The 56,281-nt window shown below is 69.8% G+C and carries 51 protein-coding genes and 3 pseudogenes (2 of these 54 cut by a window edge); 32 read left to right on the plus strand and 22 right to left on the minus strand.

Going from position 1 to position 56,281, the window contains the following annotated elements; genetic code table 11:
- The 5 genes in view from ACIREO_RS35985 to ACIREO_RS36005 are tightly spaced (each overlapping or abutting the next) and all read left to right on the plus strand, a layout consistent with a single transcriptional unit that may run on beyond the window.
- Window positions 1-541, plus strand: the 3' portion of a protein-coding gene (locus ACIREO_RS35985) for a cobalamin biosynthesis protein (protein WP_404118281.1). It extends 404 nt beyond the left edge of the window; the window shows 541 of its 945 coding nt (coding positions 405-945); its start codon lies off the left edge, out of view; it ends in the stop codon at window positions 539-541.
- A complete protein-coding gene (locus ACIREO_RS35990; protein ID WP_404118283.1) occupies window positions 538-2,088 on the plus strand; it encodes a cobyric acid synthase in 1,551 nt (516 codons plus the stop codon). Before ACIREO_RS35985 ends, ACIREO_RS35990 begins: the two co-directional genes overlap by 4 nt.
- Window positions 2,085-4,118, plus strand: a complete 2,034-nt coding sequence (locus ACIREO_RS35995) for a putative cobaltochelatase (protein WP_404118286.1) — start codon at window positions 2,085-2,087, stop codon at window positions 4,116-4,118. Before ACIREO_RS35990 ends, ACIREO_RS35995 begins: the two co-directional genes overlap by 4 nt.
- On the plus strand, window positions 4,118-4,717 hold the full coding sequence (gene cobO, locus ACIREO_RS36000; RefSeq protein WP_147962028.1) for a cob(I)yrinic acid a,c-diamide adenosyltransferase: 600 nt from the start codon (window positions 4,118-4,120) through the stop codon (window positions 4,715-4,717). The genes ACIREO_RS35995 and cobO overlap by 1 nt, the downstream gene beginning before the upstream one ends.
- Window positions 4,711-6,057 (plus strand): cobyrinate a,c-diamide synthase, encoded by a 1,347-nt coding sequence (locus ACIREO_RS36005; protein WP_404118289.1) that lies wholly within the window; start codon window positions 4,711-4,713, stop codon window positions 6,055-6,057. The genes cobO and ACIREO_RS36005 overlap by 7 nt, the downstream gene beginning before the upstream one ends.
- 38 nt (window positions 6,058-6,095) lie before the next feature.
- Here ACIREO_RS36005 and ACIREO_RS36010 read toward each other — a convergent pair whose 3' ends face one another.
- Window positions 6,096-6,818: a ZIP family metal transporter gene (locus ACIREO_RS36010; protein ID WP_404118292.1), complete on the minus strand. Its 723-nt coding sequence runs from the start codon at window positions 6,816-6,818 to the stop codon at window positions 6,096-6,098.
- 91 nt (window positions 6,819-6,909) lie between these two features.
- On the opposite strand from ACIREO_RS36010, the gene cobC reads away from it, so the two are divergent.
- Complete coding sequence (gene cobC / locus ACIREO_RS36015; RefSeq protein WP_404118295.1) at window positions 6,910-8,421, plus strand: Rv2231c family pyridoxal phosphate-dependent protein CobC; 1,512 nt, start codon at window positions 6,910-6,912, stop codon at window positions 8,419-8,421.
- Between the two features lie 60 nt (window positions 8,422-8,481).
- Here the strand turns inward: cobC and ACIREO_RS36020 are convergent, their stop codons facing one another.
- Both ACIREO_RS36020 and ACIREO_RS36025 read right to left on the minus strand, forming a co-directional pair.
- On the minus strand, window positions 8,482-9,516 hold the full coding sequence (locus ACIREO_RS36020; protein WP_404118299.1) for an SCO1860 family LAETG-anchored protein: 1,035 nt from the start codon (window positions 9,514-9,516) through the stop codon (window positions 8,482-8,484).
- Window positions 9,517-9,838: 322 nt separating this feature from the next.
- A complete protein-coding gene (locus ACIREO_RS36025; protein WP_404118302.1) occupies window positions 9,839-10,939 on the minus strand; it encodes an amidohydrolase family protein in 1,101 nt (366 codons plus the stop codon).
- 103 nt (window positions 10,940-11,042) lie between these two features.
- On the opposite strand from ACIREO_RS36025, the gene ACIREO_RS36030 reads away from it, so the two are divergent.
- The 5 genes from ACIREO_RS36030 to thpD all read left to right on the plus strand — a co-directional run bounded on the left by ACIREO_RS36030 (window position 11,043) and on the right by thpD (window position 15,729).
- Window positions 11,043-12,149 carry a pyridoxal-phosphate-dependent aminotransferase family protein gene (locus ACIREO_RS36030; protein ID WP_404118305.1) on the plus strand — a complete coding sequence of 369 codons (1,107 nt, stop codon included), beginning with the start codon at window positions 11,043-11,045 and terminating at the stop codon, window positions 12,147-12,149.
- Window positions 12,150-12,551: 402 nt separating this feature from the next.
- Window positions 12,552-13,010 carry a diaminobutyrate acetyltransferase gene (ectA, locus tag ACIREO_RS36035; RefSeq protein ID WP_404118308.1) on the plus strand — a complete coding sequence of 153 codons (459 nt, stop codon included), beginning with the start codon at window positions 12,552-12,554 and terminating at the stop codon, window positions 13,008-13,010.
- Between the two features lie 97 nt (window positions 13,011-13,107).
- Window positions 13,108-14,370, plus strand: coding sequence for a diaminobutyrate--2-oxoglutarate transaminase (gene ectB / locus ACIREO_RS36040; RefSeq protein WP_404118311.1), 1,263 nt, complete (start codon window positions 13,108-13,110; stop codon window positions 14,368-14,370).
- Window positions 14,371-14,433: 63 nt separating this feature from the next.
- On the plus strand, window positions 14,434-14,832 hold the full coding sequence (locus ACIREO_RS36045) for an ectoine synthase (RefSeq protein WP_362887469.1): 399 nt from the start codon (window positions 14,434-14,436) through the stop codon (window positions 14,830-14,832).
- A gap of 3 nt (window positions 14,833-14,835) precedes the next feature.
- The gene (gene thpD, locus ACIREO_RS36050) at window positions 14,836-15,729 is read left to right on the plus strand and encodes an ectoine hydroxylase (protein ID WP_404118314.1); all 894 of its coding nucleotides are present in this window, start codon (window positions 14,836-14,838) and stop codon (window positions 15,727-15,729) included.
- 434 nt (window positions 15,730-16,163) lie between these two features.
- Here thpD and ACIREO_RS36055 read toward each other — a convergent pair whose 3' ends face one another.
- Both ACIREO_RS36055 and ACIREO_RS36060 read right to left on the minus strand, forming a co-directional pair.
- Window positions 16,164-16,646: a GNAT family N-acetyltransferase gene (locus tag ACIREO_RS36055; RefSeq protein WP_404118317.1), complete on the minus strand. Its 483-nt coding sequence runs from the start codon at window positions 16,644-16,646 to the stop codon at window positions 16,164-16,166.
- A 187-nt stretch (window positions 16,647-16,833) separates the two neighbouring features.
- Window positions 16,834-17,064 carry a superinfection immunity protein gene (locus tag ACIREO_RS36060; RefSeq protein WP_404118319.1) on the minus strand — a complete coding sequence of 77 codons (231 nt, stop codon included), beginning with the start codon at window positions 17,062-17,064 and terminating at the stop codon, window positions 16,834-16,836.
- A gap of 118 nt (window positions 17,065-17,182) precedes the next feature.
- On the opposite strand from ACIREO_RS36060, the gene ACIREO_RS36065 reads away from it, so the two are divergent.
- The 3 genes from ACIREO_RS36065 to ACIREO_RS36075 all read left to right on the plus strand — a co-directional run bounded on the left by ACIREO_RS36065 (window position 17,183) and on the right by ACIREO_RS36075 (window position 20,463).
- Entirely contained in the window at window positions 17,183-18,769 is a 1,587-nt protein-coding gene (locus tag ACIREO_RS36065; protein WP_404118322.1) for a serine/threonine-protein kinase, read from the plus strand.
- A gap of 130 nt (window positions 18,770-18,899) precedes the next feature.
- Window positions 18,900-19,913, plus strand: a complete 1,014-nt coding sequence (locus ACIREO_RS36070; RefSeq protein ID WP_404118323.1) for a VOC family protein — start codon at window positions 18,900-18,902, stop codon at window positions 19,911-19,913.
- A 55-nt stretch (window positions 19,914-19,968) separates the two neighbouring features.
- A complete protein-coding gene (locus tag ACIREO_RS36075) occupies window positions 19,969-20,463 on the plus strand; it encodes a MarR family winged helix-turn-helix transcriptional regulator (protein ID WP_404118326.1) in 495 nt (164 codons plus the stop codon).
- A gap of 38 nt (window positions 20,464-20,501) precedes the next feature.
- Here the strand turns inward: ACIREO_RS36075 and ACIREO_RS36080 are convergent.
- Window positions 20,502-20,651: pseudogene (locus ACIREO_RS36080) on the minus strand (glycosyl hydrolase 53 family protein); the annotation flags it as partial.
- A 60-nt stretch (window positions 20,652-20,711) separates the two neighbouring features.
- On the opposite strand from ACIREO_RS36080, the gene ACIREO_RS36085 reads away from it, so the two are divergent.
- The 3 genes from ACIREO_RS36085 to ACIREO_RS36095 are packed head-to-tail and all read left to right on the plus strand — an operon-like array spanning window position 20,712 to window position 23,571.
- Complete coding sequence (locus ACIREO_RS36085; protein WP_404118329.1) at window positions 20,712-21,638, plus strand: carbohydrate ABC transporter permease; 927 nt, start codon at window positions 20,712-20,714, stop codon at window positions 21,636-21,638.
- Window positions 21,635-22,495, plus strand: a complete 861-nt coding sequence (locus ACIREO_RS36090; protein ID WP_404118332.1) for a carbohydrate ABC transporter permease — start codon at window positions 21,635-21,637, stop codon at window positions 22,493-22,495. The genes ACIREO_RS36085 and ACIREO_RS36090 overlap by 4 nt, the downstream gene beginning before the upstream one ends.
- 41 nt (window positions 22,496-22,536) lie before the next feature.
- Window positions 22,537-23,571 carry a LacI family DNA-binding transcriptional regulator gene (locus ACIREO_RS36095; protein ID WP_404118333.1) on the plus strand — a complete coding sequence of 345 codons (1,035 nt, stop codon included), beginning with the start codon at window positions 22,537-22,539 and terminating at the stop codon, window positions 23,569-23,571.
- A gap of 15 nt (window positions 23,572-23,586) precedes the next feature.
- Here ACIREO_RS36095 and ACIREO_RS36100 read toward each other — a convergent pair.
- From ACIREO_RS36100 to ACIREO_RS36110, 3 genes and pseudogenes are all read right to left on the minus strand, one after another.
- A pseudogene (locus tag ACIREO_RS36100) lies at window positions 23,587-23,771 on the minus strand (alkene reductase); the annotation flags it as partial.
- A gap of 132 nt (window positions 23,772-23,903) precedes the next feature.
- The gene (locus tag ACIREO_RS36105) at window positions 23,904-24,965 is read right to left on the minus strand and encodes an aminotransferase class V-fold PLP-dependent enzyme (protein ID WP_404118335.1); all 1,062 of its coding nucleotides are present in this window, start codon (window positions 24,963-24,965) and stop codon (window positions 23,904-23,906) included.
- Window positions 24,966-25,035: 70 nt separating this feature from the next.
- Entirely contained in the window at window positions 25,036-25,755 is a 720-nt protein-coding gene (locus ACIREO_RS36110) for a DsbA family oxidoreductase (RefSeq protein WP_404118444.1), read from the minus strand.
- Between the two features lie 67 nt (window positions 25,756-25,822).
- Here ACIREO_RS36110 and ACIREO_RS36115 point away from each other — a divergent pair, with 67 nt between their 5' ends.
- The 6 genes from ACIREO_RS36115 to ACIREO_RS36140 all read left to right on the plus strand — a co-directional run bounded on the left by ACIREO_RS36115 (window position 25,823) and on the right by ACIREO_RS36140 (window position 31,841).
- Entirely contained in the window at window positions 25,823-27,601 is a 1,779-nt protein-coding gene (locus tag ACIREO_RS36115; protein WP_404118338.1) for a recombinase family protein, read from the plus strand.
- A 282-nt stretch (window positions 27,602-27,883) separates the two neighbouring features.
- Window positions 27,884-28,078 carry a hypothetical protein gene (locus tag ACIREO_RS36120; RefSeq protein ID WP_404118340.1) on the plus strand — a complete coding sequence of 65 codons (195 nt, stop codon included), beginning with the start codon at window positions 27,884-27,886 and terminating at the stop codon, window positions 28,076-28,078.
- 1,361 nt (window positions 28,079-29,439) lie between these two features.
- Complete coding sequence (locus ACIREO_RS36125; protein ID WP_404118343.1) at window positions 29,440-29,700, plus strand: hypothetical protein; 261 nt, start codon at window positions 29,440-29,442, stop codon at window positions 29,698-29,700.
- Between the two features lie 3 nt (window positions 29,701-29,703).
- On the plus strand, window positions 29,704-30,576 hold the full coding sequence (locus ACIREO_RS36130; RefSeq protein ID WP_404118345.1) for a P22 phage major capsid protein family protein: 873 nt from the start codon (window positions 29,704-29,706) through the stop codon (window positions 30,574-30,576).
- A gap of 12 nt (window positions 30,577-30,588) precedes the next feature.
- Window positions 30,589-31,056: a hypothetical protein gene (locus ACIREO_RS36135; RefSeq protein WP_404118348.1), complete on the plus strand. Its 468-nt coding sequence runs from the start codon at window positions 30,589-30,591 to the stop codon at window positions 31,054-31,056.
- 200 nt (window positions 31,057-31,256) lie between these two features.
- On the plus strand, window positions 31,257-31,841 hold the full coding sequence (locus tag ACIREO_RS36140) for a hypothetical protein (protein ID WP_404118350.1): 585 nt from the start codon (window positions 31,257-31,259) through the stop codon (window positions 31,839-31,841).
- A gap of 942 nt (window positions 31,842-32,783) precedes the next feature.
- On the opposite strand, the gene ACIREO_RS36145 is transcribed toward ACIREO_RS36140, so the two are convergent.
- Window positions 32,784-33,995: a helix-turn-helix transcriptional regulator gene (locus ACIREO_RS36145; RefSeq protein WP_404118353.1), complete on the minus strand. Its 1,212-nt coding sequence runs from the start codon at window positions 33,993-33,995 to the stop codon at window positions 32,784-32,786.
- A gap of 987 nt (window positions 33,996-34,982) precedes the next feature.
- On the minus strand, window positions 34,983-35,990 hold the full coding sequence (locus ACIREO_RS36150; protein WP_404118356.1) for a GlxA family transcriptional regulator: 1,008 nt from the start codon (window positions 35,988-35,990) through the stop codon (window positions 34,983-34,985).
- A 70-nt stretch (window positions 35,991-36,060) separates the two neighbouring features.
- On the opposite strand from ACIREO_RS36150, the gene ACIREO_RS36155 reads away from it, so the two are divergent.
- Window positions 36,061-37,473: an MFS transporter gene (locus ACIREO_RS36155; RefSeq protein WP_404118359.1), complete on the plus strand. Its 1,413-nt coding sequence runs from the start codon at window positions 36,061-36,063 to the stop codon at window positions 37,471-37,473.
- Here ACIREO_RS36155 and ACIREO_RS36160 read toward each other — a convergent pair.
- On the minus strand, window positions 37,382-37,924 hold the full coding sequence (locus ACIREO_RS36160; protein ID WP_404118362.1) for an ATP-binding protein: 543 nt from the start codon (window positions 37,922-37,924) through the stop codon (window positions 37,382-37,384). The genes ACIREO_RS36155 and ACIREO_RS36160 overlap by 92 nt on opposite strands.
- A 100-nt stretch (window positions 37,925-38,024) precedes the next feature.
- Here ACIREO_RS36160 and ACIREO_RS36165 point away from each other — a divergent pair, with 100 nt between their 5' ends.
- Together ACIREO_RS36165 and ACIREO_RS36170 are read left to right on the plus strand one after the other, a co-directional pair.
- Complete coding sequence (locus ACIREO_RS36165) at window positions 38,025-38,882, plus strand: helix-turn-helix domain-containing protein (protein WP_404118364.1); 858 nt, start codon at window positions 38,025-38,027, stop codon at window positions 38,880-38,882.
- The gene (locus ACIREO_RS36170; protein ID WP_404118366.1) at window positions 38,879-39,079 is read left to right on the plus strand and encodes a DUF397 domain-containing protein; all 201 of its coding nucleotides are present in this window, start codon (window positions 38,879-38,881) and stop codon (window positions 39,077-39,079) included. The genes ACIREO_RS36165 and ACIREO_RS36170 overlap by 4 nt, the downstream gene beginning before the upstream one ends.
- Window positions 39,080-39,237: 158 nt before the next feature.
- Here ACIREO_RS36170 and ACIREO_RS36175 read toward each other — a convergent pair whose 3' ends face one another.
- From ACIREO_RS36175 to ACIREO_RS36205, 7 genes are all read right to left on the minus strand, one after another.
- The gene (locus ACIREO_RS36175) at window positions 39,238-40,764 is read right to left on the minus strand and encodes a sensor histidine kinase (RefSeq protein WP_404118368.1); all 1,527 of its coding nucleotides are present in this window, start codon (window positions 40,762-40,764) and stop codon (window positions 39,238-39,240) included.
- Window positions 40,761-41,480 carry a response regulator transcription factor gene (locus ACIREO_RS36180; RefSeq protein ID WP_404118369.1) on the minus strand — a complete coding sequence of 240 codons (720 nt, stop codon included), beginning with the start codon at window positions 41,478-41,480 and terminating at the stop codon, window positions 40,761-40,763. The genes ACIREO_RS36175 and ACIREO_RS36180 overlap by 4 nt, the downstream gene beginning before the upstream one ends.
- Before the next feature lie 136 nt (window positions 41,481-41,616).
- Window positions 41,617-43,428, minus strand: coding sequence for a CotH kinase family protein (locus ACIREO_RS36185; RefSeq protein WP_404118372.1), 1,812 nt, complete (start codon window positions 43,426-43,428; stop codon window positions 41,617-41,619).
- A complete protein-coding gene (locus tag ACIREO_RS36190; RefSeq protein WP_099176060.1) occupies window positions 43,428-44,105 on the minus strand; it encodes a DUF4956 domain-containing protein in 678 nt (225 codons plus the stop codon). The genes ACIREO_RS36185 and ACIREO_RS36190 overlap by 1 nt, the downstream gene beginning before the upstream one ends.
- Window positions 44,102-45,025, minus strand: coding sequence for a polyphosphate polymerase domain-containing protein (locus ACIREO_RS36195; RefSeq protein ID WP_404118446.1), 924 nt, complete (start codon window positions 45,023-45,025; stop codon window positions 44,102-44,104). Before ACIREO_RS36195 ends, ACIREO_RS36190 begins: the two co-directional genes overlap by 4 nt.
- A gap of 213 nt (window positions 45,026-45,238) precedes the next feature.
- The gene (locus ACIREO_RS36200; RefSeq protein WP_404118374.1) at window positions 45,239-45,853 is read right to left on the minus strand and encodes a DUF1349 domain-containing protein; all 615 of its coding nucleotides are present in this window, start codon (window positions 45,851-45,853) and stop codon (window positions 45,239-45,241) included.
- Window positions 45,850-47,370, minus strand: a complete 1,521-nt coding sequence (locus ACIREO_RS36205) for an aldehyde dehydrogenase (NADP(+)) (RefSeq protein ID WP_404118377.1) — start codon at window positions 47,368-47,370, stop codon at window positions 45,850-45,852. The genes ACIREO_RS36200 and ACIREO_RS36205 overlap by 4 nt, the downstream gene beginning before the upstream one ends.
- Window positions 47,371-47,524: 154 nt before the next feature.
- Here ACIREO_RS36205 and ACIREO_RS36210 point away from each other — a divergent pair, with 154 nt between their 5' ends.
- From ACIREO_RS36210 to ACIREO_RS36235, 6 genes are all read left to right on the plus strand, one after another.
- On the plus strand, window positions 47,525-48,295 hold the full coding sequence (locus ACIREO_RS36210; protein ID WP_404118379.1) for an IclR family transcriptional regulator: 771 nt from the start codon (window positions 47,525-47,527) through the stop codon (window positions 48,293-48,295).
- Between the two features lie 112 nt (window positions 48,296-48,407).
- The gene (locus ACIREO_RS36215) at window positions 48,408-49,859 is read left to right on the plus strand and encodes a peptidoglycan D,D-transpeptidase FtsI family protein (RefSeq protein WP_404118381.1); all 1,452 of its coding nucleotides are present in this window, start codon (window positions 48,408-48,410) and stop codon (window positions 49,857-49,859) included.
- 245 nt (window positions 49,860-50,104) lie between these two features.
- Entirely contained in the window at window positions 50,105-50,677 is a 573-nt protein-coding gene (locus tag ACIREO_RS36220) for a SigE family RNA polymerase sigma factor (protein ID WP_404118384.1), read from the plus strand.
- Entirely contained in the window at window positions 50,677-51,387 is a 711-nt protein-coding gene (locus ACIREO_RS36225; RefSeq protein WP_404118387.1) for a hypothetical protein, read from the plus strand. The genes ACIREO_RS36220 and ACIREO_RS36225 overlap by 1 nt, the downstream gene beginning before the upstream one ends.
- Window positions 51,388-51,512: 125 nt before the next feature.
- On the plus strand, window positions 51,513-52,361 hold the full coding sequence (locus ACIREO_RS36230) for a pectate lyase (RefSeq protein WP_404118389.1): 849 nt from the start codon (window positions 51,513-51,515) through the stop codon (window positions 52,359-52,361).
- 172 nt (window positions 52,362-52,533) lie between these two features.
- Window positions 52,534-53,409, plus strand: coding sequence for a hypothetical protein (locus ACIREO_RS36235; protein ID WP_404118391.1), 876 nt, complete (start codon window positions 52,534-52,536; stop codon window positions 53,407-53,409).
- Here ACIREO_RS36235 and ACIREO_RS36240 read toward each other — a convergent pair.
- The 3 genes and pseudogenes from ACIREO_RS36240 to ACIREO_RS36250 all read right to left on the minus strand — a co-directional run.
- Window positions 53,369-53,969 (minus strand): annotated as a pseudogene (locus tag ACIREO_RS36240) (hypothetical protein); the annotation flags it as partial. The gene ACIREO_RS36235 and the pseudogene ACIREO_RS36240 sit on opposite strands and share 41 nt — an antisense overlap.
- 59 nt (window positions 53,970-54,028) lie before the next feature.
- Complete coding sequence (locus tag ACIREO_RS36245) at window positions 54,029-55,132, minus strand: pectinesterase family protein (RefSeq protein ID WP_404118394.1); 1,104 nt, start codon at window positions 55,130-55,132, stop codon at window positions 54,029-54,031.
- A gap of 105 nt (window positions 55,133-55,237) precedes the next feature.
- Window positions 55,238-56,281: the 3' portion of a polysaccharide lyase family 1 protein gene (locus ACIREO_RS36250; protein WP_404118396.1), read on the minus strand. Its footprint extends 285 nt past the window's final position; the window shows 1,044 of its 1,329 coding nt (coding positions 286-1,329); its start codon lies off the right edge, out of view; it ends in the stop codon at window positions 55,238-55,240.

The following is a 56,281-nucleotide window of genomic DNA, read 5'->3' on the forward strand; positions in this document are numbered from 1 at the left end:
GCAGATCGCCCGCGCGGTGGTGGAGTCCGTCGCCGAGAACACCTCCGACGCCGTCGTGGGAGCCCTCGTGTGGGGCGCGCTGGGCGGGGTGCCGGGACTGGTCGCCTTCCGGGCGGTCAACACGCTCGACGCCATGGTCGGGCACAAGTCGCCCCGCTACCGGCGCTACGGCTGGGCGTCGGCCCGGCTCGACGACGTCGCCGGCTGGCCCGGGGCCCGGCTCACCGCCCTGCTCGCCGTGGCCGCCGGGGGGCGCCCGCGCGAGGCGGCCCGGGCCTGGCGGGCCGACGCGGGGAGGCATCCCAGTCCCAACGCGGGCCCGGTGGAGGCCTCGTTCGCGGGTGCGCTCGGCGTACGGCTGGGCGGGACCCTCGCGTACGGCGGGCGGGTCGAGCACCGGCCGGTGCTCAACGGCGAGGCCGGCCGGGACGTGCGGGTCACGGACATCGAACGCGCGGTGCGGCTGTCGCGCCGGGTGAGTGTGCTGGCCCTCGCCGTGTGTGCGGCGGGGCGGTCGGCCATGGGACGGAGAGTCGGATGAGCGGCGGGCTGCTGGTCGCGGGAACCACTTCGGACGCGGGCAAGAGCGTCGTCACGGCCGGGATCTGCCGGTGGCTCGTGCGCCGGGGTGTGAAGGTCGCGCCGTTCAAGGCGCAGAACATGTCGCTGAACTCGTTCGTCACCCGCGAGGGTGCGGAGATCGGCCGCGCCCAGGCGATGCAGGCGCAGGCGGCCCGGGTGGAGCCCTCGGCGCTGATGAACCCGGTGCTGCTCAAACCGGGCGGCGACCGGTCGAGCCAGGTCGTCCTGATGGGGAAGCCGGTCGGCGAGATGAGTGCGCGCGGCTACCACGGCGGGCGCCAGGAGGCGCTGCTGGGGACGGTCGTGGACTGTCTGGAGCAGCTGCGGAGCACGTACGACGCCGTGATCTGCGAGGGGGCGGGCAGCCCGGCCGAGATCAACCTACGGCGCACGGACATCGTGAACATGGGGATCGCGCGGGCCGCGCGCTTTCCCGTGCTGGTGGTCGGCGACATCGACCGGGGCGGCGTGTTCGCCTCGTTCTTCGGCACGACGGCGCTGCTGAGCCCGGAGGACCAGTCGCTGGTCGCCGGGTACCTCGTCAACAAGTTCCGCGGTGACGTGTCGCTGCTGGAGCCGGGGCTCGACATGCTGCTCGGGCTCACGGGGAGGCGGACGTACGGGGTGCTGCCCTACGCCCACGGTCTGGGCATCGACGAGGAGGACGGGCTGCGCGTGTCGATGCGCGGCACCGTACGGGAGTCGGCCGTGGCGCCGCCGCACGGCGAGGACGTGCTGCGGGTCGCGGTGTGCGCCGTACCCCTGATGTCGAACTTCACCGATGTGGACGCGCTGGCGGCCGAGCCGGGTGTGGTGGTGCGGTTCGTGGACCGGGCGGAGGAGCTCGCCGACGCGGACCTCGTGATCGTGCCCGGTACGCGGGGCACCGTGAAGGCCCTGGCGTGGCTGCGCGAGCGGGGACTCGCCGACGCGCTGCGGCGGCGGGCAGCCGAGGGGCGCCCGGTGCTGGGGATCTGCGGCGGGTTCCAGGTCCTCGGCGAGCGCGTCGAGGACGACGTGGAGTCGCGGGCCGGGGTGGTCGAGGGGCTCGGACTGCTGCCGGTGCGGGTCCGCTTCGGCCGGGAGAAGGTCCTGGGGCGTCCCGTCGGGTCGGCGCTCGGGGAGCCGGTGGAGGGGTACGAGATCCATCACGGCGTCGCCGAGGTGAACGGCGGCGAGCCCTTCCTGGACGGGTGCCGGGTGGGCTCGGTCTGGGGGACGCACTGGCACGGGTCGCTGGAGAGCGACGCGTTCCGGCGGGCGTTCCTGGGCGAGGTCGCGCGGGCCGCCGGACGGCGGTTCACCGCGGCGCCGGACACGAGCTTCGGCGCGTTGCGGGAGGAGCAGCTGGACCGGCTGGGGGACCTGATCGAGGAACACGCCGACACGGACGCCCTGTGGCGGCTGATCGAGACCGGCGCGCCGGAGGGCCTGCCGTTCATCCCGCCGGGTGCGCCGTCCGCGCCCGGTCATGCAGTTGTGGTTGCGACAGAGGAGGCCCTGTGAGTACGCCCTATCCCTTCACCGCCATCGTCGGGCAGGACGACCTGCGGCTGGGACTCCTGCTCAACGCGGTCAGCCCCGCCGTCGGCGGGGTCCTGGTCCGGGGTGAGAAGGGCACCGCGAAGTCCACCGCCGTACGCGCGCTCGCCGCGCTCATGCCCGAGGTCGAGGTCGTGGCGGGGTGCCGCTTCTCGTGCGCCCCGGGCGCGCCCGATCCGGCGTGTCCCGACGGCCCCCATGAGGCGGGTACGGGCGTGTCGCGTCCGGCGCGGACCGTGGAGCTTCCGGTCGGCGCGTCCGAGGACCGGCTCGTCGGGGCGCTCGATATCGAACGGGCTCTCTCCGAGGGTGTGAAGGCCTTCGAGCCGGGGCTCCTCGCCGACGCCCATCGCGGGATCCTGTACGTCGACGAGGTCAATCTCCTCCACGACCATCTGGTGGACCTGCTGCTCGACGCGGCGGCCATGGGTGCCTCGTACGTCGAGCGCGAAGGTGTCTCCGTGCGGCATGCCGCACGCTTCCTCCTTGTCGGGACCATGAATCCCGAGGAAGGCGAACTGCGCCCCCAGCTGCTGGACCGCTTCGGGCTGACCGTCGAGGTGGCGGCCTCGCGTGACACGGACCTGCGCGTCGAGGTCGTACGGCGCAGGCTCGCCTACGACGACGATCCGGCCGGGTTCGCCGCGCGGTGGGCCGACGAGGAGAACGCGTTGCGCGAGCGGATCGTCGCCGCGCGCGCCCTGCTCCCCCGTGTGGTGCTCGGCGACGGCGTGTTGCGGCAGATCGCCGCGACGTGCGCCGCGTTCGAGGTCGACGGGATGCGCGCCGACATCGTCATGGCCCGCACGGCGACGGCGCTGGCCGCGTGGGCGGGACGTGAGGAGGTCGTCGCGGACGACGTGCGGCAGGCCGCGCTCCTGGCACTCCCCCACCGGCGCCGGCGCAATCCGTTCGACGCGCCCGGGCTGGACGAGGACAAGCTGGACGAGGCGCTCCAGGACGCGGCGGACGGGGAAGGCGGGGGCGACGACGATCCGGACCCCGACGGGCCCGGCGGAGGCGGGGTGCCGCCGCAGGGCGACGGCCCCGACGACGGCGGCACGGACACGGGTGGCCCCGACGACGGCGGTACCGACGCGCCCGGCCAGGAGGAGACCGGGAGCGGCGACGCGCCCACGCCGGGCGGTGGCGCCGGGGAGCAGCAGCCCGTCCGGGCCGGCGAGCCGTTCCGTACGAAGATGCTCAGCGTGCCCGGTCTCGGCGAGGGCGCGGCCGGGAGGCGGTCCAGGGCGCGTACCGAGCACGGCCGGACCACCGGGTCGCGGCGGCCCGAGGGGGCGCTGACGAAGCTTCACCTGGCGGCGACCGTGCAGGCGGCTGCGCCGCACCAGCGGGCGCGCGGGCGTTCGGGGCGCGGTCTCATCGTGCGGCGGGACGATCTGCGGCAGGCGACGCGGGAGGGGCGCGAGGGCAATCTCGTGCTGTTCGTCGTGGACGCCTCCGGGTCGATGGCGGCCCGGCAGCGGATGAGCGCCGTGAAGGGGGCAGTGATGTCGCTGCTGCTGGACGCGTACCAGCGCCGGGACAAGGTCGGCCTGGTCACCTTCCGGGGCAAGGACGCCGAGGTGGCGCTGCCGCCCACGTCGTCGGTGGACGCGGCCGCCGCGCGGCTGGAGACGCTGCCGACCGGCGGTCGCACCCCGCTGGCCGCCGGCCTGCTCAAGGCGCACGACGTGCTGCGGGTGGAGCGGCTGCGGGATCCGTCACGCCGGGCGCTCCTCGTCGTGGTGACGGACGGCCGGGCGACCGGGGGCGTCGATCCGGTGGCGCTGGCGGCGCGGGCCGGGCGGCTGCACGCCTCCGAGGGCACCGCGTCCGTCGTCGTGGACTGCGAGTCGGGGATCGTGCGCCTCGGCCTCGCCGCACAGCTCGCCCGGGATCTGGAGGGCAGCGCGGTCACGCTCGACGAGCTGCGTGCCGACTCGATCGCCGGGCTGGTCAAGGACATCACTGCTATGGGAAGGGCCGCTTGATGCCACAGGGACAGCCGGTATCGGTACCGGACGACGGACTGACGACACGTCAGCGACGTAACCGTCCGCTGCTGTTCGTCCACACGGGCATCGGCAAGGGCAAGTCGACGGCCGCCTTCGGGCTGGCGCTGCGCGCCTGGAACCAGGGCTGGCCGATCGGGGTGTTCCAGTTCGTGAAGTCGGCGAAGTGGAAGGTGGGCGAGGAGAACGCGCTGAAGGTGCTGGGTGCGAGCGGTGAGGGTGGCAGCGTCGACTGGCACAAGATGGGCGAGGGCTGGTCGTGGGTCCAGCGCGACAATCAGCTGGACAACGAGGAGAAGGCCCGCGAGGGCTGGGAACAGGTCAAGCGTGACCTGGCCGCCGAGACGTACAAGCTGTACGTGCTCGACGAGTTCGCCTATCCGATGCACTGGGGCTGGATCGACACCGACGAGGTCGTCGAGGTGATGCGGGACCGTCCGGGCACCCAGCATGTGGTGATCACGGGGCGGAACGCGCCGCAGAAGCTGATCGAGGCCGCCGATCTGGTGACCGACATGTCGAAGGTCAAGCACCCGATGGACGCCGGCCAGAAGGGCCAGAGAGGCATCGAGTGGTGAGTGTTCCTCGTCTGGTCATCGCCGCACCCGCCTCGGGCAGCGGCAAGACCACGGTCGCCACGGGCCTGATGGCGGCGTTCGCGGGCCGTGGTCTCGCGGTGTCCCCGCACAAGGTGGGACCCGACTACATCGACCCGGGGTACCACGCGTTGGCCACCGGCCGCCCGGGGCGCAACCTCGACGCGTACATGTGCGGTCCCGATCTGATCGCCCCGCTGTTCACGCACGGGGCGAGCGGCTGCGACCTGGCCGTCGTCGAAGGGGTGATGGGGCTGTACGACGGGGCGTCGGGGCAGGGTGAACTCGCCTCGACCGCCCAGGTGTCCAAGCTGCTGCGGGCACCGGTCGTGCTGGTCGTCGACGCGTCCTCGCAGTCGCGTTCGGTCGCGGCGCTCGTGCACGGTTTCGCCTCCTGGGACCCGGAGGTGCGGATCGGCGGGGTGATCCTGAACAAGGTGGCCTCCGACCGCCATGAGGCGCTGCTCCGTGAGGCGCTCGACGAGTCCGGGCTGCCGGTGCTCGGGGTTCTGCGGAGGGCGCCGCAGGTGGCGACCCCTTCGCGCCATCTGGGCCTGGTGCCGGTGGCCGAGCGGCAGACCGACGCCCTCGACGCCGTACGGGCGATGGGTGAACGCGTACGTGAGGGCTGCGACCTGGACGCGCTGATGGCGCTGGCCCGTTCGGCGCCCGCCCTGCCCGAGGAGGCGTGGGAGCCGGAGCACCACCCCGAGCCGGGGACCCGGCCGGTGGTGGCCGTGGCGGGCGGCGCGGCGTTCACCTTCGCCTACGCGGAGCACGCCGAGCTGCTGACGGCGGCGGGCGCGGAGGTGGCCGTCTTCGACCCGCTGCACGACGAGAAGCTGCCCACGGGCACGGCGGGCCTGGTCATCGGCGGCGGCTTCCCCGAGGTGTACGGGCCGGAGCTGTCGGCGAACGAGCCGCTGCGCCGGGCGGTGACGGACCTGGCCCTGTCGGGCGCCCCGGTGGCGGCGGAGTGCGCGGGGCTGCTGTATCTGGCCCGTGAGCTGGACGGGCGGCCGATGTGCGGGGTGCTGGACGCCTCGGCCCGGATGTCCGAGCGGCTGACGCTCGGCTACCGGCAGGCGGTGGCGGTGTCCGACAGCGTGCTGGCCGTGGCCGGGACCCGGCTGCGCGGGCACGAGTTCCACCGGACGGTGCTGGAGCCAGGGGCGGGTGCGACGCCCGCCTGGGGTCTGCTTCAGCCGGAGCGGCGGGTGGAGGGCTTCGTGCGGCGGGGCGTGCACGCGAGCTATCTGCACACGCACTGGGCGGCGGCGCCCTCGGTGGCCCGGCGTTTCGTGGAGCGGTGCCAGGGGTGACGTCGTCCCGCCTCCGTGGATCGATGCCGGGAGTGGCGTCATTCCGCGATACCGACCACCAGCCAGATGAAGCCCACTCCCGCGACCGTGCACAGCAGCGTGGAACGGGCCGGGTGGTCGTGGTGGGCCTCGGGAAGGATCTCGGCAGCGGCGAGATAGAGGAGCGCCCCGCCGAAGAATCCGAGATAACAGCCGAGCAGTTCCTCCGGAAGGGTGAACAGCAGCGTCGTCGCCGCTCCCACGATCGGCGCCACCGCGTCCGCGTAGAGCATCAGGAGCGCCTTGCGGCGGGCGTTTCCGTACAGGCTGGTGATCGTGTAGGTGTTGAACCCGTCGGCGAAGTCGTGGGTGATGACGGCGAGCGCGACGGCGGCTCCCATGCCGCCGCCGATCTGGAAGGCGGCGCCGAGCGCGATGCCGTCCATCAGGCTGTGGCCGACCATCGCGGCCGCCGCCGTCAGCCCGACCTGAGGCACCCGTTCCTCGCCCGCCCCGTGTGCCGCCTGGCGTACGGCCAGCGAACGCTCGACGAGATGTGCCGTCAGGAAGCCGCCCACGAACAGCAGCAGGGCGGCGGGTACGCCGAAGACCACGCCGCCCGCGGCCTCCACCGCCTCGGGCAGCAGGTCGAGACCGACGACGCCCAGCATCAGTCCGCCGGCGAAGCCGAGCACGAGGTGCCGGCGGTCGCTGACGCGCTGCGCGACCCAGCCGCCCGCCAGGGTCATCAGGAACGCGCCGAGCGCGACGAATACCGCCATGGGCCCTTGCTAGCGGATTGACCCCGCGTTCCGCACCTCAGGCCGCCCTTACCCGTGTCTCCAGCCCCCGTTCCCGGAAGGATCTCCTGCCATGACCCGAGCAGCGCTCGTCGTCGGTGTCGGTGCCCGTCGCGGCGTCGGCACGGAGGAGGTGCTCGGGCTGATCCGGAGCACGCTGCGGGAGGCCGGACTGGCGGCCGGTGACGTGATCGAGCTGGCCACCCTCGACACCAGGGCGGCCGAGCCGGGGATCACCGGCGCGGCGGCGCGCCTGGGGGTGCCCGTGCGGGCGTACACGGCCGGAGCGCTGGCGGAGGTCCCCGTGCCCAACCCGTCGGCGGCACCTCGCGAGGCTGTGGCCACCAGGTCGGTCGCGGAGGCCGCGGCGCTCGTGGACGCCGGTGAACTGCTGGTTCCCAAGCAGAAGTCGGCGTCGGCGACCTGTGCTGTGGCGCGCCGGAGCGCACCGGCCTGTGCCTCGGCATCGACGAATGGCGCCGAGCCGTTCAACATTGCTGCCATGCTGCCCCCCACTGAGCACATCGAGAGCGCCGGGCCCGATCTGCGGCACCACGGCGACGAGGAAGTACGCGGCCTGGACCTGACCGACCTCGCCGTCAACGTACGGACCGACACACCCCCGGACTGGCTGCGGCAGCGGATAGCGGCGTCGCTGGTGTCGCTAGCCGCCTATCCGGACGGGCGGGCGGCACGGACCGCGGTCGCGGAACGGCACGGTCTGCCCGAGGAGAGGGTCCTGCTCACGGCGGGCGCGGCCGAGGCGTTCGTACTGATCGCACGGGCGCTGCCCGCCCGGCTGCCGGTCGTCGTGCATCCGCAGTTCACGGAGCCGGAGGCGGCCCTGCGGGCTGCCGGGCACGAGGTCGGACGGGTGCTGCTCCGCCCGGAGGACGGCTTCCGGCTGGATCCGGCGGCGGTGCCGGAGGACGCGGACCTGGTGGTGGTCGGCAACCCGACCAACCCGACGTCCGTGCTGCATCCGGCGGAAGTGCTGGAGCAACTGGCGCGGCCCGGGCGGACACTGGTGGTCGACGAGGCGTTCATGGACGCCGTACCGGGTGAGCGTGAGGCGCTGTGCGGGCGTACCGACGTCCCGGGGCTGGTGGTGCTTCGGAGCCTGACGAAGACCTGGGGGCTGGCGGGCCTGCGGATCGGCTATGTGGTGGCCGAACCGGCGACGGCCGCTCTGCTGCAGGAGGCGCAGCCGCTGTGGCCGGTGTCCTCCCCGGCGCTGGCGGCGGCCGAGGCGTGCATGGAGCCGCGTGCGCTGGTGGAGGCGGCGGACGCGGCGGACCGGATCGTGGTGGACCGGGCCCATCTGCTGGCCGGGCTCGCGGAGTTCAGCGAGGTGCGGGTGGTGGAGCCGGCCGCCGGGCCGTTCGTGCTGCTGCGGCTGGAACGGGCGGACGAGGTACGGAATCTGCTGCGCTCGCGCGGATTCGCGGCGCGGCGCGGGGACACGTTTCCCGGTCTTGGCAGTGAGTACCTGCGGCTCGCCGTGCGCGACCGTGTGACGACCAACAGGTTTCTGCAGGCTCTCGACCTGGCGCTGCAGGGGCTGCCCCGAAGAGCCGTCGACTGACGGCTCTCCGGGACGGAGAGCGGTGCTCCGCCGTGCGGACACCGCTCTCCTGGAAGGTGATCAGCCCCGGGCGCGCTTGCGTGCGATGACCGTGGCGCCGGCGCCGGCCACCAGCAGGACTGCGGCTCCACCCGCGAGGTACGGGGTCGAGGAGCTGGATCCCGTCTCGGCGAGGTCGCCGGATCCGGAGGCCTGGACCGGGTCGGATCCGGTCTGGGGCTTCACGTCGACGGGCTTCTCCTTGCCGCCCGTGTCACCGGAGCCGGAGCCGCCGTCGCCGCCCGTCGCTCCGCCGTCGCCGGAGTTGCCGCCGTCCTCCGGACCGCCGGTGCCCGAGCCTCCGTTCCCGGAATCGCCGTCGTCCGAGCCGCCGCCCTTGGGCGTCTCGCACGTCGCTTCGGCCAGCGTGATCTCGCCCTCCACCTCGGCGACGTTCAGCTTCAGCGGGTTCACGGAGACCCGCAGCTGGAGCGCCGTCGCGGCAGCCGTCCGCGAGGTCGTCACGGTCTTCGAGAGGTCGAGCGTCACATCACCCACGCCCGGCACCTCGACCTTCGTCGTGCCGCCCGACGTGAGCTTGATCCTCTTGCCGAGCACCGTCACATGACCCAGCACGTTCGACTCCGCGACCGGCTTGTGTCCCACCTCGCACACGGCCTTGGACGTGACCTCCTGGACCTCGATCAGCGAGAGAGCGGGCAGCCCCGGCACATGCACCCGGGCCTTGGCGAGGTTGGTGTAGCCCTCCGCCCTGTGGTCCTCGACCGTGGCGTTCGCCGTGGCCACGTCGGCCTTCAGCATGTGGATGGGACGGCCCTTGTCGACGCCGTCGAGTTCCACGGTGAGCGCGGTCTTCTCCGCACTCGCGGGCGCGTGGACCTCGTTGAGCGTGGTCCTGAGCGGCACCTGCACCGACTTGTTCAGGAGGGAGACGTCGAGCCCGGCGCGGAGCACGATCGCACTCGCCTTTCCGTGGCCGTCGGCCGGAGTGGCCGGGGCCGTCGCGGTGGCTGCGTGCGCGGGGACGGCGACGAGCAGTGCGACGGGAGCGGCGGCGATCGCCAGGGCAGCCGAACGGAAGGTGTTGCTGTTCAAGATGGTGGAACCCCCACAAGAGACATGGAGCCACCGGAGCCGTCCAATGGGGGACATCGCGGGCACCGGTGGCCTCGACTCCGTGAATCTTTACGCACAGAGGGTGAACTGACAGATACCTTCCGCTAGTTCACTCCAAAGAGGGGTTTCCGTGTGCACATTCGAATCCACAGGCACAGGAGTTCCTCGGAATCACCCGTTTCACTCAGCCCGGGCCACTTCTGCCGGATGTCACGGCCCGGGCACCGAGGTGATTCAACGAGTGGCGGAGCCCGGGGTCACCGCCGGTCAACACGACGCCCCTTCCGAGGCCGGCCGGCGGTCAGCCCATCACCCGTCCGTTGAGCACGACCGCGCGGGGGGACGCCAGCACCCGTACGTCCGCCCTCGGGTCCTCGTCGTACATGACCAGGTCCGCCGGTGCCCCCTCCTCCAGCACCGGCCGGCCGAGCCACCGGCGTGCGCCCCAGGCCGTCGCCGAGAGGGCGTCGAGGGGCGGGATGCCTGCCTTCACCAGTTCGGCCACCTCGTCCGCGATCAGGCCGTGGGCGAGCGATCCGCCCGCGTCCGTCCCGGTGAAGACGGGGATCCCGGCGTCGTAGGCGGCGCGCACGGTGTCGTACCGGTCTTCGTGGAGCTGCCGCATATGAGCGGACCAGCGGGGGTACCTGGCCTCGCCCCCTGCCGCGAGGGCGGGGAAGGTGGCGATGTTGACCAGGGTCGGGACGATCGCCACGCCGCGCTCCGCGAAGAGCGGAACGGTGTCCTCGGTCAGCCCCGTCGCGTGCTCGATGCAGTCGATCCCGGCCTCCACCAAATCCCGCAGCGCGTCCTCGGCGAAGCAGTGGGCGGTGACCCTGGCCCCGAGCCGGTGCGCCTCGGCGATCGCGGCCTCGACCTCGCCGCGCGGCCAGCAGGCGGTCAGGTCCCCGGCGTCCCGGTCGATCCAGTCGCCCACCAGCTTCACCCAGCCGTCGCCTCGCCGGGCCTCCTGTGCGACGTAGGCGACGAGGTCGCCGGGCTCGATCTCATGGGCGAAGTTGCGGATGTAACGACGCGTCCTCGCGATGTGCCGCCCCGCCCTGATGATCTTCGGCAGATCCTCGCGGTCGTCCACCCACCGGGTGTCGGAGGGTGATCCCGCGTCCCGGATGAGCAGCGTGCCGGCCTCCCGGTCGGCGAGCGCCTGCTTCTCGCTGGTCGCCGCGTCGACCGGTCCCTGGTGGCCGAGCCCCACATGGCAGTGCGCGTCGACGAGGCCTGGCAGCACCCATCCGGTGAGCGTCACGGCGTCGTCCGCGCCCGGCGGCCTCTCGTAGGTGATCCGCCCGTCGACCGCCCAGAGTCCGTCCCTCACCTCGTCGGGTCCGACGAGCACCCGCCCCTTGATCCGCAGCACCGGCGCCACCTCGTGATCACTCATGGGACAGCACTGTACGAGGCGGCCGGACAGGGCGCGGAGGGGCGCTCGGTACCCTCGACGCAGGCGCTGACCGCGCACCGGCCGACCCGAAGAGAGCAGCACCGTGACACACCCGTTCCTCGACCTCGCCCCGCTCACCGCCGCGCGTTTCGCAGCGATCGAGCGGCGGGTGGCGGACCTCCTCGCCACCGAGCAGGACGTCGTCATCATGCAGGGTGAAGCGCTGCTGCCCCTCGAGGGCTGCATCCGGGGCGGCGCCCGGCCCGGCTCGACCGCGCTGAACGTCGTCACGGGCCCGTACGGCCAGACCTTCGGCAACTGGCTGCGCGACTGCGGCGGCGAGGTCGTCGACCTCGTGGTGCCGTTCCACACCGCTGTCACCGCCGAGCAGGTCGGGCGGGCTCTGGCCGAGCACCCCGAGATCGACTTCGTCTCCCTCGTGCACGCCGAGGCGGCGACCGGCAACACCAACCCGGTCGCGGAGATCGGCGAGGTCGTCCGGGCGCACGGCGCGCTGTTCATGGTGGACGCCGTCGCGTCGGTGGGAGCGGAACCGCTGCTGGTCGACGCCTGGGGCGTGGACCTGTGCGTCATCGGCGCGCAGAAGGCCATGGGCGGCCCGGCCGGGGTGTCCGCGGTGTCGGTGAGCGCCCGGGCGTGGGAGAGGATCGCCGCCAACCCGCGGGCCCCGCGTCAGTCGTATCTGTCGCTGCTGGACTGGAAGGCCCGCTGGATCGACGGAGGCCGCAGGGCGCTGCCGCACGCGCCCGCCCAGCTGGAGATGCTGGCGCTCGACGCGTGTCTGGAGCGGATCGAGGCGGACGGCCCGGACACCGTGATGGCGCGGCACGCCTCGGCGGCCGCCGCGACCCGGGCGGGTGCCACGGCGCTCGGCGGCGGGCTGGAGCCGTATGTCCACGACGCCCGTGACGCGGCTCCGGTCGCCACGACACTGCGCGTGCCGGCGGATCTCGACGCCTCGGCCCTGGTCGGCCGGGCGCTGGCGACCGACCCTTCGCTGCCGCTGATCGCGGGCGGCGGGGCGCTGTCCAAGGAGATGATCCGGGTCAACCACTACGGCGTGGACGCGACACGGGAAGCGGTGCTGTCCTCACTGGCCGCCCTGGGCACCGCGCTGGACGGCGCGGGCCTGACGACCGACATCGACGCTGCCCGCGAAGCCGTCGCGGAAACCTGGCAGAACATCTGAATTTAATTGAAGTGCGCAACCGCCGATTTAATCGGCTCGAAAGGGGGGCTGCTTTATCGGGAGCAGCTCCCCGCATTCTTCTTCCCCCGTTCTCCGAGGCTAAACGCCACAGTTTTCACCCGATCGGCCCATGCCGTCCGAACGGATGTCAGCGGAGTTACAACAATGTGACCGACCCCACATCGAGTCCGTTATGACCGGTAAATTCGGGACAAAGCTGGGGAAAACGCCCCCCGATCGGGCCGGACCCGCGCCTGCGTGATAACACAACGGACCCGTTCACCCAACCCCCTGCGGCGATGCAATTTCGATTTTTGCTGGGTAAATTCAATTCCCATGACCGCCGCACCAGCAGATTTTGCAAGTGCCCGAAGCGAATTCCTCAGAATCGACACCCCGCGAGTGGAGGACGGAGCCGCGATCTGGCGCATCGCCCGCGACTCCGAGGTCCTGGACCTCAACTCCTCGTACAGCTACCTGCTGTGGTGTCGTGACTTCGCGGCGACCTCCGTGGTCGCCCGCGACGAGAACGGCGACCCGATCGCCTTCGTGACCGGATACATCCGCCCCGACCGCCCCGAGACGCTCGTCGTCTGGCAGGTGGCCGTCGACCAGGCCCACCGCGGCAAGGGACTGGCGGCCGAGCTGCTGGACGCACTGACCGCCCGTGTCGCCTCCGACCAGGGTCTGGCATCGTTGGAGACGACCGTCACCCCGGACAACACCGCCTCCGACCGGCTGTTCACATCCTTCGCGCAGCGGCACGACGTGCCCCTGGAGCGCGAGGTGCTCTTCGAGGGGGCGCTGTTCCCCGAGGGGACGCACCTGCCGGAGGTGCTCTACCGCATCGGTCCGTTCTAGGGCCTCTCAGCGCCCCTCCGCGCCCCGCCCGGGCGCGGCTTCCCCGGGCATGCCTGACCCGCCGCCCGTCACACCCCCCTCGAGCAGGAGATCAGCTGTGACCATCACCCCGCCCGCCCTGAGTGTCTTCGAGACCCTGGAGTCGGAAGTACGGAGCTACTGCCGCGGTTGGCCCGCAGTCTTCGACCGCGCGCAGGGCGCCCGGCTCACCGACGAGGACGGACACTCGTACCTCGACTTCTTCGCCGGTGCCGGCTCTCTCAACTACGGACACAACAACCCGGTGCTGAAACGCGCGCTGATCGACTACATCGAGCGCGACGGCATCACCCACGGCCTGGACATGGCCACGACGGCCAAACGGGCGTTCCTCGAGACCTTCGAGAACGTGATCCTGCGCCCCCGTGACCTGCCCTACAAGGTGATGTTCCCCGGCCCGACCGGCACCAACGCCGTCGAGGCGGCGCTGAAGCTCGCCCGCAAGGTCAAGGGCCGCGAGTCCGTCGTCTCGTTCACCAACGCCTTCCACGGCATGTCGCTCGGTTCGCTCGCCGTGACCGGCAACGCCTTCAAGCGCGCCGGCGCCGGCATCCCGCTGGTGCACGGCACCCCGATGCCGTTCGACAACTACTTCGACGGCACGGTTCCCGACTTCCTCTGGTTCGAGCGGCTCCTGGAGGACCAGGGTTCCGGGCTCAACAAGCCCGCCGCAGTGATCGTGGAGACCGTGCAGGGCGAGGGCGGCATCAACGTCGCACGCGCCGAGTGGCTCCGCGCGCTCCAGTCCCTGTGCCACCGCCAGGACATGCTGCTGATCGTCGACGACATCCAGATGGGCTGCGGGCGTACCGGCGGCTTCTTCTCCTTCGAGGAGGCCGGCATCGTCCCGGACATCGTCACGCTGTCGAAGTCCATCAGCGGTTACGGCATGCCGATGTCGCTCTGCCTCTTCAAGGGCGAGCTGGACATCTGGGAGCCGGGCGAGCACAACGGCACGTTCCGTGGCAACAACCCGGCCTTCGTCACCGCCGCCGCCTCGCTCGACGCCTACTGGGCCGACGGGCAGATGGAGAAGCAGACGCTGGCCCGCGGCGAGCAGGTGGAGCAGACGATGCTCGCGATCTGCGGCGAGGAGCCGACCGCGCAGTTCCGCGGCCGCGGCCTGGTCTGGGGTCTGGAGTTCACCGACCCCGAGCGCGCCTCCGCGGTCTGCGCCAGGGCCTTCGAGCTGGGCCTGCTGCTGGAGACCTCCGGCCCGCAGTCCGAGGTCGTGAAGCTGCTCCCGCCGCTGACCATCACCCCCGAAGAGCTGGACGAGGGCCTGCGCACCCTGGCCCGTTGCGTCCGCGAGACCGCCTGAGCCGGGGGACACCCCCGCGCAGGCAACACAGAGCAGGACAGAAGAGAAAGGCACCATCTCACCGTGATCGTCCGATCTTTCAGTGACATCGAGAACACCGACCGGCACCTGAAGTCCGCTTCAGGCACCTGGGAGACCAAGCGCATCGTGCTCGCCAAGGAAAAGGTGGGCTTCTCGCTGCACGAGACCGTGCTGTACGCGGGCACGGAGACGTCGATGTGGTATGCCAACCACATCGAGGCCGTTCTGTGCACCGAGGGCGAGGCCGAGCTCACCAACGACGAGACCGGCGAGAAGCACTGGATCTCCCCCGGGACGATGTACCTGCTGAACGGGCACGAGCACCACACACTGAGGCCGAAGACCGACTTCCGCTGCGTGTGCGTCTTCAATCCTCCCGTCACCGGACGGGAGGACCATGACGAGAACGGTGCATACCCGCTGCTGACAGAGGAGGGCTGAACCATGACCACCGATGTACGCGCCGACCTGTACCCCTCGCGCGGCGCCGCCGAGATGACCACTCCCCGCCAGGACCCGGTCATCTGGTCCGCGCCGGGCGCGCCGGGTCCGATCGCCGCGAAGGACCTCCAGTCCTTCGAGCACGACGGCTTCCTCGCCATCGACCAGCTCGTCACGCCGGACGAGGTGGCCGTCTACGGTGCGGAGCTCGACCGGCTGATCGCCGATCCGGAGGTCCGCGCCGACGAGCGCTCGATCATCGAGCCGAAGTCGCAGAGCGTGCGGTCCGTCTTCGAGGTCCACAAGCTCAGCGAGGTCTTCGCGAACCTGGCCCGGGACGAGCGTGTGGTGGGCCGGGCCCGCCAGATCCTCGGCTCCGACGTGTACGTCCACCAGTCGCGGATCAACGTCAAGCCGGGCTTCGGCGCCTCGGGCTTCTACTGGCACTCGGACTTCGAGACCTGGCACGCCGAGGACGGTCTGGCGAACATGCGGACCGTGTCCGTCTCGATCGCGCTGACCGAGAACTACGACACCAACGGCGGGCTGATGATCATGCCCGGCTCGCACAAGTCGTTCCTCGGCTGCGCGGGCAAGACGCCGAAGGACAACTACAAGAGGTCCCTGCAGATGCAGGACGCGGGCATCCCGTCCGACGAGGCGCTGACGAAGATGGCCGACCGGCACGGCATCAAGCTCTTCACCGGCAAGGCCGGTTCGGCGACCTGGTTCGACTGCAACGCGATGCACGGCTCGGGCGACAACATCACCCCGTACGCACGCAGCAACGTCTTCATCGTGTTCAACAGCGTGGAGAACACGGCGCAGGAGCCCTTCGCGGCTCCGATCCGCCGTCCCGACTTCATCGGGGCGCGTGACTTCACGCCGGTGAAGTAGGCGCGTACGACGGTCAGGAGGGGCGGGACGCATCGCGCGTCCCGCCCCTCCTGCGTCCGGTGTGCCGGGTATCGGAAGGGACACCGTGTACAGCATCCAGGTGCGTGCGGAGCCTGACCCGCTCGTCCGTCGCCCCCGGACAGGACGGCCTGTTTGCAGGCCAGTTTCTCGGCGTGACGAGACGGTCGCACTCGGGGCACCCGGGCACGGGCTCCGGAGCCCTCAAGGGAAACGAGGCGAACGGGTCACCGTCCTGGCAGCTCACAGGAAACGCCCTTCGCTCCGGGCGTTGCAGCGCGCGTTCTCCGCACGAAGGCGCTCCATGGGCGTCGCGAGCCGCACGTACACCGGATCCACCTCCCGTTCGACCCCGCCCCGGACGGGGGGATGGTGCTGACAACAGGACCGTCCACCACCCCCGAGGAAGCAGAGGATCAGAGCTGCCGGAAGTAAACCGATACGGGGATCTGGACGCATCCGAGGCTCTCGTACAGGGCTCGGGCCGGGGCGTGGAAAGGATCTCCGCCGGTACCGATCTCGACCACCTCTGCGCCCAGCTTCCGCATCTCGCCGAATGCGTGCTCACACAAGGCTGTGCCCGCGCCGTCTCGACGGTGCGCGGCCGTGACAGCCAGAATCTCGACACTGCTGCTTCTCCGCGCCGGGTCTACGCTCCAGGCCGCATACCCGGCGATGACACCGCTGACCTCTGCGACCGCTACGTACCTGTGCCGGCCGGGATCATGAAGTTCAGCGACCTGCTTCTGATAGTCGTCCCGCCAGCTGCCGTGCCGGTTGGCGAAGATCGCTTCGCCGGTCGAAGGGCGGAAAACTCCCTCGTAGAAGGGCTGGAACGTCTCGATGGTCAGCTCGATGAGCCGAGCCAGGTCCCGCTGGGCAAACGAACGGATGAGCATGGAGTGAGCCTCTCGATCTGAGAGAAGCGGGCATGGCTGACCCGCTCTCGGCCTGTTGCGTTTATGGGCCGAACCTCAGTGCCGGGTGCGCCCGGCAGCGAAACACTCCATGTGCGCCATGCTATCCAGCTGTTTCCCGCTCTGCCTCGACGCCGGCGAGCCGGCCCGAGGCGGGACGGACTCCCGGTCAGGCGCTCGGCCGGAGTGTCGGGGCGGGGGCTCGGGTGCGCATCGACAGTGCCATGACCAGGGCCACGAACCAGAACAGGCCCGTGACCGCGCCGATCAGGCTGACCACGACGACCAGGCCCTGGCGCTCAACTCCTCTGCGGTGGGCGATGAACCACGGCACGCAGAGGAGCAGGAGCGCCAACGGCACCAGGACCAACAGTTCTATCGGGCTGACGGTCGAGATCATCAGGCAACTCTAGTGAGTTGGGCCCGCACCCTCACCACTATCGTGTGAACCTCAGAACGCATGAGCCAATTCGAGGCACGGGCGCAGGGCGAAACGGGCGCTGAATGAGGAGCACGAAGTGTTGGACGGCACGGGGGCCGACGAAACCGGACGGTTGGTGGCGGGGCGATACCGCCTCCTGGAGCGGATAGGCCGCGGCGGCATGGGGACCGTCTGGCAGGCCGAGGACGAGGTGCTCGGCCGTTACGTCGCGGTCAAGAAGCTGCATCTGCCGCCGCACCTGGAGGACTCCGAGCGTGCCAGGCTCTTCGAACGCACCCGCCGTGAGGCACGCAGCGCCGCGCGGATCGCTCACCCCAACGTCGTGGTGGTGCACGACGTGGTGGACGACGAGGGCCTGCCCTGCATCGTCATGGAGCACGTCCCCGCGCCCGCACTCGATGAGATCCTGAAGGAGAACGGGCCGCTGACCGCCCCCGAGGCAGTCGACGTCGGCGTAGGGATGGTCGCGGCGCTGCGGGCGGCGCACAACGCCGGAGTGCTCCATCGCGATGTGAAACCCGGCAACGTCCTCCTCGGCGCCGACGGGCGCGTGGTCCTGACCGACTTCGGTATCGCCGTCGTCGCCGACACCTCCACGCTCACCCGCACCGGCGAACTGGTCGGTTCCATGGACTTCCTCTCCCCGGAACGCCTCAGGGGCCTGGACCCGTCCCCCGCATCGGACCTGTGGGCCCTGGGAGCGACCCTCTACCAGGCCGTGCAAGGGCAACCGCCGTTCCGCCGGAACACCCCGTACGAGACCGCGTACGCGATCGCCTTCGACAGCCTCGAACCACCGGCCGGGGCGGAGGCGCTGGCCCCGCTCATCGGGGAACTGCTCGCCAAGGAACCGGCCGATCGGCCCTCGGCGCCGGAAGTGGAGGACCGGCTGCGGGAGTTGACGCACACCACCCGCGTCCAGCACGTACCCCGCATCCGCCCCGCCCCCACGGGCACGTCGCCGACGGCACCCCTGACGAACGGGGCGGGCCTTCCCGCGCCCGGTGCACCCGGGGCCGGGCGTGGCCGGGGGCGGCGTGTGGCCCTGTGGGCGGCCGTCGCGACCGTGACGGCGGCACTGGCAGTGGGCGGCACGTACCTCGCGCTGCCCGACAAGGACAAGGACCCCCGCTCGGCCCCCCAGGGCGGCGCCGGGTCCGCGAGCGCCACGCTCTCCCCCACGCCCCCGCCGCCCGCCGTGCCGCAGGGCTACCACCTGGTGAACGAGAAAAAGTACGGCGTCTCCTTCCCCGTGCCCGACGGCTGGACCCGCAAGGAGCTCGCGGACGACAACGAGGGCATCGCCTACATCGACCCGGCCGGACTGGTCAGCCTGCGCGTCTCCGCCCTCGGCTCCACGAGCACCGGCCCTCTGCAGCGCTGGAAGAACGACGAGGCCAGCTCGGTCCAGAACAGGAAGCTGCCCGGATACCATCAGATACGGATGCAGGGCATGGCCTACAGGGACATGCCGGCCGCCGTCTGGGAGTTCACCTGGCAGGGCCGCAGCCGCGTGTTCCGCGCCACGGACCTCGGGTTCGGTAAGCCGGGCGGGACGGAATACGCGATCTATCTCTCGGCACCGAGCGCGGACTGGGAACACCGGAAGACGATATTCGCCCAGGTGCGCAAGGGGTTCCAGATCGACAGGGACGCGCCCTAGCCAGGCGGCGTCGGGAAGTTGCGGACACCCGAAACGGCCATACCGACCCGCTTTCCGTCCTCAACTTCCCAACGGCCCATAACGTTCAACTCGCTGGACCTCGGCGCGGGTCAGCGGAGACAGTGGCCCCATGACTTCGCTCGTACAGCACATCACCATCGACTGCGCCGACGCCTACAAGCTGGCCGGGTTCTGGGCAGAGGTGCTCAGCTCGTCCGTCTCCGACGACGACGCCCCCGGCGATCCCGAGGCGCTCGTGGAGGCGCCGGGGGCGGCGCTGCTCTTCGTCACGGTGCCGGAGGCCAAGGGCGTCAAGAACCGGATCCATCTCGACATCCGTCCCGAGGACCGCACCCGGGACGAGGAGGTCGAGCGGCTGCTCGCTCTCGGCGCCACGCTGGTCGCCGACCACCGCAAGCCGAACGGGCGCGGCTGGGCGACCCTGGCGGATCCGGAGGGCAACGAGTTCTGCGTGGAGTGCGGTGCGGCGGAGCGCGCCGCGCTGACCGGCACACGGCTGCCGGTCACGGCCGACGACGTGACGCTGGCGGTGCGGCTCGCGGTCGACACCCTCGCGACGTCCCCGGCGGACGACTGGCGTATCCCGGCGGGGTCGTTGACGTGGGACTGCTGGGAGACCGTGGAGCACCTGAGCGACGACCTCTTCGCGTACGCCGTCCAGCTCGGCCCGCGCAAACCCTCGCTGGAGACCGAGGTTCCCTACCGCTGGGCCCCGGACCGTGAGGGCGGCCCGTGGAACTCGATCTTCGCGAACCCGGAGGCGGGAACCGCAGGGCTGCTCCAGACGCTTGAGGCGAGCGGCGCGCTGCTGGCAGCGATGGTGCGGACCGCCTCGCCCGGTCTCCGTTCCTACCACTCCTACGGCGTCTCCGACCCGGAGGGCTTCGCCGCGATGGGCGTCGTGGAGACCCTCGCGCACACCTACGACGTCGCCGCCGGCCTGTCGCTCTCCTGGGCCCCGCCCCGGGAACTCTGCGACCGGGTGCTGGCCCGGCTCTTCCCCGACGCCCCGGACGACGACGACCGGTGGACCGTACTGCTGTGGTCCACCGGCCGCGCGGATCTGCCGGGCCTCGACCGTGTCACCTCGTGGAAGTGGCACGGTGCGCCGCTGGACCGGTGAGCCGTACGCGGCCCCGGGGCTTCCCGGGCAGGGATACGCCGGTAGCGTCGCGGCCATGGAACAGCCGACCAGCACCGCCCTCACCGACCAGGCGCCGGCAGACCCGGCGGCCACCGACGACGCACTGGCCACCCAGCCCATCGGGTACTGGAGCGGCCTGGCCCACACGGCCGTCACCCGCCATCTGCGGGACGCCATGGCCAGGGTCGACGTCACGCAGCCGCAGTACTGGGTGCTCAACCGGGTACACGGTGGCCCCGCCGCGCCGACCCGCGAGGAGGTCGTCGCCCAGCTCACGTCCCTCGCCGAGGGGCCGGACGACATCGCCCGCGTCGTCGACCAGCTGCTGCACCGCGGCTGGCTCGACGCCGACGACGGGCAGCGGCTGCGTCTCACCGACGACGGAGAGGCCGCCCGGGTGCGGCTGCGTGAGCTGGTGACCGGGCTTCGCGCCGAGGTGCACCGTGGCATCAGCGACGAGGAGTATGTCGCCGCGCTGAAGGTACTCCGCGCGATGGTGGCCAACGTCGGGGGTCCGGGCGCCGTCTGACAGCCGTCCTCGCGCGGGCCGACCCGAACGAGAGACCCCTACCGCTCGGAGAACCACTCCGCCGCCGGGAGCAGCTTCCCGTCGTGGTCGAACACCGCCTGGTTCTCCCACGCGTTGCCCGGCGCGGGGTCGGCCGGGTCCCAGCCGCTGCCGGTGACCGCCGTCCAGGCCGGCTCCCAGTACACGGCGGCGTGACGTGCAGCAGGTCCAGGAGGCGGTCGAAAGAAGCAGGGCTTCGGAGTCTCGGAGTGACACGTACACCCCGCAGGAAGGCGTACGGGGTCAAGAGCGCCCCGTACGCCTTCCTGGTCCCCGCCACCGTCCTCTTCCCGCTCTTCTTCGCCCTGCCCATCGCCTACGCCGTCTACCTCAGCTTCCGCAGGACCGAGGTCAAGGGGCTCGGCCTCGGCAAGAACGCCCGCGACGAGATCTGGGCCGGCGTCTCCAACTACACCGACGCGCTCTCCGACTCGGAACTGCTGCACGGCGCGCTGCGCATCCTCGGCTACGGCGCGATCGTCGTCCCGGTGATGCTCGGCCTCGCGCTCCTCTTCGCCCTGCTGCTGGACACCGACGGGCTCCGGCTGCGCGGCTTCACCAGGCTGGCGATCTTCCTGCCGTACGCGATCCCGGGCGTCATCGCCGCGCTGATGTGGGGCTTCCTGTATCTGCCCGATGTCAGCCCCTTCCTGTACGTGCTCGACGCGGTGGGGCTGCCGCAGCCCGATCTGCTGGACGGCGGGCCGCTGTACCTCTCGCTGGCCAACATCGCGGTGTGGGGCGGCACCGGCTTCAACATGATCGTGATCTACACGTCGCTGCGGGCGATCCCCGCCGAGATCTTCGAGGCCGCCCGGCTCGACGGCTGCTCGCAGCTCCAGATCGCGCTCCGGATCAAGATCCCCATGGTGGCGCCCTCGCTGATCCTGACCTTCTTCTTCTCGATCATCGCGACGCTCCAGGTGTTCAGCGAGCCCACCACGCTGAAGCCGCTCACCAACTCGCTCTCCACCACCTGGAGTCCGCTGATGAAGGTCTACCAGGACGCCTTCGTCAACAACGACGTCCACGCGGCGGCAGCCCAGGCGGTCATCATCGCCCTCGCCACCCTCGTCCTGTCCTTCGGCTTCCTCAAGGCCGCCAACTCCCGTACGAAGCAGGGAGACTCCCGATGAGCAACCGGTCCCTCGCCGCCCCCGGCCGCCGGCGCTTCCCGCTCGTCCCCACGGCCGCGCTGCTCCTCGGCGCCGTGTACTGCCTGCTGCCCGTCGCCTGGGTCCTGGTCGCCTCGACGAAGTCCGGCAGCGAGCTGTTCTCCACCTTCTCCTTCCTGCCGGGCTCCGGGTTCACCGACAACGTCGCCGATCTCACGGCGTACCGCGAAGGGGTGTACTGGAAGTGGATGGCCAACTCGGCCTTCTACGCCGGGGTGGGCGCCCTGCTGTCCACGGCGGTGTCCGCGGTCTCGGGGTACGCCCTGGCGGTGTACCGCTTCCGCGGCAAGGAGACGGTCTTCAACATCCTGCTCGCCGGGGTGCTGATGCCCCCGGTGATCCTGGCCGTGCCGCAGTACCTGCTGCTGGCCGAGGCCGATCTGACCGACTCGTACCTCTCGGTGCTGCTGCCGCTGGTCCTCTCCCCGTACGGCGTCTACCTCGCCCGGATCTACGCGGCCGCCGCCGTGCCGGCCGATGTGATCGAGGCCGGACGGATGGACGGCGGCAGCGAGTGGCGGATCTTCAGGACCATCGCGCTGCCGATGATGCTGCCGGGTCTGGTGACGGTGTTCCTGTTCCAGTTCGTGGCGGTCTGGAACAACTTCCTGCTGCCCTACATCATGCTCGGCGACGACGAGAAGTTCCCGGTGACCCTGGGGCTCTACACGCTGCTCCAGCAGGGTTCGACCACCCCGGCGCTCTACACGCTGGTCATCACCGGCGCGCTGCTGGCGATCACCCCGCTGATCGCTCTGTTCCTGGTGATCCAGCGGTTCTGGAGCCTCGACCTGCTCTCCGGCGCCGTAAAGTCCTGACAGCTCCTCAACAGGGCACCTCTTCACGAAAGATCAGCACCATGAGCCGCACAGAACAGAACGGCGCGGGACGCCCCCGGCCGCCGACGATCCACGACGTCGCCAGGGAGGCCGGGGTCTCCCGGGGCACGGTCTCGCGGGTGCTCAACGGCGGTCACAACGTCAGCCCGGCCGCACTCGACGCGGTTCAGTCCGCCATCCGGCGGACCGGCTACACCGTGAACCGGCATGCCAGGTCCCTGATCACCGGACGCTCCGACTCGGTGGCGTTCCTGCTGACCGAGCCCCAGGAACGCTTCTTCGAGGACCCGAACTTCAACGTGCTGCTGCGGGGCTGCACCACCGCGCTCGCCGCGCACGACATCCCGCTGCTGCTGATGATCGCGGGCACGGAGGCGGAGCGGCGCCGCAACATGCGCTACATCGCCGGGCACGTGGACGGGGTCCTGCTGGTCTCCAACCACTCCGGTGACCCGGTCGCCGCGCAGCTGCACGAGGCCGGGGTGCCGCTGGTGGCCTGCGGGAAGCCGCTCGGGCAGGGGTCGCGGGTCAGCTATGTCGCGGCGGACGACCGCAACGGCGCCCGGGACATGGTGCGCTTCCTCCACGAGTCGGGGCGCCGCCGGATCGCCACGGTCACCGGGCCGCTGGACACCCCGGGCGGTGTGGACCGGCTGGCGGGTTACCGGGAGACGCTCGCCGAGTGCGGGCTGCCGGTCGACGAGGCCCTGATCGTGCCGGGCGACTACAGCCGGGCGGGCGGTGAGGCGGCGGCCGCGCTGCTGCTGGAGCGGGCACCCGACGTGGACGCGGTGTTCGTCGCGTCGGACCTGATGGCCCAGGGCGTACTGAGCACGCTGGAGCGGGCGGGCCGGCGTGTGCCGCAGGACATCGCGGTCGGCGGTTTCGACGACTCGCCCGCGGCGCTCGCGGCACGCCCGGAGCTGACGACGGTCCGCCAGCCGTGGGACCGGATCAGCGCCGAGATGGTGCGGGTGCTGCTGGCGCAGATCGGCGGGGAGGACCCGGCCGCGGTCATCCTCCCCACCGAGTTGGTGCGCCGGGATTCGGCGTAGGGGCGTGCCGCTCGCTCAGGCGTCCAGCGCCGGACAGTCGGTGTACCCCTTCGCGTCGCCGCCGAAGAAGGTCGACGGGTCCGGGGTGTTGAAGGGCCCGCCGGCCTTCAGCCGGGCCGGCCGGTCCGGGTCGGCAGGTCCGGGTCGGCGAGGAACAGGGCGCCGTAGGCGATGATGTCGGCGATCCCGTCGTCGATGACAGCGCCTGGCGGGGCCTGGAGGAGCACACCCTCGCGGGGCTGGAACGGCCGAGCGCGCGGAGCCGGCCCGGCTGCTCGCCAAGGTGGAGGAGAACCGCTGCACCCAGGCCGGGGACTGCCGCACGCAGTAGATCAGCCGGCCAGCACGTCCAGGGCACGGTGGACGTCGGCCTCGGTGTTGTAGAGGTGGAAGGCGGCCCTCAGGTTCCCCGCGCGGGCCGAGACCATCACCCCGGCCGCCGCCAGATCGGGCTCCCGGCCGCCGAGGCCGGGCACGGCGACGATCGCGGAGGTGCCGGGCACCGCCTCGTGCCCGATCGACGCCAGGCCCTCCCGGAAGCGGGCCGCGAGCCCGGTGGCGTGCGCGTACACGCGGCCTACCCCGACCCCGGCCAGCAGGTCCAGCGACTGCTCGGCTCCGTGATAGGAGAGGAACGAGACCGGTTCGTCGAAGCGCCGGGCGTCGACGGCGAGCTTCTCGACCGGCCCGTAGGTGCTGTTCCACGGGTCCTCGGCCGCGACCCAGCCCGCGTAGGGCGTCGGCAGGGTCTCCTGCGCCGCCTCGGTCACGGTCAGGAAGGACGTGCCCCGGGGGCACATCAGGAACTTGTACCCGCCGGTGACGGTGTAGTCGTACGCCCCGGCGTCCAGCGGCAGCCATCCGGCCGACTGGCTGGCGTCGAGCATCGTACGGGCCCCGTGCGCGGCCGCTGCGGCACGGACCGCGTCCAGGTCGGCGACCCGGCCGTCGGAGGACTGGGCGGCCGAGAAGGCGACGACCGCGGTACCGGGCCGCACCGCCTCGGCCAGCCCGGTCAGCGGGACGTAGCGCATCTTCAGATCACCCCGTACGGCGAAGGGGCTGACGACCGAGCTGAACTCCCCCTCCGGGGCGAGGACTTCGGAGCCCGCCGGCAGGGAGGCCGCGACGATCCCCACATGCGCGGCGACGGAGCCGCCGACGGCCACCCGCGCCGGTGTGACACCGGCGATCCTGGCGAAGCCGGCGCGGGCCGCCTCCACCGACTCGGAGCTGCCCACACCACCCCGGACGCCCGCCGCGCTGACGTCGGCCAGCGCCTTGACGGCCTCGACGGCGCGACGGGGCAGCAGACCGCAGGTGGAGGTGTTGAGGTAGGTGGTCCCGTACGCGAACTGGGTCGCCCTGGCCTGGTCGATCGCAGAAGTCTCCATGCGGGACAGCCTGACGGCCGCTCAACCTCGCGTCAATTACGCGAGTTCGAGCGGCGTGCCCAAGAAATCCTTATACGCGCTGGTCGGAAGGGGCCACCTGGGGCACTTCGCAGGCCCCGTCCGCGTCGCAGGCCTCGGCGTCCCCTCCGACCGGGGTGAGACCGGGGACCTCACGGTCCTTCCACGCCTGCTCCAGGGCCTGGGCGAAGACCTCCGCGGGCTGCCCGCCGGAGATGCCGTAGCGACGGTCGAGCACGAAGAACGGCACGGCACTGGCCCCCAGCTTCGCCGCCTCGCGCTCATCGGCCCGTACGTCGTCGGCGTACGCCTCGGGGTCGGCCAGCACCGCGCGAGCCTCGTCGGCGTCGAGCCCCGCCTCGACTGCCAGACCGGCCAGCACCGTGTCGTCGAAGACCGAGCGCTCCTCGGCGAAGTTCGCCCGGTAGACGAGCGTCAGCAGCTCGTCCTGGCGCCCTCGGGCCTTGGCGAGGTGGAGCAGCCGGTGGATGTCGAAGGTGTTGCCGTGGTCACGCCCCTCGGTGCGGTAGCCGAGCCCCTCGGCCTGCGCGTTCGCCGCGACGTTGCCCTCCATGGCACGGGCTTCCTCCGGGCTGCGCCCGTACTTCTGGGCCAGCATGTCGATCACCAGCTCGGTGTCACCCTTGGCCCGTCCGGGGTCGAGCTCGAAGGAGCGGTGGACCACCTCGACCTCGTCACGGTGGGCGAACCCGGCCAGCCCCTTCTCGAAGCGTGCCTTTCCGACGTAGCACCACGGGCACCCATGGACCAACGGAGCCACACCGCTCTGACCAGGGGTTTTACCGATTCTCTCGGGTTTTCGCTTAACGAGCACGCTCGTGAACACCGGAGACGCACGGCCAACCCCTACGCCGGAGCGGCCCAACTTCGGCGAACGGAAGACCATGGAACGGGATGACCTCCCCGCGCTGCGCGCACTCGGGTTCGATGACAACGAACTCAGAGAGCTTGGGCTCTGGATTCCGGCGGTGGGCGCACCCGCCGACTTGGCGGAAATGTATGTTCGCCGGTCGAAGGAAAGGCACACTGCCGACTCGTTCAACGCGCTGCGCGAACAGGTTCGCCGCATGTGTGCTCACGCACAGAGCGAGGAGAAAAAGGTACGCCACGTTTGGTTTGAGCAGCGCTCAGCCTCCAAGGCGTACGTCCGCCGCGAGGAATTTGAGAACGCCACAGCGGCAATTACCGATCTACATCTCTCAAAGACCCTGTACGTATTCAAAACCTCTCGACTCTCCCGCCGGGGAATGGGACAGGTCGGCCTACTACTCGACACGTTCGCAGCAAGGGGCGCGCGGTTCTACGTCGTGTCCGAGAACATCGACTCTGCTACGCGTTCCCGAGTGACGCTTGCGGCAATGAGCGAGATAGCACGGGAACAGGCTGCCGATATTTCGCAGTTCACCAAGCTGGGTATCGACGCCAACAAGGCAGCGGGTAAGTGGACCGGTGGCGTTACGCCGTTCGGTCTGCACTCCGCTGGCGGGAAGCTGGAACACGACCCCAAGGAATATCCGCTCGCTCGACGCATTGCCGAGTACCTGCTAGACCGTAAGACGCCCAACTGGATTGCTGACAAGCTCAACAAGGAGAGAAAGGTCAGCCGAACCGGCAAACGATGGACCGGCCCCGGAATCATCAGCCTCGCCCACGCTGTCACTTGGGCCGGTCTAGTCGCACAGCGAGATCGCATTCTCGATGAACACGACCAGTGGACCGGCAAGTATCACCGGGGCGGTTCCCCCCTTATGGACAAGAACGGGCACCCTATCGCCTGCGGGGAGGGCGTGATCACATTCGCGGAACACGTCAAGATCAAGTCCATTCTTGCCAGCCGGTCACAGAAGGGAACCAGCATCGGAGACCGAACCCGAGGAAAGCGGGAAATCGTCGCCCTTCTTTCCGCCTCACTGCGCTGCGGATTGTGTGCCGGACCGATGGCTAACGGCGGGGTCAACTACCGCTGTTACGCACGGCAGACCGAGGGGGAATCGTCATGCAAGGGTGTCGCCACCGAACGCACCCGCATTGATTCAGCGGTTGAGACACTGTGGATTAACCACGTACTCAGCCTCTCCCCCGAGTCGGACACGTTGCACGCGATCGCCAAAGAGTGGCTGTCGTACAAGGACCCATCGAAAGAGGCGCGCAAGGCGCAAGTACTGGCCGCTCTCGAATCGGCGGTCGGCCGACAGATGGGGCTCAACAAAGAACGATGGGTGATCGGCCGGATGAGCGAGGCGGATTACGAGTATCTGATGAGCGAGCTGAGCGCGCAGATCGACGCGCACAAGACAGAGCTGGCCACGCTGTCCGTAGAGGCGGACCTTTCCCCACTCATGGACCCCGAGGCGCTTACGGCTCTCTGGAACGGTGCGGGTATCGGCGGACAGCGCGCGCTACTGAAAGCCACGTTGACGGAAAAGGGAATCGTTCTGGCAGCGCCGAGGTGCCGGGGTGACCGAACCCCGATCCTTGACCGGCTGACGGTCCACTGGCGGGACGAGAGCGACCCGTCCGCGCTGGCCGCTGTGGATGCGGGCATGGACTTGGTGGAGCGGACACGCCAGCGCCGCAAGGCAGCAGAGAACGTCTAGCCAAACCATCGGGGCCCCGTTCGGAGAGAGATCCGGGCGGGGCCCTCTGCTATGCCCCCAGGAAGCCACAGGCGGGGCCCTAAGCGCCTCTCCCTCACTCGCTGCCCACGGATGCCGACCCGGTCCCGGCAGACCCGCAGGGAACCGTATACGTAACCGTAACGAAAGCATTACTCTCCGTGATTACCGCCTCTTTACTCACACACTCTCCGTTTCCCGACGGACTTAACCGGCTCCCCTATTGGGTGTCGAGAGGCCAACAAGCCACCGAGAGGGAACAACATGTTTAGCAACCCCGAAGAAGCCGCGCTGTACGTCCTGGACGAAATGCTTCCGATGCTTCGCGGGATAGTCGCCAAGCTCGCAGTCAGCGACCCCGGGGTGATGGCCAGCCTTGACGGCTACGCCGACATCATCGAGGACGTCATGGCATTCGACGTTCTGGGTTTCCAAGAGATCGAACTTTCCTCGATCTGATTAAGCGGACATTCGTGTAATCGCCCACGCCTTTCGTGGAACCACGCGGACTTGCGACGGACATTCGCGGAATCGGCTAACCCTTTAGCGGACTTGAGAGGAATCAAGCCATGAACGAACCGACTTACGACGGACTTGCGCAGAACCGACCGCCTCGAAAGTCGAGTTACGACGTAATACGCGTAGCTCTACAACGCGCCGAGTCGGCAGCGTGGGCCGCTATCCCATCTGGCCACCCGACAGCGGAAGCGGTTCACGAAGCTATGCGTGAAGCCCTGGAAATGGTTAACGCCGTGCTGTTTCCCGCCGGTGGCTGCGCTGGCCCCGAGTGCACAAACCCCGTGCCAGACAAGGGAGTCGGCCGACCGGCCCTTTACTGCGGGCGCCGCTGTAAGGACCGTGCCGCCTACCAGCGGAAGGGCGAACGGCGACAGCGGGAAGGGAAATAGATTTCTCTCTCTTTTTCTGTCTTTGTGTTGAGTGTCGATTCTCTACATAGAACTAGGTCGCCCCGTAAGAACCCCAAGGGGAACCAAAACTCTCCCCGAGAACGGCACTCGACACACCCTGACCACCCCTAAACGTCAAGGTGTGGTCCCTTCCCCTAGCGGCTCCTCGACTTTCAAATTCCCACCCCCCAGGCCGGCTCAGATGTGGGGGTTTTCTCTTGGAGGCTTACGAAATGACCTTCCTTGGTGCGCCCGATTGGGCGTCCGCCGCTTCCCTGCTAGGTATCGAGTTCAACCCCTCGGCTACGTCTGCTCGCGGTGCAATTGAAGAGGCTGGTTTCATCACCCGCGACATACCGGCCGAGGCTGAGTCGGAATCACACCGACTACTAGGCCGACGCGCCGATATCCCACAGCCATACCCAGAAGTCGCCACGCGCGCCATAGCGGCCCGTTCGCTGCGTGATGCACTGGACGACCCATGGCGGCCCCTTTGGGAGCTGGACAGCGCCGCAGAGCGCCTTACCCGGATCGCTGTCCGGCGTCAGTCGCAGACCCTTTCGGTAGTCAAGTCTTGGGCGACGGCCGCCGGGTGGGTGGACATGAGCCACGGACAGAAGCGGTTCACCGGCACATGCCGCGAGTGCGCCCATGAATTCACCGTGACCCGCCCCGCTGTGTCGTCTCGCCGCTGGCCGCAGATATGCGACGGATGCAAGTTGGAGCGTGAGCGTTCCCGTAAACGTGAATGGGCACGACGCAACCGCGCCAAGGCCGCGTAGACGGTTACTTATGACTATGGGCCGGTGATCGTAAGCCGGTCCACTCCATTAGAAATAGCGGTTGATTTGGTATCGCCCCCGGTGGTCATAGCGACTGCCGGGGGCGTCCTTGTTTTGATTGGAAATACGCATGTCCCCAGACCTCCAGGCTGACGCCAAGTTCGCCTTTAACCAGTACAGCGCGGGCGTTGTTGCCGACCCGTACACCGTTCTGGACTCGCACCGCCTATTCGCCGTCGAGCTGCTTTGCGATGGCGTCGTGACGGGCGACGACGTACGCGAGTCCGTGAACGGCCTTATCGCTGATCTCAACATCGGGACCGCGCACCGCAAGGCAAAGCGTGCCGGGCTAACGAGCGTCGATTTCAAACGCCTTTCCGAGGAGGTCTAACCCATGGCTAACATCTTCGCCGTAAGCAACGCAGTCGCCAAGAACGCCGCATCGCTGCTCAAGGCCGAGCTAGTTCTAGGCCGTCTCGTGTTCCGTGACGCCGAGTCCGATTTCATGGGCGGCCGGGGTGACACGGTCCGCGTCCGTATCCCGCGCATTCTCCAGGCATCCAAGTTCACCGGCTCCACCTCGGCTATCAGTACGCCGCTAAATGAGCAGACGGTTTCCGTCACGCTGAACACTCACGCGATGCAGCCTCTAGAGCTGAACGCTATGGATATGACCCTAGGGATTGAGAGCTTTAGCGCACAGGTTCTCATGCCGCAGGTTGCCGGTGTGGCCGAGATGATCGAGGAGGAGATTGCCACCGTTATGCAGCCAGCCATTTCCGGTGCCACGCTGACGATCGATCCGGCCAATCCGCGTGACGCGATTACCGAGGCTGGCGAGATCCTGGACACGCGCAAGGTCGGCGCAAAGTCGCGCGTCCTGGTCGTGAGCCCAAACGTTAAGCGCGCGCTGCTCATGGACCCCAACCTTTCGAACGTCGATTCCGCCGGTTCGCCGTCCGCACTCCGTGACGCAATCGTGGGCCGCCTGCATGGATTCGACGTTTACATGTCGCCATTCATCGAGGATGGCGCTGTTGCAATGACCCGTGAGGCTTTTGCCGCTGCTATCAAGGCACCGGCAAAGCCGGAGTCGGTTTCCGGCGCGTCGGCAACGGATGACGACGGCCAGGGTTACGCAATGACCTGGTTCGTGTCCTTCAATGGCGAGACCCGTACGGAGATGAGCGTCGTTGAGGCGTTCGTGGGCGCAACGGTCCTGGATGCACAGCGCGCTGTCGGCCTCAAGTTCACGCCTGCCGCGTAAGGAGTGGTGATTGTGGCTGACATCGAGAACACCCCGGAGACGCCACAGGAGCCCGCTGTAAGCCTCATTGAGGCACCGGAGGTGGAATCGGTCCCCGAGATCGGTTCCACCCCGGAGACGGGCACTGAGCCGTCCCTAGATGGTCTGCGGGCCGAGCTAGAGATGACGGCTAACGCGCTCCGCACATCCGAGGATCTGCGCCAGCAGTTCCACGCCCAGGTGGACGACGCCGAATCGCGCGTAAAGGCCGCCGAGATGGCGCTAGAGCGTGAGCGTGTCGCGCGCCGTCACGGGCTCTCTGACGAGCTGGTCCCGTTCCTGCGCGGTGTATCCGCCGAGGAGCTAGAGGCCGAGGCGCAGACACTGTCCAAGCACCTGAGCGCCGGTTCCTCCGGATTTGGTGTGGGCGGCCTTGATCCGACCGATACGAATTCCGGCGGAGTCGTAAGCCGCATTGTTCGTGCGCAGCGTGAGTTCTAGTGAGTCGGCAGTCGGAATTCGACGCTGCCTCGCAGGCTTACTACCAAGCCCAAGTAGATATCTCTGCCTCGCTGTTGGAGCGGGTCGCGTCCTGGTGGCGTGGCTTGTCTCCGCAGCGAGCGGCCGAGGGATCACCGGCTGTTGTCCGGGAGTTTCAGGCTCTCGTTAATGCCTCCTGCAGCCGCTCGTACGCCGAGGGTATGAAGTACCACCAGGCGGCCCGCAAGGCGGCTACCGGCGACGCTGGCGACGACGACCTATGGGAAAGCCGAGACATTGCGGCGGAGGCCGGTAAGGCCAAGGTGAGTTACTACGTCCACACGGCCCCACTCCGCGAGGAAGTCAAGCGCGGCCGGTTGGACGATCCGGAATTCCTCAAGTCCCTTGACGACGCAATGGAAAGCGCCGGTCGAAACCTCGCCCTAGATGCTGGCCGACTTGCCGAATCGGGCGGGCGTGATGCGCTGGCCGAGGCTCGGGAGAATGACGCCGACGTGATCGGCTGGTATCGCAAGACCGACGCCGACCCGTGCGGTTTCTGCGCAATGCTCGCTAGCCGAGGCGCTGCCTATTCCAAGTTCATGGAGCCGGACCAGTTCCACAAGGGTTGCCACTGTCAGACCCTTCCGCTGTTCCGGGGTCTCGAAATTCCGACCGAGGATGCCTCCAAGCGGGATGAGTACCTGGCCCGGTTCAAGGCGACGCCCGGTTCTGGACGCGATCAGGTGCGGGCCTTTCAGGACGCGTTTAATGCAGAGCGAAAGGAGCGGCGCGATGAGCAATGATCGGCCCATCCACTGCGGGTACTGCGGAGCCGAGGAAGTGAAACCCCGGTGCCCCCTTCGCGGATTGCGGCAGGGTGCCTGTCGCCTGGTTACGACCATGCCAATGCATGAGTTCGAGCAGTTGCAGCGTGAGCGTAAGCAGGAGCGGCGCGCTACGTGAGCAGCCTTGCATTTAATGGTGACAATTTGTGACCGAGAGGGTGGGGGGGTAGCCGAAAACCGGACCTTTGGGGACCGCAAGGTCTTGGCACCTCTGTCCGTGTACGGGTTTCGGGGTCGCCCAAACGCTCACCGGTCACCAACCGTGGCGAACTCCTCGCCCAGCGCCTTTGATCGAAAGGGGCAACTTCTGCCGGCCTCGGCCCATTGAGGGCCTATTCCCCAACCACCCCTGGCGAAAACTTCACCTGCAATTTGTAGGAGATCAACCCCTGAACCGCCGCCGCGACCCATCATCATCCAACGCGTTCTGGGCCGCTTCCACGAACAGCGAAAAGTGTAGAAGCATTTGCTTCCGTGCCTCTACCACCAATTCCCTAGGGCTGTCGAAATTGGTTTCCGCTCTTTCTCGCACAGCCTTCCGAAATTCCGCACATGCATACATTAGATGGTCCGCAGGGCCTGCCACTCTTTTGGGCCCGGCGAAAAGAACCTCTGTCCATCTCCGCCGTACGTCAAGCAATATCGGTTTCAGCTCGCCGTCCTGATTTGGTTCGTCGTCATAATATTCCCAGTCCAACAGGACGGCCACGGCGTCGGCATAGCCTTTATATGTGACCTCTCGCGGCTCGCGCCGGGACTTCCGATGCTCTGCGCGTGCGGCAATTTCGGCACCCGCCCTTTGCGCACGCCCAGAGGCGAAGGCGGCACCAATTGTGCCCAGCGAGCCCGCCAATGCGCCGCACACTGCGGCTAGTCCTGCATCCATCCTTTATCGCCTTCCTAGGCGGCCCAGTCCAGTACGGCCCGCACCTCGGGTACGTCGGCGTACTCAGCGAGCCGCGCCAGGATCACCCGCACGCGCTCCGCCGTCCGCTCGCTGGCCACATCTGCCGACAACGAGATGACCCGTTCCGCCGTCGCCGCCGCCTCCTCGGGTTCGTTCGCGTCGGCGTAGGCAACGGCAAGCCACGACAGATAGAGCGCGAGTTCCCGCGTGTGTGTGGCGTCATAGCGGCCGAGGACATCACGGAGCAACGGCACCGCGCGGAGCGGTCGGCGCAGTTCTGTGTAGACGCGCGATTCCATGACTTGCAATTCCCCGGCGTCCACCCAATACAGATACGCCGGTGACTCGGTTCCCTCGCTGTCCGTGCTTAGCGCTTCGCTTGCTTCCCCGAGAGTCCGCATTGCCTGCTGTGTATTCTCGGTTCCCCCGGATTTCGTATGTGCCCATGCCACCCGATCGAGGTACAGCGCACGGGCCTTTGGGGGAGCGTCGGAACCGGCCCCATCCAGAGCGGCGCGGGCGAGGTGTAGCCCTTCCAACTCCCGCCCCGTGTTGCTGAGTTGGTAGGCCAGCGAACCGGCCAGGTTTCCGGCTAGCGTCCGGTCCTCGGCCTGCGTCGCCGCGCTGAGTCCTAGCCGGTAGATGCGCTCAGCCTCCGCGTGCTGGCCAGCGTCCGACGCGATCCACCCGGCGATCTGTGCCAACTCCCCGATTTGCACGAGGAGTTGACGGCCCACGGTTTCGGTATACAAGTGTTCACGGAACGTTCGAACAGCCGTTCTAAGTTCCCGCAGTGCTGGCCGCATCAGATCCCCACCGGCCAGAAAGTCATCAGCGAGCCGTAGGCCGTGCACCCGCTGTTGCAGGTCGTCCACCTGACCCATGCCGACCCGGACGCCTGTACGGGCGCTCAGCGGCTCTAGCGGGTCCTCGGCGGGGAGGAAGTCCGCAAGTGTCGGTAGAGGCGGCACGGCGGGCGCGAGTGGCGTTGTGAGCGCATCCACGGGAACGGCCAGCGCCGCAGCGAGGAAGGGCAGCCATTCGCGCGGCGTGCGCTTCCCGGTTTCCCACCGGCTGACTTCCTGACGGCCGACCGGATCACCGACCACACCAGCGGCCCGGCAGACTTCCCGCGCTAAGCGCGCCTGACTCCACCCGAGCCGTTCGCGCTGTTGTCTGATGTTGGTCCCGACGCTGTTCCCCATGTGTCCAGTCTGGCCGACAGTTGGCCTACACGGGGCCGCTAGTTGTTGATCCATTCCGGCCCGACGCTGTTCCGCATGACCGAGCCGACGAGGTACAGCATAGGGACCGTTGAACTCCCGCTGCGGTTAGGCGAACTAGAGCCGACGCCCGTAGAGGGATGCGCCGGTTGCGCGGAGCTATCGAATGTTCGTGAGCGGGCGCGGGTGGTCAACGACCGAACGACGATCACGGACGTAAACGTGTTGATGCGGCGGCACCCCGAGGGCCACTAATGACGACCGCTCCCGAGAGACCGCGTACCAAAGCACCGGCCAAACAGCGGCGAAAACGTAAGGCGATACCGGCCCCGGTTCTAGTCCAGGACGACCGGCCCAAGTCCTACTGCGGAACGTGCGCCGGGCACGCGCGCATTTGGTGCGACGGCTGCTGTGGGTTCACCGGTTGCGAGTTGTGCGACTTCACCTTCAAGCGCCCCTGCCCCGCGTGCGTCGGCGGAGATGCCGGGCGCATCGCGTGGTGAGCCGGTATGCCTGGCGTCTCGCCGGTCTCTCGCTGTGGGCATTCCTCGGGTACGTCCTCGGGGCTGCCCGCTAGGTTCCCGCCCCTCCCGTGATCGCGTCGGCGCGGTGCGGTAGGAGCGGGTGTTACGGCCCCGTCCGTGTGCTGCCCCCGTGGCGCATGGGCGGGGTCTTTCTGCGTTCATCTGCGCAGGTCAGACAGGGTGCGCTAACCTATGGGTCTGTTGGTTCACGGGCAGGCGATGTCGCTCCAGATCTCGACGCGCATGACTCTTCTGTTCTCCAGTTCTGCGGATACCGGTGCGGAGGGAGCCTCCGCCGCCCGTTCAACGTGGGGACGCGGCGGCTGATTCCCGGCGCCTGCCTCCGTGGCCGCATGAGGAGACTTTCTGCAGAAGATGAACCTTGAACGGCTTTCGGATGGGCGTCGGCCGTATCCGGCACGGCCACTCACCGGAGGGCGCTGCCCTACTTCATCGGTGTGGCAAGAACCGCGACGGGCAGGGACGCGACGGCGACCGGGCCGGACAGTCGGCTGAAGGACGCGCGGTAGGCACTCGGGGTGAGCCCGAGTCGCCGCTGGATGTGCTGGCGCAACGAGTCCGCCGTGCCGAGGCCGCTGGCCCTGGCGACCTGGTCCATGGGAAGGGCCGTGGTCTCCAGGAGTTCGCGGGCGCGCTCGATGCGCTGGTGCAGCAGCCACTGGAGCGGGCTGAGCCCCGTCTCGGCATGGAAGCGGCGCGAGAGCGTCCGGATCGACACACCGGCGTTCCGCGCGAGATCGGTGAGCGTCAGCGGCTCGTCGAGGTGCTGCATCGCCCAGGCACGGGTGCAGGCGAAGGAGACCCCGCGCTCGGGCGGCAGCGGAGTGTCGGTGAACTGGGTCTGCCCGCCCTGGCGTACGGGTGCGACCAGGGCGAGACGTGCGACGTGGTTCGCGACGGCGGCGCCGTAGTCGTGGCGGATGATGTGCAGGCAGAGGTCGATCCCGGCGGCGTATCCGGACGAGGTCAGGACCTGGCCGTCCTGGACGAAGAGGACGTCCTTCTGGAGGTCGATCGCCGGGTAGCGGTCACCGAGTTCGCCGGTGTACGCCCAGTACGTCGTGGCGGCACGGCCGTCGAGCAGACCCGCCTCGGCGAGGGCGAACGCACCTGTGCAGATCGACGCGATCCGCTTGCCGGACGCCGCGGCCTCCCGCAGGGCGACCAGAGTGCGCGGGTCCGACTCCTCGCGGGATCCCGCACCGGCGATGATCACCGTGTCGGCGGTCCTGACGACGTCCAGCCCGCCCACGATGTGCACGTCCAGCCCGTTGCTGGTGCGCACCGGCCCCGGGTCCGCGGTGCAGAACACCGTCTCGTATCCCGGATGTCCCTCGATCAGGACCTTGCCGAACAGCATCTCCGGGATCGCGATGTTGAACATCGACACGGGCGGTGTCGCCACGACGGCGACGCGGTGCACGGGCGGCATGGCCAGAACCTCCGGAGGTATGGCATTCAGGCCACTACTGTAAGCCGGACCTGATCGCCAGGCTGAGGGAATGACAGAACAACAGACCCTCCCGGTCCCCGCCGCCACCGAGTCCCCCGCCCGTGGGCAGGGGACGGAGCCGCGCCCCTCCCCGACTCTCACGCTCGTCGCATCGCTGCTCGGCTTCGCCCTGATCCTGCTGGACGCCTCCGTGGTGAACGTGGCGCTCCCGTCCATGGGTTCGGACCTCGGCGGCGGAATGTCCGGTCTGCAGTGGGTGGTCGACGCGTACACCGTCACCTTCGCCGCACTGCTCCTGTCGACCGGCGCCTTCTCCGACCGGATCGGCGCGAGCCGGGCTTACGCCATCGGGATCACCCTGTTCACCCTGGCGTCCGTCGCCTGCGCCCTGGCGCCGGGCCTCGGGACGCTCATCGGATTCCGCGTGGTGCAGGGGATCGCCGCAGCCGTCGTTCTGCCAACCACCCTCGCCCTGGTCCGCCAGGCCTACGCCGATCCCGCACAACGCCGGCGCGCGGTGTCGCTGTGGGCGGCGGGCGGCACGACCGCGTCGGCACTGGGCCCGGTCGTGGGCGGGGCACTGATCACGGCGTGGGACTGGCGTGCGATCTTCCTCATCAATCTGCCGCTGGGCCTGCTCGCCCTCGCGTTCGTCTCCCGGTCCCCCCACTCGGCGCGCCGCGCCGCACCGCTGGATCTGCCCGGCCAGCTGACGGCCGTTGTGGCCCTGGCCGGCCTGGCGTTCGCGGTGATCGAGGAGGGGACGCTCGCCCTGGTGGCACTCGGTGTGGCGGTGGCTGCCCTGGCCGCGTTCCTCCGGATCGAGTCACGGCATCCGCATCCGGTGGTACCGCTGGGCCTGTTCCGCGACCGGACCGTCGCGGTGGCGGTCGGCGCGGGCTCCGCGATCAGCGTCGCCTTCTACGGCATGCTCTTCGTCTTCAGCCTCTTCTTCCAGCAGGTACGCGACCAGTCGGCTCTCACCGCCGGCCTGATGTTCCTGCCCATGACCGCCACGGTTGTGGGAGCGAACGTACTGTCGGGCCGTCTCGCCAACCGTTACGGGCCGAGACCGCCGATGCTGGCGGGTCAGCTGATCTCCCTGGCGGGCCTGCTGCTCCTGCTGTTCGTCGACAAGGACACCCCGCTGCTGCTGACCGCGGCTCTGCTCGTCCCTCTGTCCGCAGGCGCGGGTCTCGCGCTGCCGCCGCTGACCGCGGCCATGATGGACGCCGTACCGGCCGAGCGGGCGGGCGTCGCCGCGGGCGTGCTCAACGCCGCGCGGCAGGTGTCCGGCGGAATGGGAGTGGCGGTGTTCGGAGCCCTGGTCGCGGACGGCTTCGGGTCCGGGCTGCGGACGAGTCTGGCGATCAGCGCGGCCCTGCTGGCCGTGACCGCACTGGCGACGGCCCGGCTGGGGAAGGGGCAACATCGTCCGCGCGGTGGAGCTGAAGCGGCATAGCCTCCAGAACATCGGGATCTCTGATCCGCCACTGAGGCCGCCCCGGGACGATCTCGGCCCAGACGGTCTTCCCTGACGGTGCGTAGGGCCGTACGCCCCAGTCCGAGGCGAGTGCTTCCACGAGGGCCAGCCCGAAACCGCCCGCACGCCGGGCGGGGAGGCGCTCCCCGCGCGGGTCGGTGACCTCGACCCTGAGCGCCCCGCACGGCAGCCGCACGAGCGTGATCCGGAAACTCCGCCCCTCCAGCCGCCCGTGCCGGACGGCGTTGGAGGCCAGCTCGGCCACGACGAGGGCGGCGGCATGGGCGGTCTCGCCGTCACGGGGCCACCCCCACACGACGAGCTGCTCCACCGTCAGCAACCGCGCGAGCCTGGCCCCTCGCCGGGTGGCGCTGAACAACTGGGTGAACTGCTGCGCGCCCATGGGGATCTGTACGGATTTACTCTTCACAGCACTCAGCGTGGCCGCGTAACCGTACGCTTACCAGGAGTGATGGCGGTACGTGACGAGCATGTACCGGTACGCACGGCGACGGGTACCGGAGGTACCGGTGGGTCAGGAAGACACGATCGGCGGCGACGACGGTTCGGAGGGCGCGGCAGACCTGTTCCGGGTCATCGGCCGCCAGCTCCGGCTGCTCAGGGAACGCGCGGGCCTCACCCAGCGGGAGCTCGGTGAACGACTCGGCTACAGCGAGGAACTGATCCGCTCCCTGGAGGGGGGCCGCCGCACGGCGCAGCCGGAATTCCTGGACGCCGCGGACGAGTTGCTCGGAGCGGGCGGGCTGCTGCGGGCCGCGAAGGACGACGTGACCAGGGCGAAGGCACGGGCGCGGGTGAAGCATCCGGCGTGGTTCCAGGACTACGCGCGGCTGGAGGCGGATGCGGTGGAGATCAATTTCTTCAGCACACTGACGTTTCCGGGCCTCCTGCAGACCGAGAGCTATGCGCGCACCACCTTCATGTCGCGACAGCCGTTGCTGGACGAGGCAACGATCGAGCAGCGTGTCAGCGCACGGCTGGCGCGCCAGGAGACACTCAGCAGGTGGCCGTCACCGATGGTCAGCGCCGTCATCGACGAGTCCGTGCTGCGCAGAGCAGTGGGCGGACACGAGGTGCGCATCGGTCAGCTCAAGCACATTCAGCACCTCGCCCAGCTGCGCAGCACCACGATCCAGGTGCTCCCCATGGCCTGCGAGGACCACTCCGCACTGGAGGGCCCGTTCATCCTGCTCACGCCGAGAGGCAGGCACCAACTCGCCTATCTCGAAGTGCAGAGCACGAACCGGCTGGTCACCGACGCCGAAGAGGTACGTATTCTGGCCGCACGGTACGGAAGCATCCGCGGTCAGGCTCTCAGTCCCCACGAGTCCCTGGCGCTGATCGAGGAGTTGCTGGGAGAGCAATGATCACCCACCACAAGGCGGCCACCGAACTCAATTGGTTCAAGAGCAGCTACAGCGCCGGTGACGGCGGAGAATGCATCGAGGTCGCCGCCACGGGACACGCTGTGCTCGTTCGCGACTCGAAAGACGTCACCCGCCCCCACCTGGCCGTCTCCGACCCCTGCTGGGCGCACTTCGTGCGGTACGCCGCCGGTTCCTGAACGGTGAGCGCCCGGGCCTACCCGCACGACGCGTGACGCGGGTCCAGGAGTCCCAAGTCCAGACGGAGCAGCAGATGCGTTCCCGTGCGCATGGGGCCCCTTCCGGTACGACGAAGTGCGGGTGCACTCATGGGTCGGCGCTTCGGTGTGTGACCAGGTCAGGAGGTGCCGGCCGGGAGCAGCAGCCGGAAGGTGCAGCCTTCGCCGGGGCCGGTGTCGAGTTCCAGGCGGCCTCCGTGGGCTTCGGCGATCGTCGAGGCGATGGCGAGGCCGAGGCCGGAGCCGCTGTCACGGGGGGCGCCCGAGACCGGTGGGGCACGGTAGAAGCGGTCGAAGACCTGTCCGGCCTCCTGAGGTGTCAGGCCCGGGCCGTCGTCGGCGACCTCGATGACGTGGGCCGGGGCGCCGGAGGGCAGGGGCGGATTGACGCTCGTACGGCCGGGGCGGTCGGTGCCTCCGGCACGGGGGCCGGCGCGCAGGCTGCCGACGCGCACCTGGAGCCGGGTGCCGGGCGGGGTGTGGGTGCAGGCGTTGTCCAGGAGGTTGGACAGCACCTGGGCGAGCTGATGGGGATCGCCGGAGCCTTCCACGACGTCCAGCTCCCCCGGGCTTCCGCTGTCCCCCGCCCCGAGCGGGGCGAGGGCGATGCGCCGCCCCGGGTGGCGTACGGCGGAGGCGGAGATGCCGTCGGCGGCCAGTGAGAGCAGGTCGACGGGCCCGTGCTCGGTGGTGGGGGCGTCGCCGAGCTTGGCCAGCAGGAAGAGGCTGTCGACCAGGCGGCTCATCCGGTCGGCGTTCTGTGCGATGAGCTCGTGGGCCTCACGTCGACGGTCCGGAGACATGTGCGGGTCGTGCAGCAGGAGTTCGGCGAAACCTTGGAGAGAGGTCAGCGGGGTACGCAGTTCGTGTCCGGCGTCCGCCATGAAGCGGCGCAGCCGGCGCTCGGTCCTGTCCTTGCGGTGCAGGGCCGCGCGCAGCTGGTCCAGCATGGTGTTGAGGGCGATGCCGAGGCGGCCGACCTCCGTGTCCGGGCTGGTGTCGGTGACGTTCTGTTCGAGCTCACCGCTGGTGATGCTCCGGGCGGTGTGTTCGACGCGGGTGAGCGGCCGGAGTCCGAGGCGCACGGCGGCGCCGCCCAGCAGCATGACACCGACGGCGGTGGCCGCCCCGATGACCAGGCTGAACCAGAGCAGCCTGGACGTCGCGTCCTGCACGGTGTCCAGCGGGAGGGCGACGACGGCGCGCATGCCGTCGGGCCCGGAGTCGGCGACCACGCGCCACTCCCCGTCGCCGTCCTGGGCGGGCACGGTGGCGGGGCGTCCGTCGGTGGGTTCTTGCGCGGTGACGGTCTCGGGCAGGCGTGGTTCGCTCCGGCCGCTGCCGAGCGAGTCGGGCAGGAGGCGGCCCCCGGCGTCGTAGAAGTAGACGCGGAAGTCCGAAGGCAGAGTCTCGTGCGGGGGCGGCCGGTGGGCGGGGACGGTGCCGTCGGCGATGTCCCGGTAGACGGGCGGGGGCGGACGGAAGTCGGTGAGCCGTTCGTCGACCTGCCCGATGAGCCAGGAGCGCATGAGGGTCAGCCCGGTGGCCTGGCACACCAGGACCGCCGCGGTGGCGAGGACCGTGGCGATCAGCACCAGCCGGGTGCGCAGGGAGCGGGGGTGCAGGCGCCTCGGTACCGCTCTCATGCCGTTCGGTCCCGGGGCAGGCGCAGGCAGTACCCGACGCCTCGCACGGTGTGGATGAGCAGCGGTTCGGTGCGGTCGATCTTGCGGCGCAGGTTCTTGATGTAGGTGTCGACGATGCGGGTGTCGCCGGCGAAGTCGTAGTGCCAGACCTTCTGCAGGATCTGCTGCTTCTCGAGCACCTTCTCGGGCTGCGCGATGAGGCAGGCCAGCAGCCGGAACTCCGTCGGTGACAGCGGCACCCGCTGCCCGGCACGGCGCACCTCGTGTGCCCCTTCGTCGAGGGTGAGGTCGGCGTAGCGCAGCGGTGGGCGCTCGGCGGGCGGTGCTGTGCCCGGCCCGGCGCTGCGGCGGAGGATGGCGCGGATCCGCAGCAGGACTTCCTGGACGTGGAAGGGCTTGGTGACGTAGTCGTCGCCGCCCGAGCTGAGGCCGATGATGCGGTCCTCGACCTCGGTGCGTGCGGTGAGGAAGAGGACCGGGGTGTAGATGCCCCGGGCGCGCAGTTCGCGCGTCATGGTGAAGCCGTCGGTGTCGGGGAGCATCACGTCGAGCACGATCAGGTCCGGCCCGCTGCGGCCCGTCTCGGACAGGGCGTCCTGCCCGGTCCCCGCGGAGGCGACGGCGTAACCGGCGGCGTGCAGGGCGGAGGTGAGCAGGGTGCGGATGCTCGGGTCGTCCTCGACGACCAGAACGGTGTGCCGGGCTGATGAGGCCATCACTGGTGGGGGTCACCTCGGGTGGTACGGGTTCATGCGTCGGCAGGGGAAGCGCGGCGCGGCCTCCACCGTACGGAACATACGGGTGCCGGCGCCCCGGACCGGATCGGGGGAATCCGGTCCGGGGCGCCGGTGGTCAGCCGGTCACCTCCGTGTCCTTCGCCAGTGCCTCGGTGCGCGCGGTGACGGTGGTGCGCAGTGTGGCCACGGCCTTCTTCAGGTCCGCCGCGTCGACGCCGGCCCTCTCGGCCTGGCCGGAGATGTCGTCCAGCGCCTTGAGTGCCGCACCGGAGCTGAAGATTTTCTCGTACAGCTTCTTGTAGGCCTTCTTGTACGCCGGGTCCAGGGCGTCGAGCTCCAGGAACCGCTCCTTCAGCGCGTGTCCCGACATCATGCCGCCACCGGCGCCGCCCTTGGCCTTGTCACCGTCGGCGTCGGCGTCTCCGCCCGGGGCTTCTCCGCCGGCACCGCCGGGGAAGCCACCCTGCGGGCCGCCGCCTTCGCCGGTGCCGCCCGGCACCCCCTCCGGTGCCCCCTCGGGGGCCGCGGGCATGCCGTCCTGGCCCTGGGCGGCTCCGCCCTGCCCCTGCGCGGCTCCGTCCTGGGCTGCCGCGTTGCCGCCCTCCGCGCCTGTGGCCGCGCCGCCGGGGCGGCCGCCGCCCATGCTCGTCGAGTCGTCCGGCCCGGCCGCGGTGTCTCCGCTGAAGGTCATGTTGTAGTCCCAGCCGAGGACGGAGAACTTCTTCGTCTCCAGGTCGTACCAGAGCAGGTAGTTCTTGCCGGGGCCCGCCATGTCGTCGAAGTTCATCATCAGGTTCTGCGCGGCGACGTACTCCGAGAAGGACTCGATGTCGACGTGCTTGCCGAGGTCGGCGGCGAACTCCTTGTCCGACGCCTCGTCCACCCATTTGACGAGCTTCATGACGGGTTCGAGGTCCTGGCTTCCGACCTTGTTCAGCTGCCGGAAGGACGTCTCGTAGTCGGAGGGGTCGTCGCCTCGGTAGTCGAAGCTTCCGTCGGCCCTCGCCTTGTACAGGATCCCGTTGCCGTCGATGGCCTCGGCGTAGTCGGTGTCGGGGTTCTCGACCATGAGCCGGGTGACCGTCGGACCGTTGTTGACAGCCACCGTGGTGAAGCCGTACCGCTCGGCCGTCGCCCCGCTCCCGTCCGTCATCGACAGCGCCAGGGCCTCGTTGAGCGGCACCTGTGCGTCGGCTCCGGGGCGCAGCGAGATCTCCCGCTCGCCCTGGTAGGCGCGGCCTTCGACGTATTCGTCGATCTTGATGAGCAGGGGGAGCTCCTCCGGCTTCTCGGCGGAGAGGTCGTACTGCGTCATCCCTCCCCCTCCCCCGCCGGCACGAGCCGCACCGCCCGCGGCGTCCCCGGTGTCCGCGGCGTCCCCGGTGCCCGCACCCGCGGCGCCAGGACCGCCGCCGTTCGCGGCCTGGCCGCGGTCCTGGCCCCCGCCGCCCTGTTGCTGCTGCGGGGCGCCCTGCCCGGCTCCGCCGGGCATCCGGCCGCGGCCGCCGGCTCCGCCCTGGTTGCCGCGCAGGGACATCAGGGTGGAGTTCCCCTTCAGCCGGATCCCCACGTCCTGGAGGTAGACCCCGTCGATGGTGAGGTCGGCCTCGATGGGGTCCTTGGTCCCGTCGTCCTTGAACTCCTTCATCATCTTGTCGAAGTCGGTCTGTTCGTACGACAGTTGGATCGAGTGCTTGACCGTGGTGTCGTAGAGGCCGACCGTGCCCCTGACGTCGTCGGTGATCGTGTTGGCCTCCACCTGCGACGCCGAGGTGACGTACGGCGAGATGCGGGCGTCCCCGAAGGCGTACACGAGCAGGGCGAGCCCCACGCACAGCGCTCCGGCCGGCTTCCAGTGGTGCCGCAGCCGTACCGGGACACGGTCCTTCAGCCGCCTCCGGCGCACCGGCGTCGTACCGCCGCTCATCACAGGTCGGTCGTGTCGTAACCGGTCAGCACCGTCACCCGCTGCCCGGAGGTGCGCTCCTGCAGGGCCGTGACGAGGTCCCCGGGTTCGGTGCCCTTCTTCATCCGCACGGTGTAGAACACCTCGTTCAGGGCTCCGCCGCGAATCGTCTCCGTGCTCACCAGCTCGAACTCGCTGGTGTACTTGATCAGCACGTCACGGATGGCGGGCGTGTAGTCCTCGCCCGCGGGGACCTGGACCTTGACGACCTGGCGCTGGACGTTCAGGGCGAACCAGTTGAACTTGAACATCACGAGGATCACGACGCAGATCACGACGGCGCCGACGGCGGCCAGCGTGTAGAAGCGGGCACCGCAGGCCATGCCGATGGCCATCGCCAGGAAGATGAAGCCGACGTCCCTCGTCTCCTTCACCGCGTTCCTGAACCGGACGACGGACAACGCGCCGACCAGTGAGAACGCCCGTGCCAGGTTCGAGCCGACGACCAGCATGATCAGGGCGACGATCATGCCGACGATGACCAGTGTCTGGACGTAGGACTGGCTGTACGAGACGTTGCGGTGCGTGTACCGGTAGGTGTAACCGATCACCGTGCTCAGGATGAACGACAGCGCCATGGCGGCGACCACGTCGGCGACGCTGAACGTCCCGCTGAGTTCCTGCAGATCGAAGTTCACTGTGCTCCTGCTTTCACCGGCGCGTGCGGCGCCGCCGGCTGCCCCAGTGGCAGCCGGGTGTGGGGGGTGACGGGAGACGGACAGTCCGTCTCGTTGATGTGGAAGATCGACCTGGGTGCCAGGCCGAACGCCTCGATGGACTGCACGTACTTGCTGATCCGCACGAGGCTCAGGTTCCGGCGCGCGGCCAGGTCGGTGATCCAGTGCGGTGTGCGCTCGTTGACCTTGATCTCCATCACCGTCATGTGGGGCGGGATGGTGAACCGGTTCTCCGGAGTGGCGGTCCCGAAGTGGAAGTCGCGGTCGCGGCCCCGGATCCGCCGGTCGAAGGTGACCCGCAGTCCCGTGTCGGAACCGCGGCCGACCAGCGCCTCGCGCTGGTATCCGGTGATCGCGGTCGGCCGGAGGTTCAGCCGGATGATGATGTCCAGCACCTCCTGTACGAAGGCGCTCTCGCCGGGCGAGTGCTCCACCATCTCCCGCTCGTCGCACAGCCTCCGGGCGGTGGCGTACGGCAGGGTGATGCGCCGCTTCTGTGTCACACGGTTCACCCGCTGCTTGATCTCCACGCACACCGGTGACTCGTCGGTGACACCGTCGAGGTCGCCGTAGTGCCGGATCCGCAGCTTGCGCCGGAACTTCAGGCCTTCGATCTTCTCCCAGTAGAACCGCAGCTCGGGGCTGTCGTAGTACAGGCTCCAGACCCCGTAACCGCCCACCGGGCTGTTCAGGTCCCGGTCCATCCGCTCGCCGAGCTCCTCCCGGATCTCGGCGGCCTGCTCGACGGGCACGAGGTACTTCAGCTCGAACCGGTTGAACGCGTGCAGCCTGCTCGCCACGTGCAGCGGCTGGTCACCCTCGGGGGCCGGGGCGTCGCCGTCCCGGGGCCCGCTGGATGCAGCCATGTCGGGTCGCGACACCATGCGCCTCCTTGCGTCTACGTGCCGGAGGGGGCCGGCACGGACACGCAATCAAGGCCGCATGAGGAAGCCGTGAGAAACACGGGTTGATTGCAGGAGGATTCCGGGTGACGCGAAGATGAACACCGGGAGCACACGGAGGCCCGGGGCACACGGACGCAGGGCCCGGAATCCTGTCGGATCCGGGCCCTGGGCGGGTGTGCGTGTGGTCCGTCAGCTGCCGTCGCGCAGGCCGCCCGGGACGGTGGGCCTGAAGGCGATCCGGTCGAACGACACCGCGCAGCCCTCACCGGTGGGTGACTGGACGAGGAAGCCGATACGGGTGGCCGCCCGCTCCTCCTCGGTGCCCAGCGTGAACAGCCGGACGAAGGTCCACCGTTCACCGTCCGCCGAGGCGTGGAAGGCGAAGGCGCTGCCGATGCGGCTGAGCCGCAGCCAGCAGCTGTCCCCCTCCACGACGGCGGAGTTCACGTCGTCGGAGTGGCCCCGGGTGACGACGGTGCAGATCGTCGGCCGCTCGGGGGAGAGCTCCAGGCAGAGCTTCGCCCACTCCCGCTCCCCGACGTGGAGGTAGAGCACCCCCGCGTCGAAGGCTGCGGCGAAGCCGACGCTCACCCGGGCGATCAGCTGGAAATCGCCCTCCGGCGCCGGGCCCAGGAGGCGCGGCGCGTCGGTGGCGGGCTCCAGGGCGTCGCCGCCGGGCGGGACGAAGCGGTCCTGCTTCGCCCCGGCCGAGCCGGTCAGCACGGCGTCCTCGTACGCCCATCCGCCCTCGGGCCCGGAGGGCTCCAGGGCGAAGGGGAGCTCGGGGATGCGTACGGCTGTCACGCGCGGCGCCCGTCGACCCGTCGCGGCAGGTTCTGCGGGTTGCCCTCGCGGAGCTCCGGCGGCAGCAGGGCCTCGGGGGTGGACTGGTAGCTGACCGGGCGCAGCCAGCGTTCGATCGCGGTGGCCCCGACCGAGGTGGAGGTGGAGGTGGTGGCCGGGTAGGGGCCGCCGTGGTGCTGGGCGGGAGCGACGGCGACACCGGTCGGCCAGCCGTTGACCAGGACACGTCCGGCCACCGGGGTGAGCTCGGCCAGCAGTCCGGCGGCGCTGCCGTCGGCCTCCTCCGTGGCGATCTGGAGGGTGGCGGTGAGGTTTCCCGGGAGGCGGGACAGCACGGCGGTGATCTCGTCCGCGGAGTCGTAGCGTGCGACGACGGTGACCGGGCCGAAGCACTCCTCCAGGAGCGCGTCGTGCGGTCCCTCCTGGGCCAGCCGCTGGGCCGGCACGGTGAAGAAGCCCGCGGAGACCGTGTGTTCGCCGCCCGCGCCCGGGGTGACCGGGGTGTCCACGTCCGGGAGCGCGGCCCGCTCGGCCACGCCTTGGACGAAGGCGTCGCGCATCCGGTGGTCGAGCATGACCCCGGCGCCCGTACCGCTCACCGTCTCGGTCAGTGACTTCAGCAGCTGGTCGCCCGCCTCTCCGGACGGGGCGAACACGAAGCCCGGCTTGGTGCAGAACTGTCCGGCACCCATGGTCATCGAGCCGCCGAGCCCGGCACCGATCTGCTCACCGCGCTCGGCGGCGGCCGCCTCGGTGACGACGACGGGGTTGAGCGAACCGAGCTCACCGTGGAAGGGGATCGGGGTGGGCCGGGAGGCCGCGGCGTCGAACAGGGCGCGGCCGCCACGGATCGAGCCGGTGAACCCGGCGGCGGAGACCAGCGGGTGCTTCACCAGCTCGACACCCGCCTCGAAGCCGTGGACCACGGTCAGGACGTCCTCGGGCAGACCGTGCTCCGCCGCCGCCCTGCGCAGGAGCGAGGCGCAGAGCTCCGAGGTCGCGGGGTGGTCGGGGTGCGCCTTGACGACGACCGGGCAGCCTGCGGCGAGCGCGCTCGCGGTGTCCCCGCCGGGGACGGAGAAGGCGAGCGGGAAGTTGCTCGCGGCGTAGACGGCGACGACTCCCAGGGGAATCTTGTAGCGGCGCAGGTCCGGCCAGGGCGGGGTCCGGCTGCCGTCCTCGTGGTCGATATGGATGTCGAGGTAGGCGCCCTCGTCGACGACCTCCGCGAAGGCCCGCAGCTGGGCGGCCGTGCGGGCGAGCTCGCCGGTCAGCCGGGCCGGGCCGAGCGCGGTCTCCGCGTCGGCCGCCTCGATGACGTGTTCCTGGGCCTCGGCGAGGAGGTCGGCCGCTGTGCGGAGGAACGCGGCGCGCACGGCGCGGTCGGCCAGCGCCCCGCGAACGGCGTGCGCCGCCCGGACCGCACGGTCGACCTCCTCCGCTGTAGCCTCCACCGCGACCTGCTCACGCGGGTTCCCCGTTCGGGGGTCGACGCTCCAGACTGGTGCTGCTGCCACCGTATTTCCTTCCGTTCCACTGCCACACAGGAGAAGTTGTTCGGTATTCTGAACAGCGTTCCTGAACGTGAATACACAGGGACTCTATTTCCGGGCGTTCCGTGTTGGCAAGAAGTCACAGGGTCGTACAAGCAGGCTGGAAGGGACATAAGGCATGTCGGTTGGCGAGTCCGGTGGGGCACAGGTCAAGTCCGCTGTACGGACGGTGGAACTCCTCGAATACTTCGCAGGGCGCCCGGGGATGCACTCGCTGGCCGCGGTGCAGGAGGCCGTCGGCTACCCCAAGTCCAGCCTCTACATGCTGCTGCGCACGCTGGTGGAGCTCGGCTGGGTGGAGACCGACGCAACAGGCACGCGGTACGGGATCGGGGTGCGGGCGCTGCTCGTCGGCACCTCGTACATCGACGGTGACGAGGTCGTCGCGGCCGCCCGCCCCACCCTGGACCGGCTCTCCGACGACACGACGGAGACCATCCACCTGGCCCGGCTGGACGGGACGAACGTGGTGTACCTCGCCACCCGGCAGTCCCAGCACTATCTGCGCCCCTTCACCCGCGTCGGGCGCCGGCTGCCCGCGCACTCCACCTCGCTCGGCAAGGCGCTGCTGGCGACCCACAGCGACGAGCAGGTCCGCAAAATGCTGCCCGAGACGCTGCCGGCGCTGACGGAGCACACTCTCACCGACCGCGAGAAGCTGATCGAGGAGCTGCACCTCATCCGCGAGCAGGGGTACGCGGTCGACCGCGAGGAGAACACCCTGGGGCTTCGCTGCTTCGGTGTCGCCGTCCCGTACCGCACACCGTCGCGCGACGCGATCAGCTGCTCGGTGCCGGTCGCCCGGCTCACCCCGGCGCACGAGCAGATGGTCAAGGACGCCCTGTTCGACGCCCGCGACCGGCTCACCCTCGCGACCCGCAGGCTCTGAGCCACCGGGCGCCGCTCCGGGCGGCGCATGGGAGAAACCGGCATGTGAGAAACCGGTGAGAAGGAACACGAACGGGAACGACTCCGGCGCTCCCGTTCGTCCCTCCAGCGGGATGAACAAGACGATCAGGCGCGCTTCGGTCTTCTGTCTGCTCATGGTTCTCGCCCTGCTGGTGCGGGTGACGTGGGTGCAGGCGTACGAGGCCCGGGCGCTCGCAGACGACGAACACAACCGGCGGAACACCATCGCGCAGTACGCGCAGCCGCTCGGCGACATCATCGTGGCCGGATCCCCGGTCACCGGTTCGAAGGAGACGAACGGCGACGACCTCCGCTACAAACGCACCTACACCCAGGGCGAGCTGTACGCGGCGGTCACCGGCTACAGCTCGCAGGCCTACGGCGCCACCCAGCTGGAAGGCATCTACAGCGACGTCCTCGACGGCACGGACGACCGGCTCAAGAGTCCCACCGGCCTGCTCACCGGTGAGCAGACGTCGCCCGGCGACGTCCTGACGACCATCGACCCGGACGTGCAGAAGGCGGCCTTCGATGCGCTCGGGGACGACCGGGGCGCGGCGGTCGCGATGGACCCCGAGACCGGGCGGATCCTGGGCATGGTCTCCTCCCCCTCGTACGATCCCTCCGACATCAGCGGGACGAACGACGGCGACGCCTGGCAGAAGCTGCTCGACGACAAGACCAAGCCACTGGTCAACCGGGCGCTGCGGCAGCCCCTGCCGCCCGGTTCGACGTTCAAACTGGTGGTGGCATCGGCGGCCCTGGAGAACGGCCTGTACAGCTCGGTCGACGAGGCGACGGACAGCCCCGATCCGTACACCCTGCCGAACACGAGCACGGTCCTGTCCAACGAGAACCCCTCGGCGCCCTGCGAGAACGCCACGCTGCGCACCGCCCTCCAGTACTCCTGCAACAACGTCTTCGCGAAGGTGGCGGCCGATCTCGGCCAGGACAAGCTGAAGGCGATGGCGGACGCCTTCGGGTTCGACACGGAAAAGCTGGACGTGCCGGTGCGGGCGTCGCAGAGCGTGTACCCGGCCGGCATGGACAAGGCGCAGACCGCGCTGACCGGCATCGGCCAGTTCGAGGTGACCGCGACGCCGATGCAGATGGCCATGGTCTCGGCCGCCCTCTCCAACGGCGGTGAGCTGGCCTCGCCGCACATGGTCGCGAAGGTGACCGACGCCGACGGCTCCGTGCTCCAGGAGTATCCGGACGGTGACACCGAGCGGGTCGTGAAGGAGTCGACGGCCGAGCAGCTGCGCAGTGCGATGGTCACGGTCGTGGACAAGGGGACCGGCAGCAACGCGAAGATCGACGGTGCCGAGGTGGGCGGCAAGACGGGGACCGCGCAGAACGGCGTGGACAACAGCAACACCCCGTACGCCTGGTTCACCTCGTACGCGAAGGACGACTCCACCGGCAAGCAGGTCGCGGTCGCGGTGGTCGTCGAGGACTCCGGGGCGGCCCGCTCCGAGGTCAGCGGCAACGGTCTGGCGGCGCCGATCGCGCAGAAGATGATGAAGGCCGCCCTGAAGGGATGAGCCGTTCCGCCGCCGCCCGGGCGGGCGGTGGCGCCTGCCCGGCCGGTGGCGACGTGACCCGGTCACCGGTGGAGAGGAAGTGGACCAGGGGCTTCAGGTTTTCGCCGTGTTACGCCTTACTGGGAGGCGCACGCGTCGAAGCGCTTCCGGGGCACGCGTCGGTACGCTCTCGTCCCGCGAACGGAATTGGGAACGTACACAGCCCGTTCGGGCGCGCAGGATTCCAGGGCAGAGAAGAGGTACCCGTGGGCACAGTCATGGATGAAGCCGCTGCCGCCGAGTTCCACGCGTTCTTCGAGGCGCACTACGCCGAACTCGCCCGGCTCGCCCATCTGCTGACGGGCGAGGCCGACGCGGCGGACGACCTGGCAGCCGACGCGCTCATGGCGCTCTGGCACCGCTGGGACCGGGTCAGGGGCGCCGACCACCCGGCGGCGTACGCGAGGGGGGTCGTCGCCAACCTGGCCCGTACGCGCATCCGCAGCGCGGTGCGTGAGCGTCGGCGGATCGCCCTGTTCTGGGCGCCCAGCGGGGCCGGGGAGGGGTATGCGGCGGACGGCCCCGATGTGTCGGCCGTGGTGGACGTCCAAGGGGCCCTGCGCCGGCTTCCGTTCCGTAAGCGCGCGTGCGTGGTGCTTCGGCACGCCTTCGACCTGTCGGAACGTGACACCGCTCTGGTCCTCGGGGTCTCGGTGGGTACGGTGAAGAGCCAGACCTCGCGCGGTGTGGCGGAACTCCAGCGGCTGCTGGGGCCCGAGGCCCCGGCGGCACAGGTACAGGTGGCGGCCGCCGGACAGCCCGCCGGAGGAAGGCAGTGATGGACGAGGACCTGCGTGAGCGGCTGCGCACCGCCGCCGCTTCGCACCGCCCGGACCGGGCGCGGATGCTGGCCCGGATCGAGCGCGGCATGGCCGAGGAGCCGCCGGCCCGCCCCGTGCGAGCCCCTCGTGGGCCGATGCCGTGGCTGCGGGTCGCCGGCGCGACGGCGGCGGTGTGCGGGGTGCTGACGGCGGGAGCGTTCGCGGTGACGTCGGCCGGCCGGGAGGAGCCGGCGGGCGGACAGCGGGTGGCCGCCCCGCCCGTCTCGCCCGCCCCCGTGACGCCGTACCCGGGTGGGGGCGGCGCGCTGCCCGCCGGGAACGGCCCCCTGTGGTCGGACGGTTCGCTGAACCCGAACAGCAACAGCTACTGGGCGCAGAGCGAGGTGACGGTCAAGACGTCACGGCCGCTCTCCGCGCTCACCGTCGAGCTCCGGATCGCACTGAACGGCGGGGTGACCACCACCGGTTCCTGGCGCTCCCTGCCGGAGAAGGACTTCGTGGCGTCGGCGCGCGAGGAGGACGGCTTCCTGGTCTACCGCTGGACACTGAAGCCGGGACGGAGCGTGCCGACCGGTACGCACACCTTCGCGGGGCAGTACGACCACGCGGCGGGCGACCGCGACGCGGGGCGTGACGACTACACGGCGCGGGCGCGTGCGGCGGCCGGACCGGCGTCGGTGGGCGGGGACTTCAGCGTCACGCGGTGACCGCGCGACGGCGTCGCCGGGCGCGGGAAGAAACAAGTCCGAAACCCGGCAACCCTTCCGTGGGCGGTGGCGACCCAGGAGTGCAAGACGCTCCCCCCACCTTCCAGGAATCGGGATCAGCCAACATGAGTGAACGAGCGCACACGCACCGCCGCCGCGCCGGCAAGCGCCGCATGGCCGCAGCGCTGACCGCGGCCCTGAGCCTCACCGGCGCCGCCCTGGCCACGAACATGATGCTGCAGCCCGCCGGTGCCGCCCCCGCGGACACGACGGCGGCCGCGGTGGCCGAATGGCCCACCCCCACCGGCAGCGAGGCGGTCTCGGAGACCATCGAGGTCTCGGGCAGCTACGACGGCGGCCTCAAGGAGTTCCACGGCGAGGGCGACCTCGGCGGTGGCGGTCAGGAGGAGGGCCAGGACGCGCTCTTCGAACTGGCCGACGGGGCGACCCTCAGGAACGTCGTCCTCGGCTCCCCTGCCGCCGACGGCGTACACTGCTCCGGCAGCTGCACCCTCGAGAACGTCTGGTGGACGGATGTCGGCGAGGACGCCGCCTCCTTCAAGGGCAAGTCGTCGGGCTCCGTGTACAGGGTGAACGGCGGAGGCGCCAAGGGGGCCGACGACAAGGTCTTCCAGTTCAACGGCGCGGGCAAGCTGACCATCTCGGGCTTCCAGGTCGAGGACTTCGGCAAGCTCGTCCGGTCCTGCGGCAACTGCTCCACGATGTACAAGCGCGACATCGTCGTGAAGGACGTCGACATCACGGCGCCGGGCAAGTCCCTGGTCGGCATCAACAGCAACTACGGGGACACCGCCACGCTGAGCTCGATCCGGATCCACGGCGACAGCAGCAAGAAGATCGAGCCGTGCGTCCGCTACGAGGGCAACGACAGCGGTGACGAGCCGGAAGAGATCGGCAGCGGCCCCGACGGCGAGTTCTGCCTGTACTCCGAGTCGGACATCACCTACGACTAGGGTTCGGCCGGAATCTCCCGCGCGGTCCGCCCCCGCCCGCCGTACACCGGCGCCGGTGGGGGCGGGCCGTGCGCGGTCCGGCGCGCGGCACCGGCGATTGCGTCATGGTTTCGCCCGGTCGACACTGGGACGTAAGGATCCTGCTCGGGGAACCTACCGAGGATGTGCGCGCATGCCCAGCTCCGACAGCACCGGCCGCGAGGGCCGGGACCCGGACGCCGAGATCGTGGCCCCGGGGGACGGCGGACCCGACGAGGGGCCGTCGGACGTCTTCCTGGACGTACCCGCCCTGCATGTGGACAAGCTGGACCTGGAGGTCGACGACCTGGAGGCCCACGTCTCCCTGAAGGCCGAGGTGCTGGACCTTCTGAAGCTGAACGTCGGGGCGGATGTGCGGCTCGGGCGGGTCCAACTGGGTATCGAGGGTGTGGATGTCCAGGCCCAGCTCAAGGTGCGGCTCCACCACATCGCCGCCATCGTCACCCGGCTGCTGGCCACGGTGGACCGCAACCCGCAGATTCTCGAACAGCTGACCCGCGGCGTGGGTGCGGCGGTCGAGGACGTCGGGGCCGGCACCGGCCGGGCCGCGGGAGAGCTGGGCGAGGGTGCCGGCGCGGCGGTGAGCGAGGTCGGCCGGGGAGCGGGGAGCGCGGTCGAGTCCGTCGGTGCGGGCACAGGCACGGCGGTGGAAGACGTCGGCTCCGGAGCGGGCTCCGCCGTCGACGACGTGGGCCGCAGCGCCGCGGACGCCGTCGAGGAGGTCGGCGAGGAGGGGCTCGAAGGCGGGCAGGAGGAGAAGGCGGAGGAGGGCTCCGGCCGCCCGGCCGCCCGCCGTCGGCGCAGAGCTCCGGAGCGCTCCGCCGAGCCGGACAAGCCCCGCCGCAAGGCTCCCGCGAAGAAGGCGACCCGGGCTGCGGAGAGAAAGGCCGCCCCCGCCGAGAAGCCGACGGCCAAGAACCCGACGGCCAAGAAGGCCGTGGCGAAGAAGTCGTCTGCGGCGAAGACCGTCACCAAGAGAGCGGCGGGCCGCCCTCGGCACCGGACGTAGCCGGCAGCCCGGGCGCCGGCTCCCGGACCGGAGCGCCCAGCCATGTGTCCAGCCAGCCGAACACCTGGTCCTGCATGGCCGCCGTGAAGGCATGGCCGACGTCCGGCCACACGGTGGTGGTGAGCCGGTCGCCCGCTCCCTGCGACTCCCACACCGCGCGCAGTTTCGTGTACGCCGCTTCCACCCCCGCCGTCGTGAAGAGGTGGTCCCGTCCGCCCGCGTGGAACAGTGCGGGCTTGGGGGCGGCGAGGGACGCCACGCAGCTGGAGGAGGCTGGCGGCCAGCGCCTGCTGGTCCTCGTAGGCGAGCGGGCCGCGGTCGCCCCAGCCCAGGGTGTCCACGGCGAGCATGGCGTAGCCGCGTGCGGCCAGTTCGTCGCCGATGAACCGGCCGTCGTAGTACCGGTCCGCCCATGCGGTGGCCCGCGCGAGGCGGTCCGGGTCCGACCGGGGCCGTACGGCCTTCTCCCGGCCGATCGTGAACTCGGACCCGTGGTCGTGAAGGACCAGCACCGCGGGGAAGGGACCCGTCCCGTGGGGCACCAGCAGGGAGCCGCAGGTGAGTTCGTCCCTGAGCCGCTCGTAGAAGGCGGGCAGGACCCGTCCGGTGATCCCCAGGTTCACGCGTGGGGGCGCCAGTCGCCCAGGTATCCGGCGGCGGTGTGCGCGCGGGCCTCGGAGGCGGTCAGCTGCGGACGGTTGCCCGGGACGGTGATGCGGGCGCCGGGGCCGGTGTTGCGGTATTCGGCGAAGCGCTGGTCCTGCCACGGGAAGCCCGAGGACATCGTGCCGTACGGCGTGACCGCGTCGATGCCCGCGCCGAGGTGGCTGTCGCGGACGGTCAGCATCGGGTGGGCCGTGAGGTCCGAGGAGGGCACCCAGGGGCGCGCCAGCTTGTAGTACGCGTCGGGGGCGGTGGTGGTGACCCGGGAGCGCAGGACCAGGTAGCCGCGCGGGTTGGCTCCGGCGGTGCTGGGTGCGAAGACGAAGCCGTACGGGGCCGAGCCCAGGTCGGTGCGGGTCAGGGTGCGGAAGTGGCAGCGGTCGTAGACGGCGGTGGCACGGCCGAAGACGAAGTCGACGTCTCCCTCCATGTAGCAGTCGCGGTAGTACTGGCGGGCGAAGTCGGTCAGGGCGAGGGAGTCGGAGTACAGGGTGTCCTGGTGGCCGAGGAAGCGGCAGCCGTAGAACGCGGAGCGGTCGCCCTGCACCTTGACCGCGACGGCCTGGGTGCCGGTGTACTCCGGGTTGTCGGAGCGCAGCCAGTCGTTGGCGAAGGTCATGTCGCGGGCGGTGAAGCCGGCGGCCTGGACGGTGACGGTGGCCGATCCGCTCGTGCCGTAGGTGCCGGACCCGTCGGGCTTGGGCGTACCGGCCGCGTTGCCGTACACGATGACGGTGTCGCGGGGGTCGCCGCTCGCGCCGATCAGTGTGAGGTCCGCCCGGTCGGCGGTGACGAGGACCGTGGAGCGGTAGGTACCGGGGGCGAGCACCAGGGTGTGGCCGGTGCCGGACGCTGCGTCGACGGCGGACTGCACGTCGGTGTGGTCGCCCCTGCCGTGCCGGTCGACGTAGAGCGTGCGGGCGTCGAGGCGCCGCGACGGTGAACCGTAGCGGCCGAAGGGGCTGTGGTGCGCGGGCGTGGCCTGGGCGGCGGGTGTGCCGAGGGCGAGGGCGGCGCCCGCGCCCGCGAGCAGGGTCAGCGCACTGCGTCTGCTGGGCATGGCGGTACTCCTTGCGAAGAGAGGAGAGGTACGGCCGGAGCGGCGCCCTCCGGGGTGGTGGAAGGGTGCGGTGCCGCTCCGGCCGGGACCGGGGTGGGGCAGGGGTCAGCGGACCGACGGGTTGCCGGCGCCGGCCTTGAGGCCCACCAGCAGGGGGACGAGCAGGGGGTGGTCGACCTTCGTGCGGAGCTTCGGGGTCCAGCCGGCGCCCTCGGTGAGGTGCTCGGCGGGGACGCCCGCGTTGTGCACGGCGATCAGGTCGGTCTTCCGCCCGTTGACGTAGTTGTCCCCGGCGGTGAGGGAGGACTCGGACCACTTCTTGAGGACGGTGGCCTTGTCGAAGCCCTTGGCGACGGTGAACGCGTTGTGCTCGGCGACGAGTTGTGACTCGGCACCGATGCCGTAGGTGTAGCCGTACGCGGCGCCCCTGGAGGCGACGAAGTGGTTGTTGTACGAGTCGACCTGGCCGAAGCGGACGCGGGGCGCGCGCTCGTTGACGTCCTTGAAGAGGTTGTGGTGCAGGGTCACCCGGAGCTTGCCCCGGTCGTCGGCCCCGGCGCTGTCGCTGTTGCCGATGAGCATCGTCTTGTCGTGGTCCTTGAGGACGTTCCACGACACGGTGACGAGGTCGGCGCCACGGACGATGTCGAAGAGCCCGTCGTGCTGCTGGAACAGCTCGTTGAAGTAGCGGGGCTGGTCGGCGTCGGGGCGGTCACCGTCGCTGAAGGTGTTGTGGTCGACCCAGACATGGCGGGAGCCGTGGACGACCAGGTTGTCGTACTCGGAGTTCCAGTGGCCGGTGTCGCCGTCGGTCGGGTCCCACTGGGGGAAGCAGTCGTAGGTGTCCTCGAAGGAGATGTTGCGGACGATGACGTTCGAGACGTTCTTCACCTGGAGGCTGGCACCGACGACCGTGGCGTCCTTGCCGACGCCGACGAGCGTGGTGTTGGACGGGACGTTCACGTTGACCGCGGCCGCCTGCATCTTCGCGGACGCGACACGGGCGCCCTCCAGCGGCCCCGAGGGGACCTCCTCGGTGCCCCAGACGGCCGGGTCGTAGGCGGCGAGGTACTTCTCCAGGGTGTAGCCGTCCTGCTGGTAGGCCTCGCAGCCGATCGGGGTGCCGGCCGCGTCGGAGTTGCCGTGGAC

The organism is Streptomyces sp. NPDC102441, from assembly GCF_044765585.1.
Taxonomy (GTDB): domain Bacteria; phylum Actinomycetota; class Actinomycetes; order Streptomycetales; family Streptomycetaceae; genus Streptomyces.

Excerpts from the sequence above, each read along its gene's own strand:
- ACIREO_RS35990 (WP_404118283.1), top strand. The coding sequence starts at position 538 with ATGAGCGGCGGGCTGCTGGTCGCGGGAACCACTTCGGACGCGGGCAAG.
- cobO (WP_147962028.1), top strand. The coding sequence starts at position 4,118 with ATGCCACAGGGACAGCCGGTATCGGTACCGGACGACGGACTGACGACA.
- ACIREO_RS36010 (WP_404118292.1), bottom strand. The coding sequence starts at position 6,818 with ATGGCGGTATTCGTCGCGCTCGGCGCGTTCCTGATGACCCTGGCGGGC.
- cobC (WP_404118295.1), top strand. The coding sequence starts at position 6,910 with ATGACCCGAGCAGCGCTCGTCGTCGGTGTCGGTGCCCGTCGCGGCGTC.
- ACIREO_RS36025 (WP_404118302.1), bottom strand. The coding sequence starts at position 10,939 with ATGAGTGATCACGAGGTGGCGCCGGTGCTGCGGATCAAGGGGCGGGTG.
- thpD (WP_404118314.1), top strand. The coding sequence starts at position 14,836 with ATGACCACCGATGTACGCGCCGACCTGTACCCCTCGCGCGGCGCCGCC.
- ACIREO_RS36055 (WP_404118317.1), bottom strand. The coding sequence starts at position 16,646 with ATGCTCATCCGTTCGTTTGCCCAGCGGGACCTGGCTCGGCTCATCGAG.
- ACIREO_RS36060 (WP_404118319.1), bottom strand. The coding sequence starts at position 17,064 with ATGATCTCGACCGTCAGCCCGATAGAACTGTTGGTCCTGGTGCCGTTG.
- ACIREO_RS36070 (WP_404118323.1), top strand. The coding sequence starts at position 18,900 with ATGACTTCGCTCGTACAGCACATCACCATCGACTGCGCCGACGCCTAC.
- ACIREO_RS36075 (WP_404118326.1), top strand. The coding sequence starts at position 19,969 with ATGGAACAGCCGACCAGCACCGCCCTCACCGACCAGGCGCCGGCAGAC.
- ACIREO_RS36090 (WP_404118332.1), top strand. The coding sequence starts at position 21,635 with ATGAGCAACCGGTCCCTCGCCGCCCCCGGCCGCCGGCGCTTCCCGCTC.
- ACIREO_RS36095 (WP_404118333.1), top strand. The coding sequence starts at position 22,537 with ATGAGCCGCACAGAACAGAACGGCGCGGGACGCCCCCGGCCGCCGACG.
- ACIREO_RS36105 (WP_404118335.1), bottom strand. The coding sequence starts at position 24,965 with ATGGAGACTTCTGCGATCGACCAGGCCAGGGCGACCCAGTTCGCGTAC.
- ACIREO_RS36120 (WP_404118340.1), top strand. The coding sequence starts at position 27,884 with ATGTTTAGCAACCCCGAAGAAGCCGCGCTGTACGTCCTGGACGAAATG.
- ACIREO_RS36125 (WP_404118343.1), top strand. The coding sequence starts at position 29,440 with ATGTCCCCAGACCTCCAGGCTGACGCCAAGTTCGCCTTTAACCAGTAC.
- ACIREO_RS36130 (WP_404118345.1), top strand. The coding sequence starts at position 29,704 with ATGGCTAACATCTTCGCCGTAAGCAACGCAGTCGCCAAGAACGCCGCA.
- ACIREO_RS36140 (WP_404118350.1), top strand. The coding sequence starts at position 31,257 with ATGAAGTACCACCAGGCGGCCCGCAAGGCGGCTACCGGCGACGCTGGC.
- ACIREO_RS36145 (WP_404118353.1), bottom strand. The coding sequence starts at position 33,995 with ATGGGGAACAGCGTCGGGACCAACATCAGACAACAGCGCGAACGGCTC.
- ACIREO_RS36150 (WP_404118356.1), bottom strand. The coding sequence starts at position 35,990 with ATGCCGCCCGTGCACCGCGTCGCCGTCGTGGCGACACCGCCCGTGTCG.
- ACIREO_RS36155 (WP_404118359.1), top strand. The coding sequence starts at position 36,061 with ATGACAGAACAACAGACCCTCCCGGTCCCCGCCGCCACCGAGTCCCCC.
- ACIREO_RS36170 (WP_404118366.1), top strand. The coding sequence starts at position 38,879 with ATGATCACCCACCACAAGGCGGCCACCGAACTCAATTGGTTCAAGAGC.
- ACIREO_RS36175 (WP_404118368.1), bottom strand. The coding sequence starts at position 40,764 with ATGAGAGCGGTACCGAGGCGCCTGCACCCCCGCTCCCTGCGCACCCGG.
- ACIREO_RS36180 (WP_404118369.1), bottom strand. The coding sequence starts at position 41,480 with ATGGCCTCATCAGCCCGGCACACCGTTCTGGTCGTCGAGGACGACCCG.
- ACIREO_RS36185 (WP_404118372.1), bottom strand. The coding sequence starts at position 43,428 with ATGAGCGGCGGTACGACGCCGGTGCGCCGGAGGCGGCTGAAGGACCGT.
- ACIREO_RS36210 (WP_404118379.1), top strand. The coding sequence starts at position 47,525 with ATGTCGGTTGGCGAGTCCGGTGGGGCACAGGTCAAGTCCGCTGTACGG.
- ACIREO_RS36215 (WP_404118381.1), top strand. The coding sequence starts at position 48,408 with ATGAACAAGACGATCAGGCGCGCTTCGGTCTTCTGTCTGCTCATGGTT.
- ACIREO_RS36225 (WP_404118387.1), top strand. The coding sequence starts at position 50,677 with ATGGACGAGGACCTGCGTGAGCGGCTGCGCACCGCCGCCGCTTCGCAC.
- ACIREO_RS36230 (WP_404118389.1), top strand. The coding sequence starts at position 51,513 with ATGAGTGAACGAGCGCACACGCACCGCCGCCGCGCCGGCAAGCGCCGC.
- ACIREO_RS36235 (WP_404118391.1), top strand. The coding sequence starts at position 52,534 with ATGCCCAGCTCCGACAGCACCGGCCGCGAGGGCCGGGACCCGGACGCC.
- ACIREO_RS36245 (WP_404118394.1), bottom strand. The coding sequence starts at position 55,132 with ATGCCCAGCAGACGCAGTGCGCTGACCCTGCTCGCGGGCGCGGGCGCC.